We start from the raw sequence: 57,671 nt of genomic DNA, 5'->3' as shown, positions 1-57,671 counted from the left end.
TACAGTAAATAAATTGCCAGTTGAAATACATTCATTTGAGAATATCTGCTTTTTACGCTTTTTACAGCATAGCAATTTAACTGACGAACAAAGTTTGCAAATTAAGGAAAAATTTGAGGTTTTAACCAAGCTAACACGGAAAAAAGAATTAAGTAATATTACCAATAAAGAGCAAGAAGTGCTCAATAGATTTGATGAAATATATCAATCGAATCTTGATTTATTAGGAGCTGTTTCTAATGAAATTAACGAGCAATCTCACATATTATTATTTGATAATATGGAAAATAATCAGATTATCACTTTTCAAAGTGATAAGGAAATATATACAATTACAAGCTATTCACGTAATGATAAGTATTTTTTGACTTTATCTGATACGACAGGTGTCGAACTTGTTATTGGCCATTCAGAATTTAATCAGGCAAAGAAACACTTATCTAATGTTTTTAATGATTATATTAACCAAGAAATAACGCAAGAGGATGGCTCAGTATCAACCAGAGGAAATATTGCGGGATTTAAGCACAAAGTAGGCGAAGCCTTGTTTGGTGAAGTGCAAATCATAAATACAGAGAGTGAAGCATACCTCAGGATGCGGCAAAGCATAATGAGTGAGCTAGATATTTTTTTTAAGTCATCAGCAATATCAGTGATTGATGATACGGAAGTTACTTTTGGCGAGCAGGTAACATCATTAAATAAACTTAGAGATATTGGGACAACAATAAATGGTGAGCCACTAGATTTTAAGCATATTCAGGTACCTAACTGGGAGGGAGATGTTAAATTTAACCCTGATAAATTAGCGTTCCAACTAACCTTTTTAACTGAGGATCTAAAAGATACTAATCTCATTAAAATGCTTAATAAGAGTTTGCAAAATGACCAAATAACACGACGCATTGATGTTAACTCAGAGATCCAACCACGGGCAGTACTACATGAACAATTGCAAATTATTCAGGGATCACAACTTGATAATCAAGCAGGTGTAAATAAAGCAGTGGGGGATTTACGGCGCATCGGCATGAAATTACCAGTCTATGCCAAAATAGCTAATTATTTCGGACAAGGAATCGGTTCGACAGGGATATTTTTAACGATCAACTCTGTTTACCAGTTGATTGATGAATTAGATAATCCTGCTCTATCAGAGCAAGAAAAAAGGGAGATACAGAAAAACCTTGATTTGGCCTGTGCAAATGCATTTTTTAATTATGGTGACATGGTCTTGCAGCCCATTTTACTTAAGCTGGCTTACAAGCAATACGGGTCATTTAATGTATCATCAAAAATTACAGCTCGTATTACAATTATATTTAATTTAATTGGAATGGGATTAGATATTTATCAAGCTTGTGAAGCATTTGAACAACTAGATAGGGTTACAAATGATAAAGAGCGCCAAGACTTAATTGTAAATGGTTCTTTGTCAATTGCTAACATTATTGTGGGTGGTGTAACTATAATTGGTATAATTATTGGCTCATCGGTAATACCTGTCGTTGGTTTAATTGTTGCGGGTTCCTTATTAATTGGAGGGATGGTATATACAGGTATTCGCGCAGTAGAAAAAATTGAAGATGAGCTCGGTGAATCTCTATGCTGGGATGAAAAAGCCAGAGAAGGTATTCGTGCTGCACTTGGTTTTCCTCCTTCAGACAACATATTAAATCGATTTAGTTATAAACAGCATTTAACACACTTCAAAAATATAAATTGGCAACAAGATTTAGATATGTTCAAGTCGTCATTTTTATATCAGGGTTTCGATGAACACTTGCAATTGGTTGGTAAACCGATCCTTGTTGAACATATCAAACATTATATTTATTATAGAAATAACTCAAAAATAATTAGTAGTGTAGAGTTTGTGGATGTGGATAGCCGTGGACCTCTTAGTCATATTGATAGTGATGAAATAGGGCCTTACTATACCATCGAACAAATTAATTTTATTCGGGAAAATTATCATTATGATTCTCAAGATAATCGTTGGATAAAAAGCTTTCAAACACAGAGAGTCAATGAACTGAATTTTAATTATCGTTTTAGACTGGTGAATAAAACGCCTCCTATCGCGTATAAGAATATTGGCGAGGAGGTTGCCAATGACATTCTTGTGCTTAATTCTGAATATGATAGTTTATTACTAAAACAATTTTTACATAAAAACGAGCTAATTACTTCTTATAACATAAAGAAAAAACAGTCAGTTGCTACACAACTAAGTTCCTTATCAGCATCAGAGCTACGGCTATTTCAGGCTAGAAATAATTATACCAATACGATCCATCCTGATGTAAATAATGATATTAGAGTGAATAGACTAGGAGAGGAGTTTTTAAATCAGCCTATTGATATTGCAAGGGAATTATTAAGTGAAAATTATAGGATTATTTATGAAGGTATGCAAAATATTGGTTACCGATATGAAAATGAAGCCAAACAAAAAAACATTAGTTTTAACCCAGGGAATGGAATAGATGTTATCGTTGGGAAAAAAAATTCAAAAAATTTATTTAACATCAATGCAGGGAGTAAATTTCTAGTAGGTGGCGAAAAAGATGATATTACAAATTTATCATTATTATTTGATAATAACATTGAAGAAATTAACGAAATTTATTTTGATGGTAATGGAGGGAATAATACTATAATCATTAAAGATATTCCATCCAACAGTAAAATAGATATCGATTTGAACAAGGGAACATCAGAGGTGGCTTTCATTAATCATAAAGTTAAGAAGATTCATTTGCGCAATGTTAATGATGTGATGCTAATTGGAGATAGCTTTACGACAGCAGAATTATTAGGTAATAAAGAATCCAACACATTAGATGCAGGGGCAATGATTGCATTTATTCAAGGTATGGAGGGGGATGACCATTTAATATTTGAATCAGGGATAGTCAATGGTGGAGAAGGCGATGATAACTATTTTATACGTCGTGTTGATTGGCGCAATAATCAAGATGAATTAAATGATGATTTATTAGAATTATCAGCTGTAATTATTGAAAAAACACAAGGTCAAAGTCGAGTAAATTTAGGGTATATGTTAAGCGAAATAAAGAGTGCCAGTATTTCAGGTAATGATCTCATATTAACTATTGAAATGAAATCGGAAGAGCCAGAAACGAAAATTTTAACACTGAATGTTACTTTAAAAAACACGTATAGAATCGATAGTAACGGTAGGGGAATATTTCACAGATATCAATTATATACAAGGGACGGATTTGTATTAAATACTAAGCTAAATAATTTGGATTCAAGTACTTCACACATTATAAGTGAAAATATTTTCAATATTACTTATCAGGGTGGCGCTAGCTCTACAATGAGTATTGATGAGAGTGAAAAAACAATTTCAGTTGATAATGAAATATATGATCAACCTTTATGGGGGGATTTTAAATTTCATGGGTTAGCGAGTAAGTTAGAATATAAAGGAGAGAATAATGATGGCCACCTTTTAATGGTCAGTAGAAACAGTCATATTATAGTTACTAAAGGAAGAGATGTTTATCAAGTTAACCCAGATCAGATTTTTCAAGGTAAAATAATTTTTGACTTTTCAAATATTAAACCAGGAATGGAAAATGAGTTTGATATGACCATTTTATTACCTTATGAGAATGGGTTTGATATCAAGGCATTGAGAAAATCAATATTTTTATATGATAAATTCAGTAATGAAAAAATTGAAATTAGCTTCGTTAATTTATCATACCAAATAAGTAAAGAAATTTATATTAAAGACGGTCATGGAAATTTATTTAGGATAAAAATGGGGCAGGATTCTTATAACATTGAACCAATTGAATATTTGGAATTACCAACAGTAAATAATGATTACATAAAAATCCCTAAGGGATATAATTTTCGTTATCCTATTTTAGATACAAACAATGGTGATGACCTAATTGATGATAACAGCATGATAGGGAATATCATAAATTCAGGGGAGGGTAATGATATTATTATTTCAAATGGAGGAGGGAATGTTTTGTATGGAGGTAACGGTGATGATTATGTATATGGTGGTGAAAATAGTGATTTAATTCTATCTGACTTGGGTAATGACAAACTTGATGGACAGGGAGGAGATGACCACTATTTAATTGATGGAAGTAAAGGGGGCGGTAATACAGAAATATTAGATCAAGTGGGATTTAATAATATTCATTTATTTAATTTTAAAACACAGTATGAGGTCATAGACGAACGGGAAGAGACTTATCATCTTTATACATCGCAATCTAATTTGCGCACAGTCAAAGTAAAAATGCCCCAAAATAATGAAAATAGCAATAATCAAGTCTGTCATCATCAGCGGTTACCTTCCCATATGCCCGCTCAGATTCATAATGATGGAATGGCATATTTAGTTCGCTACCTTGCTGAACAGCATCAATATAAAAAAGAATTAACGCCAGAACAGATTTGGCACCCTATGGATGAGTTTAAAAATTTTTCTAACGAGTTAAACTTTTCATCAATTATTGATACAAATACAAAAAATATACATATTAGTGAAAATATGCCATTTAGGCGCTTGTTTATTCGAACAAAAGGACCAGAACAAAAAGTTTGGGATAGAAGTGGGGTCGGGCGGGTATTTAAAGCGCAAGCGGTAACTGGAGCCATTTCAATTCCAGATGGTATTTACGGAAATAATGTTCTTTATGCATCAACAAGTGATACCAATTTATATGGTGGTGAAGGGAATGATGTCTTCATTTCTAATGGTTCAAATGGGTTGTTAACAGATGCTAGCGGAAAAAATAGTTTTATTATCAATGGCGAAATTGTAGGCTGGAATTCGTTGTATAGCCTTGGCGGTGAAAACACGATTTACCTCATTAATTTTAATAAGGACGTTATTCGAGAGGAACCTGACCACCGAAGTAATGCAACTCGATATACTTATACTTCAGATCAGGGACGTAGTGTGAAAATATTTCAGTATCCGAATACGATAGCTCCCACTGTAGTTCATGTGCAGTCTTTAGAGGGGCAAAATGAGCATTCCACCCAACAAAAATTGAATCATTTAGTGGAGACGTTAGCGATACTACGCCTACAAGACGAAGAAAACTGTATTGGTATTCAGGATATTGAATATTTACAGAAGAATTGGGAGCCCACCAACCTTGTTGATAATTATATGAAAAAAGCGAGTTAGAAAGGAGGCGTAAACCACAAGGCTCCAAAATACAGAGATTTTTGTGGTTTTTAAGTAATTATTTAGCCCAAATCATCTTTATCTACAGAGTGTTGTACTAAAATAGTGTGAAAATTAATGCTAGAATTTAACTATTAAATATAACAATTTTTAAATAAGTTATTTTTGTTGTAACGGGAGAGTGTAGAGCAATGAGACGTTTTATTAGTTTAGAGCTGCCTCCTGAACCCATAATTAACGGTCAGTGCGTAAGAAAACGCCTGAAAAATAGCATCTGTGATAATTGTGCCACGAGTTGTCCAGTGGGTGCGGTATCGTTTAGCCATATGAATGCAGAAATTAATAATGAATTGTGTTTTCAATGTGGTAATTGTTTATTTGCTTGTCCTGTCGATGCTATTGAAAATATCAAACCCCATGAACGTAGTTATCAAGGGGAGCTTTTGATAGTAAACCATGACGAACCCATTGCGAATGCGGACGAACTGATTGTTTGGCACCGGCAATATGGTATTCGTGGGATGCAAATTGCTGAACCATGGGTTGATAAGTGGTTGCCAACGATTGCAGCATTAAATTTAAAACTCAAAACGTTACAAGAACCTGTTTGGCAATTGCGAATTGTTCAGCCGGAACAAGTCGATAGTGGCCGTCGGATGATGCTATTTCGTCAAAAATTGGATTCGAAGCCTTTGGATAAGGGACAGGTGAAAACTGGGTTAAATGCGAGAAAACAACTTTACCCTGAAGATAGTTGGTTTAAGGTTGAGTTAGATACGGAAAAATGCATTCTGTGCGGTGCTTGTGCCAAAATGTGTGATGAGCATGCGATTGAAATTGAGAATAACCAATTTTTGATTGATGAAAAACGCTGTACAGGTTGCATGAGCTGCCAAGTCGTTTGTTTCCCTAAATCCATTCATGTACAAACATATACAGCCAAAAATAACGTGCCAAAAATTTTCCATTATTATGATGCGCAGTGCCATACTTGCCACTTACCATTTTCTTCTTGGGAAAAAGACACTCATATTTGCCCAATTTGTGCGCAGCATAAGAAACAAGGGTGGTTATAATGGTAACTAAGGCCCATTTTCAGAGCCTTAGTACGCGAATTTATTAATTTAAATGATTAATTATCAGGTTAGCGATTTGTGGATTAATCATGGGTGGTGTTTCATGCCCCATACCTTCAATAACTTCCAATTTTGCATTAGGAATATTGTTAGCAATATCTTGTCCTGCGGCTAATGGGAAGAGCGGGTCGATAGAGCCATGAATAACTAATGTAGGTACATTAATGTGCTGTATATAAGAACGCAAATCTCCGGTGACGGCAACAGCCACAATTTGGCGTTTAGTGCCTTCTGGTGAATGGTTGCGTGCGAGCGATTGCAGTATATATTCACGGTAATAATTTTCATCAAATGGGCCGAATGTTGAGCTGATCCGACGATAAAATGCGAGTTGTCCTGACAAATATCCTTCTAAATCTTCTTTTGGGTTAGCACTTGGGCTCATTAGCATTTGCATAACATCGGGAGCACTTTGTGGCAGAGTCGGGTTCCCGGTCGATGACATGATTGCACAAAGAGATAATGTACGTTCAGGAAATTTTGCCGCCACTATTTGGGCAATCATCCCTCCCATGGAACGACCGATAAAGTGGGCTTTATCAATAGATAACGTATCTAAGAGCTGGATAATATCTTCAGCCATATCGAATAAAGTATAAGGCACAGCGAAATGCTCACCTTGTTGCATTTTTTCAATCAATACCCCTAAATCAATAGGTGGGAACTCATTGATATGATGAGATAAACCCGCATCTCGATTATCTATACGTAACAGGTAAAAACCGGCATCTGCAATTTCCTGACAAAAGTCTGACGTCCAACTAATGTTATGGCCACCTAAGCCAGGAATGAGGACTATAGTAGGGTTATCTGGTGTACCAAATGAATCATAAAAAAGTGGAACTGAATTGGTTTTGGTCATTTTTCTTCCGGTATTTTCATTAATAGTGCTATTTATATGCCGTAGTTTCGTTGCAATTACGAGCCATAAAAAATGGCAATGATTACCTATGGTATAAACGAAGTTTATCATGGTAATCATTTTATTGATGAAGAATGTCAGATTAATGTGTTTTAAATTGATAAATAGCGAGTGCCAGCAACGCTGTTGTGAGTAATAAAATTGCGATGATGAGGTTAGTAGATAACCCATATAAGAAGACAACCATGCTGCCTAAAGCAGAACCCAAAGCAATACCCGCATTAAAAAAAGCAATATACAGAGAACCCGTAATTTCAATATGTTGAAGACTGTGCGTAATCATCCACGTCATCAATGTGACGGAGACACCACCATAAGCCATTCCCCAAGCGATAAGAGTTAGGCCGCCAATTAATGTTGTCAGAGGTAAAATAACAAGAAAAAATAAGCAAGCAATAATGATTGTTATAATGATAAACAAGGATAAATTAAGCTTTTTCCCCGCCGTTAAGCCAAAGATAAAATTCCCCAAAATGCCCGCGATACCATAAAAAAATAGCATAATGCTAAGTTGTTCACCTGTTGCATGAATATTAGCGACTAATAGCGGTCTAATATAGGTAAACACCATAAAATGCCCTGATACCAAGAGTAAGGTAATGGCTAACCCAAGTAATATTGTTGGGCGTTTTAATTGTGCAATAAAAGTGTTAGTAGAAGGTGGTGTGACCGTCGGTAAAGAGGGTAACAGTGCTACCATTAACAATAATAAAATACATGATAAGGCGCTCATTAAGAAAAATGCGCTGTGCCAATCCCACCATTCACCCATAAAAACGCCTAATGGAATCCCCACTACCGAGGCAGCAGCCACTCCACCAAAAATCATTGATGTTGCTAAATTAACATGCGCTGCTGCCACTAAACGCGGCGCTATTCAACCCGCGATCGCCCATATAATGCCAATACATAAACCAATAAATAAGCGGCTAATTAATAGCAATGTAAAATGAGACGTGATTGCCGCAAGCAAGTTACATACAACGAGCAGCAGCGCACCAAAAATCAGCAATTTTTTACGATCAATTTGTTCGGTAAATAAAATTACCAATGGTGAGCAAATTGCGGCCACAACAGCGGGCAAAGTCATAAGTAACCCGCTCAAACCGATAGAAATAGAAAATTGATTGGCGATAGGAGTTAATAGACCGACGGGTAACATTTCGGTGGTCACAACGATAAATGTGGCGAGGGTTAAAGTCAGTATTGCCCCCCATGAATGAAGCGTACTGATGCTATTTGAATGTTTAATGCACTGTGAAGACATAATCTACCTAACTAAAAATAAACTTGTTGAAATAGCATATAGGGGACATGATAGGAGATAAATATATCAAATGTGACAATATTGGGGATAAAACGTGTCTAATCCAGCGTCTCTAGTGATGGATAACCTACTTGATTTAAAAGTCTTTGTGGATGTTGTTGAAACACTGAGTTTCACGAAATCGGCCGAACGGCTAGCGCTATCACGTTCAGCGATTGGGAAATGTATTGGACGACTAGAACATCGTCTACAAACTCGCTTATTACATCGAACGACACGAAGTATTCATTTAAGTGATGAAGGTCAAGTGGTGTATGAATCTGCCATTAACATATTACAAGAGATTGAAAAAGTTGAAAATACATTAAGCCAAGGCCAGCAACAACCAAAAGGGTTATTAAGGATAACGGTACCTGTGGTATTTGGAAAACGTTTCATTTTACCTCTTGCTCAACGTTATCTAGCACAATGGGAACAGGTTGAGGTGGATGTAGATTTTAATGATGACTATTGTGATATTGTGCGCGATGGTTTTGATATTGCGATCCGTATTGGCGGAATGGATGATAACCGTTTAGTCCGTAAAGTCTTAGCCCCACATCGGTTAATCACGTGTGCATCCCCTGAATATCTCCAGCAACGAGGTGTGCCAGTAAACCCACAAGCATTACAATATCACAGTATGCTGGTGTTTAGGCACCGAGGGTATAATGTGTCATGGAAGTTTAAAATTAATGGGCATTTGCAAAATTATCCAGCTCAAGGGCGTTTAGTATTAAATGACACCGAGGCTATTCTCGCCGCAGCTATAGAAGGACAGGGAGTGTGCCAGTTAGGTGCATTTTTAGTGAGTGAGGAAATCAAAAAAGGCCGATTAGTGCCAGTGCTAACCGAGTTTTCTCTCCCTGAGTCACCTATTTGTGCGCTATACCCGACAAAACGTTATTTACCCCCTAAAGTTCGTGAGTTTTTAGCGCTAATTGATGAGTATTGGCAAGGAAGGGCGATTTGGGAATGATTATTACGTTAAATAAGTCTGTTTTCAGTCAATTCCGTAGAGCAATTAAAAATCATTGAGATATGATAAATAGTAAGCAAATTGTTTGCTTGAATAGAATTATTATTAATATATTTTTAGGTTTTATATGATTTACTTTATTTCAGATACCCATTTTTGCCATTCAAATATTATTAACTTATGTGACCGACCGTTCAAGAGTACCAGTCACATGAATGATACGTTGATTCATAACTGGAATGCGTATGTTACTGAGCATGATGAGATTTACATACTCGGTGATTTTTTATACAAGGGGAATGGCGCGGATGCGAATAAAATATTACGTCGCTTAGCAGGGAAAAAATATTTGATTCGTGGCAATCATGATAAGTTTTTAGACGACCCCGAATTCGACCAATCGTTGTTTGAATGGGTTAAAAGCTATTATGAGTTGGAATATCAAAAACAAAAATTAGTGTTATTCCATTACCCAATATTAGAATGGCAAGGCTTCTTTCGTGATGCGATTCATTTATATGGTCATGTTCATAATTCAGGGAAAGACCCAGAGCAGTTTAAGCGCTTAGCGGTGTTAGGGCCCCGAGCGATTAATGTCGGTGTGGATGTAAATGATTTTTTCCCCATCAGCATTAAACAGATATTAAAAAAGGCCAATCGTTAACTTTCTTTTTTTGCATACAAATAAACCGAGGCTCTTGATATTCCTAAGTGCTGAGCCACTGTTTCCATAGATTTTTTGATATCTAACAGGCCTTCATTGCGTAACACTTCAATTAAGTTTTTTCTTTCGTCTATTTTCAATGTGCGTGGTGTCGCAGCTAAGGTGGCAGCATATTGGTCAATACGCATGCGAATGGCTTCTGCACCATTAGGCTCAATATGCTCTTTTATTGGGCTATTACCTACGTCAATAAATTGCGATAACATACTTTGCATACTTCTAAATAATGTCATATCCAGATTTAAGCACAATGCGGCAATGTATTGCCCTGACTCATCTTTAATACCAATCGAAGTACTTTTTACTGGGCGCCCATCAGAAAACTGGTTGGCATAATTAGCAATAATATTCGGAAAATCTGCAGATTCAATTCTTGCATGGCCGAGTTCGGTAGTAGGTTCACCAACTTGGCGACCAGATAAGTTATTATGAATAGAAAGGATGGAGTGTTCCGGATTTTTAAGGTCGTGTACCACCACTTCACAAAAAGGGGCAAATGTTTCGCTAAGACCTTTCGCAATAATTTCAACTTGAGCCAGTATTGAATTATCTTTTTGACCTGACATGCTGTTTCCCTTCATCCATCAATTGCTAATCCCTAATTTTAACCTATTTTTAGTATTGCTAATAGATGAAGGGCGGTGTTCATTATGAAACTAATTACTTATAAAACTAATTGTGCAAAGTGCTGAATATCAACATTACCACCGCTGACAATGATCCCCACGCGCTTACCTTGGAACTGTTCTTTGTGGGCAAGGGCAGCAGCATAGGATAAGCAACCTGTCGGCTCAACGATAATTTTCATGCGTTCAGCATAAAATTTCATGCGATCAATAAGTTGCTCGTCGGTTACAGTGAAAATATCATCAACCTTGTTTTTGATAACAGCAAAGGTGTAGTTACCTAGATGTTGGGTTTGCGCACCATCTGCGATAGTTTTTGGCGTATCAATGTGCACAATTTCCCCTCGATGAAATGATTGTTGCGCATCATTGCCGGCTAAAGGCTCAACCCCATAAATTTGGCAGTTAGGTGATAATTTTCTGGTGGCAATGGCACACCCTGAAAGTAGGCCTCCACCACCTAAGCAAACAAATAGGGCATCCAATTCACCCACTTCTTCAATCAGTTCTTTGGCTGCGGTACCTTGGCCAGCGATGATATCAGGGTGGTCATAAGGAGGAATAATCGTTAACCCTTGTTGAGCAGCGAGTTGTTGGCAAAGTACTTCTCTGTCTTCTTTATAGCGATCAAAGCGAATAACAGTGGCACCGTAACCTTGTGTCGCAGCTACTTTCACCGCAGGTGCGTCATCAGGCATAAGAATGGTGGCTGGAATGTGCAAAAGTTGCGCCGCTAAAGCGATACCTTGCGCATGGTTACCGGAAGAAAATGCAATAACGCCCGCTTTTTTCTGCTGGGAGCTTAACAAACTCAACGCATTAAAGGCTCCTCGGAATTTAAACGCCCCCATACGCTGAAAGTTTTCACATTTAAAAAACAGTTCGCCCCCAAATTCTTTATTTGCGGTTGTTGATGTGAGAACAGGGGTTTTATGTGCAAAACCCGCAATACGTTGTGCTGCTGCTTCTACATCTTGATAAGTCGGTAATATTAATTCTGACATAATATAACCCCAATGAATAATAAGTAATTAAGCAGATATCGCAACCGCTTCAATTTCTAATGCTGCACCAAAATGAAGTTCAGCAACGCCTGCGACAGCACGAGCTGGGCGGTGATCGCCTATCCAACTAGCATAAATTTGGTTGAATAACGGCCAATTTTCCATATCTGTTATATAAACTCGAACTTGAACCAAATGCGCTTTGCTACAATTAACAGCATCTAAGCATGCTTGTAAATTAGCAAGCACAAGCGTGGCTTGCTCTTGGAATGCTACGTCAGTCATCGCATTGCCTAACTTATCAACGGGTAATTGCCCTGAGATAAAAACCAATCCATTAGCAGTAACACAGTGTGAATAATGCCCTTTTGGAGCAATGAGTGTCGGTGCATTCACACATTCAATACGTTGACTCATATCTGCCTCACCATGCACAAAATACGTTGACTAGATTTTTAGTCTAATATTAGATTTAGTGTTTAGTCAACGTTTTCTTCGCGAATAAATTTGATGTAAATAGCAATAAACTGTTATCAGAATTATCGTCAACATAATCAAAAGAAAAATAGAGGTATAAGGCAGTTAATTAAATAATTTATTGGGTAAAGTTTAATTATAAAGAGTAAACCTATAGCTATATCCCTATAGGTAGAATTTAAAATCGCAAGACGGGTTAAATGATATATCTTAATTAAAAATGATTAAGAATAATCAAATTGTGACGATATCATTAAAATGATAAGAAGTTGTTATATAAATACTTTTAGGGATATCAGATGGCAAAGTTCACATTTAATCTTCTTTCAATTTTTGGGAAAAAAGAATCACCCGTTGCAGAACAATATTTACAAGAAGCGCTTTTACCTTTGTCTGTCTTAGATGAAGAACTACCTAAAACCGTTTTAGAGTATGTATTAGATGGAAAATCGCCAGAAGTATTGGTTCAATTAAGCCAATTGGATACCGAAAAAGCGGTTATTTTGCTCGATAAGCCCGGTACCGTAGATTGGTGGTGGGGAGGGAATAGCTTTAATTCGAGCCAATATAATAAATTAATTCGCCAAGGGGCAAATGCAAGACATAAACTATATTCGAAAGTGGGCGATGGGATTACTTCATCGCAAATTGCCCGTTTTGCAAAAGTATTAGCGGCGGCGTGCCAAGATATTAACATCAAAGTATTAACACCTGAATTACCATCGTGGGTAAGTTATTTAATGGGCGATGCCTTTGCAAAAACCTATGATAATTCGCGGGATACTAAGTTAGAACACCGTAAACATTGGCATTTTGACCTACTAACTGAAATCATCGAACAAGAGACAGATAAACCGGCTAACACTATTTTATATATCATTTTCGATCGTCATCATTTATCTGATTACCATTATGATAACTTAAATCGGTTATTTGCCATTCCAGGATTCAAAGCGTATTTAATCGCAGAACAAGCATTTATTAAGCAGACGTTAGTGAATAATTTATCTGCTGCAGGGCAAATTCAGTTAATCAACACACTGAAGAAAGACGTTGAGCTTTATACGCTTTTTGCTGATGTATTAGTTTCTTTTGCTACTAGTTCGTTAAAAACAGTGCGTGCAGCCGCGGAACCCACAATGGCAATTTTACCTGCACAATCGGTTACGCAACACTTAACTCAAATTTTAACTGGAGGTACGCCAAAACAGCGTACCCAAGCAGCAGATTTGTTTGCCCGTATAGGCGAACACAGAGAGATATTAGCAGCGGCATTGACAACGGAAACCAATAAAACCGTACTGAAAAGTATTGAAAGTGCAATTTCGAGATTTTCAGTCATGGATACCGCCAGCCAAGTTGAAGAGACTGAGTTACCTGAGTTTATTGAATTAGAAGATACACCGCTGCCTGAAAGTGCAAAAGATATCTTAGTTAATAATTTCAATGAAATGCTGCAAAAAGCCAAGGAAAATGCAGAAAGTGAAATTGAAGAAAACAAAAAACAGAAGCACAGCTACAATTGGGCACAGCGACATTATAAAGAATTCCAAAAACTCAATGCGCAAGCCTGCTGTAAGGTGATTGATAAGCTGAATTCAGGTAAGGAAATTATTACTGACCATGAATATAGCGTGGTGAAATTTAAAGAACGTATTACTAACTTGCCAGAATATACCTTATTCCATGCATTACGTCTGATCAGCCATAACCGAACAAATGAGGAACATTTATCCCATTACCATCTTACACGGGAAGTTCCACCACGAATTCTTGGGCAAATTGAATTGCGTCAGCTAGAAAAAACGTTAACACAATGTCATTTTAAAAACGCAACACGGTTGATTGCAGACCTTTGTTTGCGCTCATATGCTAATGGGTTAGCTATTTTTAACCAGCCAGCACAAGTTTGGCCGTTTTTCATTCAATACCCAGATTTTATTGCAGAAGCATTAGGTTTAATTCCTCAACAAGAAACGCAGCGTTATTATCAAGAATATGATGCGGCGAGTGGAATTGATGTCCTTGCAATGTTACCGACCATTCCAGCACGTTTTATTCCACGTATTATGGAGTTGGCTCTTGGGGAAAATAAAACCCATCGTCTGAGCGCGCAAAAACTACTAGAGACATTACCGAATATTCACCTCAACGCGGCAGAAGGGTTAGATTCAGGCAAACAAGAAATTCGTGTCACCGCAATTGAATGGTTGGCTCGTTTGAAAAATCCAGAGTCATTAAAACCACTCTATGCCTTATTAAAGAAAGAAAAACGGGAAGTTGTACGGGCGGCCTTGTTAACTGCACTGGAACAATTTGGTGAGGATATTTCCGGTTATCTTGCGCCTAAAGTGTTATTAGCTGAAGCGCAAAAAGGGCTAAAAGCGAAAGCGCCTGCTAGTATGGCATGGTTTAATCTCGATTCTTTGCCGGCATTAACTTGGCAAAATAATAAACCCGTAGAAGCCGATATTATTCGCTGGTGGGTGGTTCTGGCCGTTAAATTAAAAATGCCAGCGGGTAATGGATTACTTCAACGTTATATTGGTTTACTTTCGATAGATAGCCAAAAGAAATTAGGTAGTTTTATTTTAAATAGTTTTATCGGGCAAGATATTGCTGGGCCGTCATTAGAAATGGCAATGGCAGAAGCAGAACGTGATGCCCCAAAACGCTTAGCTAATTATCAAGATTGGGTGAAACGCTGGCCTGAATATTATAGTCAGTATGAAAACTATACTTTAGAACAGACGTTTAATGAGATTAAAAATGAAGTTCTGCGCCGCTATTTAGGCTCCGCTATTAGTGATAAAGGAATGTTAGCGCTGATTTGTGGTATTGAAGGGCACCTTGCCGTAACCACATTGCGCAACTATATGCGTGATCATTACCAACGTCGTGCACAAATTGAAGCCATGATTGATGCGGTGGCGACAAGCAATGACCCTCTGATTATTCAATTATTATTGTCACTTTCTCGCCGTTATCGTACCGCGTCAGTTCAAGAAAAAGCGCGCGGACTTGTTGCTCAAATTGCTGAACGTAATGGTTGGAGTGCGGATGAACTTGCAGATAGAACAATACCGACTGCCGGAATGGATGAAACAGGTATTTTGGCACTTGAATACGGTGATCGTACGTTTACTGCGAAACTGGACGCACAGCAAAAATTAGTCTTATTTAATCCAGAAGGCAAAGAAATCAAAGCATTACCCGCTACACGTAAAACCGATAACGAAGAATTGGCTAAAGAATCTAAAAAGCTATTCACTGCGAGTAAAAAAGAACTCAAGCAAGTCATTGAACTGCAAACGGCTCGTTTATATGAAGCGATGTGCGCAGAGCGCCTTTGGACAACCGCAGATTGGCAGGAATATATCCAAGCGCACCCGGTGATGCGTGGCCTTATCGAAAAATTAGTTTGGATAGAAACGAAAGAGAACAATATCCTGAATGTGTTTCGTCCATCGGATGATGGTAGTTTATTAAATTTAGATGATGACGAAGTGACGTTATCTGCTGACTCTTACATCAAATTAGCCCATGCTGCATTGGTCAGTGAAGATGAGCGAAAAGCGTGGATAACGCACTTTAAAGATTACAAAGTGAAATTTTTATTTTCACAAATGGAACATAAAATCCCTGATCTGGATCTGAAATTAACTGAAATTGAAGATCGTAAAGGGTGGTTAACCGACACCTATACCTTGCGTGGCGTCTTGACAAAAATGGGTTATCAACGCGGGCAAGCAGAAGACGGTGGGAGTTTTACCCATTATGCAAAACACTTCGCCAGTTTAGGTTTTTATGTCTATATCGAATTTAGTGGCAGCTATGTGCCAGAGGAAAATATTCCAGCGGTTTTGTTTTCATTAAGCTTCGAAAAATCACAACAAAGCTCATGGAACCGCAGCTATATCGAGTTAAAAGATATCCCACCTATTTTATTAGCTGAAAGCTATGCGGATTATTTAAAAGTTGCGGATGCGTGTGCAGGTTTTGATCCTGAGTGGGAAAAGAAAACACCTTGGTAAGTGGGTTTAACGTAGGATTTTAGAATGACTAAAAGTAAAACAATAGAAGGGAATATTCTGCGTGAAAGCGCAGAAATTCGTTTTGCCGATGAATTGGCGCGTTTAACCGAAGCAGATAAACAGAACCCGAAACCACAAGGGTGGTTGCGCTCACCTCGTGCTGTTAGGCAATTTATCTTAGGTGATGAATCACTCAATATTTCTGCAAAATTTTTTGGTGATGATGCTTTAGTTGACCGTGCAATTGTGACGTTATTAGGCAAACAAGGGTTAATGTTAGTCGGGGAGCCTGGGACGGCAAAATCCATGTTATCGGAGTTATTAGCTGCTGCAATTAGTGGTGATTCAGGTTTAACCATTCAAGGAACCGCGGGCACAACTGAAGATCATATTAAATATTCATGGAATTATGCATTGCTATTAGCTGAAGGCCCAACAGAGAAAGCATTGGTTAGCTCGCCGTTATACCAAGGTATGCAAGAGGGGAAAATTGTTCGTTTTGAAGAGATCACGCGCTGTCCTCCTGAAATTCAAGATGTGCTGGTTAGCTTGATGTCAGAAAAGCAAATGATGATCCCTGAAATGAAAGACAATGCACGGATCAGCGCGAAACAAGGGTTTAATTTAATTGGTACAGCAAACTTGCGTGATCGTGGCGTTCATGAAATGTCATCAGCGTTAAAACGTCGATTTAATTTTGAAACGGTACGGCCTATCCAAGATCCCGCATTTGAAATTGAGCTGATCAATAAGCAATTAACCGCAGAGTTAGCTGACCTCAATGGCCAAGTAACCATCCCAAGCAACGTGATCGAGCTGTTGGTCACCACGTTCCAAGAATTGCGTTCAGGAAATACCAAAGATGGGGGCAGCATTAAAACGCCAGACGCGGTGATGTCGACAGCTGAAGCCGTTAATATTGCTTATGCATGTGCGCTTGAAGCCCATTACTTAGGTGATGGCACACTCAATGCAGGAGCAGTTGCACGCCAGCTTATTGGTGTGGTTTTAAAAGATAACGCAGATGATATCAAACGGATGCGTTATTACATTGACAATGTCGCGAGAGAAAGGGCGAAACATAGCCAAGAGTGGAAAGCTTTTTTTGATGCTTCGAGGGCATATTGGCAATAAAGTTTCATAACAAGGTAGAGCCACTATGGTTCTACCAACCCCTCGTCATGATGATTGAATCAGTACAAGGCCATTTAAGACGAATAACCCTTAGGGAAATCAGCGGTGAGCTTGCTATCTATACCTTTACCAAAACGCATTGAAAATGCATTACACGACAGGCAACAACTTGAATCAGCCGGTATCTACTTTGCACCTATTCGGCATCATAGCCCCGCATGTGCATACAGTACGTTGTCGTTGATTGAACAAATCGAACCTGACTATGTTTTAATCGAGGGACCCGATAGTTTTAATGGGCTACTGGCGAGCTTATTACATCATGATACCCTGCCACCTGTCGCTATTATGGCACAAACAGAAGTAAAACCCGCACAAGTAGAAGATAAAAGTGACGTTGTCACTCGATCTGCTTATTTTCCTTTCTGTGAATATTCCCCTGAATGGCAGGCTTTACAAATCGGCCAACAACACCAAGCCCAGTTGCGTTTCATTGACTTACCATGGACAGCGCAAGTTAATGAAGACGAAGCCAATGAGTTGCAATATCAAAGTTTGCAGAAAGAACGCTACTTAGCCCATAGCCTATTTATTAGCCAGCTTGCGAAAAAAAGTGGTTGCCGTGACCATGATGAATTATGGGAGCAAATTTTTGAATTACGGGCGATTGAACAACTCGCGGATTGGCAGACATTTTTCATGGATAGCTTTATTTGGTGTGCATTGGCACGGCTTGATTATGAGCCCCAAGTCCTTGAAGCAGAAGGCTCTATACAGCGTGAGCGCTATATGCAAGCGCATATCCAGACCATTAAAGCCCAGCATCCACAAGCTAAAATTGTGGTGGTGACGGGAGGATTCCATACCCTTGCGCTTCTTGAAGGGTTAGAAGAGACTCGCAATCAACAATTTAAGCTTTCTGTAGCACAACAAAAAGCGTTTATTCAACAACAAAAATTGGGTGAACAAGACAAGGCTTGGTTTATTCGCTATAGCTATGACAAACTTGATGCATTAAATGGCTATGCATCCGGCATGCCTTCTCCGGCATTTTACCAACAATCATGGTTGTCATTATTGCAGCAACGCCAAGCACAGTTGACAGGCGATAACCAGCCTACGCAGGCTTATCGAAACCGTTTAGGTGTTGCCTATCTTTCTAAAGTTGCGAATATCTTACGTGAAAGGCAATTTGAAGCGGCTCCCGGTTTTTTATCGGTTAAACTGGCTGCAGAGCAAAGCATTCGCCTTGCCGTCTTTCGTGGGCATGCAGGCCCAGGGCGTTATGACCTGTTGGATGGGTTACAAAGCGTTTTTATCAAAGGTAGCTTAGATGAAAGCCAAGTTGAACTTTGGCAGGAAATAACAACCTGTTTTTCCGGCTTTTTACTCGGAAAAATTCCCAAAGGGACAGCAACACCTCCGTTAGTCACTGAAACTTATGAAATAGCAAAAAGCTTTCGTTTCAAACTTGATGATACCTTAAGTAAGGTGAGCCGCTTAGATGTTTACCGTAACCAACAACATCGTGCGCGTAGCCGATTTCTGCATTTACTAGCATTTCTTGATATCCATTTTGCTAAGCTTCTGTCTGGGCCAAACTTTTTGTCGGGTAACCAAATGGATTTATTATTTGAAGAATGGCAATACGCGTGGACGCCCAATGTTGAAGGGGAATTGATTGCATTATCGGAAAAAGGAACGCAATTAAAAGCTATCGCGTTAGCCCGTTTGTTTGAAATGGAAAAAAACCTAGAACAACAAGGGGTTAGTCGCTCAAGCCAAAGTGCGGTTGCACTCCTTATGCAAGCCGCGTTAATTGGGTTACATCAACGGATGCCCGCATTATTTTCTTTGTTGGATGGTTATATTCAGCAGGATACAAAGTTTGAATCATTGATTGCTTGTGGCCATAAACTGGTTCATCTATGGCGGGGGCGCCAATTCTTTGATATTGAAGATAGTTTTGCTATCGAAGCGCGTTTAGATGCCTTATTACAACAAGCATTTTATTGTTTTGCACAAATTACACAAGGGGATGAACAGCAGCAAGAGCTGCATTTTTCAGCATTACTTTCTTGCCGTGAATTAATCACTTTTATGCCTGAAATTAATAAAAGCCATGACTACACCAATGATTTTTATCAGGCATTAGACCGTTGTGAAGGTCAGTTAAACCAGACACCGCTTTTAAAAGGCGCAGTGGATGCTTTGCGTTACCTTGGGGCGAAAATTGATGAAACCATCCTGACAGATGAAATTAGACGCGCGTTCAGCACAGGCAGTGATCCTGAAATGGCAATTGGCTATTTTATCGGTGTGATGCGAACAGCACCAGAGTTAGTCTTACGCATACCATTATTAATTGATATGTTAAATCAGTTGCTTAGTGAATGGGATGAAGGGCGTTTTATTCAGGTGTTACCTGATTTACGGTTTGCGTTTAGCCAGTTAACGCCTAAACAAAATGCACAAATGGCACAATATGTGGCACAAGACATGGCGATTGAGGCAAAAGAACTCACATTGCACCAGACAGAATTTAATGAACAACAGATGATGGAAGTGATTCAACTCGAACAACAATTACAGAGCCAGCTGATTGAACTAGGGTTACAGGATTGGTTTGCTCGTGCTCAGGATGACAAATAATGAGTCAGAAAAATACGACATTAACCCCTGAACAACTTCAATTGGCTAAGCGCTGGCGCTTAGTCCTCGGGCAATATGCCGATAACGCGCTGGGCCAAGCCACCTTTAGTGCTGAAGAGTTGAAAATAGAACGTTCTTTGGATTTTTTATATCGCCGAGAATACCAACGTCGAGGCTTAAAACAAGAAACTGGACGCCACGGCTCCTTAGATGCTTCTCAATTAACGGCGGTTAACTGGTTAAATCAAGCACGTAAATTATTTCCTAATAGTACTTTTGAGCGGATGCAATCCCAAGCATTAGAACGTTATGAGATCAGCTGCTTACTAAAGGATCCACAGGCGCTCAATGCCATGGAACCGACAAAATCCCTCGCTAAAGCCTTGTTAAGCTTACGCGGGAAAATGAATGAAGAAACCCGTGATGCCGTTAAAAATATTATACGTAAAGTAGTTGATGATATTTTAAGTCAAATGCGTAACCAATTTCGTCACGCATTAACAGGGCGGCGTAACCGTTTTCAACGTTCACTGATCCCAAACAGCCGTAATTTTGATTGGCGAGGGACTATCGCTGCCAATTTGAAGAATTACGATAAGCAAAATCAACGGTTAGTTATCAAAACACCCCATTTTAATTCTCGTCAGCAACAGCATTTACCATGGGATGTGATCTTGTGTGTGGACCAAAGCGGCTCGATGGCGAGCTCTATTATGTATGCCGCGGTGTGTGCGAGTATATTAGCGGCATTGCCGACAGTGCGTGTCTCTTTAGTGATTTTTGATACTCAAGTGGTAGATTTAAGCCATCTTGCGCATGATCCCGTTGAAGTGTTAATGACAGTGCAACTGGGCGGCGGAACAGATATCGCTAAAGCCATGCAATATTGCGAAAGCTTAATACGTAACCCAAAACGTACCGTGATTAGCTTAATTAGTGATTTTGAAGAGGGTGGCGCGCTGAATCATTTACTCAATTGCACACAGCGTTTACATAGCCAACAAGTGAAATTATTAGGTTTAGCTGCGTTGGATGACGAGGCACTCCCTGTTTATGACCCTGAAATTGCCCAAAAACTCGCAGATAGAGGGATGCATGTTGCAGCATTAACACCGGAGCATTTTGCGCAATGGTTAGCAGAGGTCATGCAATGAGTTGGAAAAACAGTTACCTACAGTATGACGACGACGCATTAGTCGTATTAGCGAATGTGGGGTTACTCAGGCGTGCACGCAAAGATGTTGAAAACCAAAAGGTTAATCCAACGGACTTAAACCTTGGGACATTCACGAGTGATGGGCAATGTGTCTCTTTAGATGCGCAAGGGATCCAAAAAGCCACTTGCGATTGCCCAGCAACGGGATGCTGTAAACACATTTTGGCAGCAGTTTTATGGGTTCAATCGAATACAGCCGCAGAAATGACTTTAGCAGAGCCGGTAGCTAGTGAAACGGTGTTGAGTGAATTATTAGCATTATTACCAGAAGACCTAATCAAACAAACATCGAAACCTGATATTCGTTTAGCGTTGAGATTTATGCAGCAATGGCAAGATAAAGAGCTGGTTTATGAAGCACATTCTAGCCAGTTAAAAATTATCCTACCAGAATATGATGAGCCAATTATTTATATGCGAGGTAGTGGTTTGCAGGGCATGATTTCATCAATACCTGAAAAACAAAAAAGTGCAGTTCATCTCGCTATTATTGCAAAACTAATGTTTCAGCATGGCCAACTGTGGCAATGGCCAGAGGAGATAACCGTAGGTCAAACTCATCAACAAGAGCTGACCCAAGACGATAAAATGGTGATGGGCTCAGTCGACCAATTCATTCAGGATATGTTACGACAAGGGCTATCACATATTAGCCAAAGTAGTGCTAGCCAGTTGCAATTACTAAATATGTCAGCACGTGCGGAAGGGTTGCCTCGCTTAGCCAATTATATGAAACGCCTTAGCCAGCAAGTTAAACGCTTAGCCGATAAACATTTTACGATGGATGAAGGGCAAGTTTTACGGTTAATTGCTGAAATATCTGCTTATATGTATCAATTATCAACAGCCAATGAACATCAGCTTATGGCACTCAAAGGGTTACAAAGACGGCAGTATACCGACCAACCCATAGAGTTTGATTTGCTGCCTATCGATGCGAATTGGTGGAAAACAGATAGCGGTGCGATCGGTGCTACATTGAGTTTTTGGGATCAACAAAATAAAAAAATTATTCAATGCACACAGGGGCGTGGAAATAGCCTTGACCCGACGTTTAACCGACAAAATGTTTGGCAAACCTTGGCGTTATGGAAACATACCGCAGTAAGTTTGATGAAAAGCCCCTTTAAATTGCATTTACCAAGGTTATCAGAGGAAGGGAAATTATCAGCTAGCGGTGAAAGCTATGCAGTTAGCTGCAAAGAAAAAGGATTAACAACTGATGATTACCTTAATATCAAAGCTGAATTCGGTTATACCGACTGGCAATCAGCGGCTAACGAATTACCGACATTTATACAAGAGAATAGGTTTTCGCCCATTTTATTGCATATTACTGATTATGAGCCGCTCTATTGGGATGAAACCGAACAATGTGTATTGTGGACGGTGATTGATTCACAAAAAAACAGGGCGTTTTTACGGCTAAATTGGCAAGGAAGTGATGACCATAAAATTGAGGAATTGCGTTTTATTACAAAGCAGCAATGGCCAATTTGTGCTGTGACGGTGCAGGTGAGCCATTCACAAGAAGTGCTTCAATTAATCCCCAAAACATTATGGTTAAAAAAAGAACATGGTATTGAGCTGTTCTATTTAGATTTTGAAAGTACACCGCGTAAGAAACAACGTTCTGGTTTTTTTAATAAAATTATCGAATATATGGTGAAAAAACAGCAAAAAAACCAAGTTTTTGTACCTGAATTAACGTTGGCTAGTCAGCTTGTTCGGCCGCTACTTTCGGTATTAGAAACTCAAGCATGTACAGGAAGGCAGCGTTTATCTCAGACTCAACAAGATGAAATAGCGTATGTCGTTAGAACACTTGAAGATTTGGGGGCGCTTTGGTTGGCTAATCAGTTCAAACCTTTGGTGGCTTCCGGCGCTATACAACCCCAATTACTTTTACAATTAGTTTATTTATGTGACCATTTTGAACGGTTACAAATGCCATTACCTTTTCAATTTAGCCAATAACATGAGGGGAGGTATTCCCCCCATGTTATGTTCAACACAACGTATTATTATTCATTAGATTCAAATGATGCTAAGAATGTCCGTAATAACTGGTTCAACGCATGTTGCTCTTGTTGAGACAAGTTAGCGACGAGGCGAGCCTGGTTTTGTGTGTGTGCTTCAATAAGTTGGTTGATTAACGTTAACCCTTCGGGAGTTAATGAAACCAAAAAGCCGCGGCCGTCATCAGGGTTAGTATGGCGGCTGACTAACCCCGCTTTTTCCAATTGGTCTATTCGGTTGGTCATCGTCCCCGATGTGACCATCAACGTTGATAACATTTCTCCCGGGCTCAGTGTATAGGGGGCACCTGCACGCCGTAAAGTCGCAAGTACATCAAAGCTTGAACGGTTAAGGCCAAACTGAGCGAAGACCTTTTCCATTTCCCGAGTTAAGTGGAACGCGACATTACCTAGCCGGCCAATTAACCCCATTGGGCTAATATCGAGGTCAGGGCGCTCTCTTTCCCACTGTTGAGTGATTTTATCTATTCTATCCATAGGCAAATAATGGCGGTTATTTATCTTGACGTCAAGGTAAAATGCACATATCTTGACTTCAAGATAAATTAAGAGAATAGAAATATGAATCGTATAACGGTTTTAGGGTTGACAGCATTAGCACCAATTGTGTGGGGAAGCACATATCTAGTGACAACAGAGATGTTACCCGCAGGGATACCATTAACATTGGCGGTATTACGCGCGTTACCTGCAGGATTACTATTGATACTTGTGTTACGAAAACTCCCCGAAGGCATTTGGTGGTTGCGGGTAGTGGTATTAGGTGTTTTAAACTTTTCTTTATTTTGGTGGCTATTGTTTATTGCTGCGTATCGCTTACCTGGTGGTGTCGCCGCAACGGTTGGCGCTGTACAGCCATTAATTGTGCTATTTTTAAGCCGCTGGCTGTTAAATAACCGTTTATCTGCGGTCTCCATTATGGCATCAATAGCAGGGGTATTCGGGGTAGCTATATTGCTCTTAACACCGAATGCCGCCTTAGACCCTTTAGGTATTATTGCTGGGTTAGCAGGGGCATTTTCAATGGCTGCGGGGACGGTTTTTAGTCGCCGGTGGCAGCCACCAGTCAGTGCTTTAACCTTTACTTCATGGCAATTAACCGCGGGAGGATTAGTATTATTACCGTTTGCCATGATGTTTGAGCCGGCTTTACCAACGTTAAGTTCACTAAATTTAATTGGTTTAGGGTATCTCACGCTTATTGGCGGTGCATTAACTTACGCCTTATGGTTCCGCGGACTGGCAATATTAGGTCCAAGTTCAGTGGCGTCACTGGGTTTTTTAAGCCCCGTGAGTGCGGTGGTTTTGGGATGGTTTTATCTCAACCAACAGCTTAGTACCTTGCAATTTATCGGCATGGTTGTCATTTTACTCAGTGTGTGGGCGAGCCAGCGAGCGGAAACAAGAAAAATCACTCTAGCTTATCAACGTTAAAGTTAACCCTGTAGGTTGCTCATTGAATGTGATGAGCAACCTTTTTTTCCTGTGTTAACATTCATTAGAGCATTCACTCAGACTATTAAACAGTGGCTAATATGCTATTTCCTGATGAAGATAATACCGTACAAATTGCACCAGAGGCTTTTTTACTCAAAGGGTTTCTACTGGGGCAAACTGATGCATTATTGCAGTCATTAAACAACATTATTGCAGCTAACCCCTTAAGACATATGACGACACCAAATGGCTACTCAATGTCTGTCGCAATGACTAACTGCGGTGACTGGGGTTGGGTAACTGATGAAAAGGGATATCGCTATAGTCAGCGTGACCCTGTCACTAATGAGCCTTGGCAACCCATACCAATTTCCTTTGTTCAATTGGCCACTTCTGCAGCGAGCACTGCTGGCTTTGATCATTTTATCCCTGACGCTTGCTTGATTAATCGCTATGCCGTTGGCGCGGCGATGGCATTGCACCAAGACAAAGACGAAACTGATTTTACTCAGCCGATTGTCTCTTTTTCTTTAGGGTTACCCACAACATTTGATTTTGGTGGAGTAACTCGAGATGCGCCCAAAGTTGCTATTTATATAGAGCATGGCGATGTTTTGGTATGGGGAGGCCAGTCACGATTAAATTATCATGGGGTGCGTCGAGTCAAATCAGGTGTACACCCGCTGTTAGGCCCGTATCGATATAACTTGACGTTTAGGCGTTCTCAACCCTGAATTCACCTTTTACAGTATGCCAATTTATCAATGAAATAGACTATGAATGACTTAATATTTAATTTCAGCAACTTAAATAATATTAATCGTTAACTTTGGTATTTATATAGCAAAAATATCATTGAATAATGAATTGGAACCCCCTATAAATAATGGCTATAAATTAATATAACTAATTATTGATAGGTAAGTGAATGTATAGCTTTTTAAATGATTATAACGAAATAGCTCATCCGGCAGTTATGCAAGTCTTAAATGATTTATCAGGGAAACGTTTCAAAGGTTATGGTACTGATGAGGTTTGTATTCGCGTAGCAGATAAAATTAGATTAAGAATTGGCAAACCTAATGCGGAAATTCATTTTTTTAATGGCGGTACAATCACTAACCTAACCACGATCTCCCATGTTTTACGACCACACCAAGCGGTTATCACCGTAGACAGCGGGCATATCGCAGTCCATGAAACGGGAGCAATTGAAGCAACCGGCCATAAAGTTATTACTGTTGACTCACCATCAGGTAAATTAGCACCAGAACACATCATCAAGGTGCTGTCTGAGCATAATGATGAACATACGGTCCAACCTAAGCTTGTTTATATTAGTAATTCAACTGAAATTGGCACCGTTTACCGTAAAGAAGAGTTAGTTGCATTACGCGAGGTTTGTGATGCTCATAACTTACTGTTATTTATGGATGGTGCTCGCTTATCTTCAGGTTTAATGTCGAAATATAGTGATTTAACAGTCGAAGATGTTGCGCAGTTAACTGATATTTTTTATATCGGTGGAACGAAAATTGGTGCATTAACCGGGGAGATCTTGGTGATTGTAAACCCAGCACTGCAATCTGATTTTCGTTTTAGTATTAAACAAAAAGGTGGGTTACAAGCCAAAGGTTGGCTGCTTGCTGCCCAGTTTGAGCCGCTGTTTAATGATGATTTGTATTTTAAATTGGGGCGTCATCTTAATGAGATGGCTTCACAATTAGCTTCATTTTTTGCCGAAAAGGGATTTCAGTTTCTTGCGCCCGTTGAATCAAACCAAGTTTTCGTTATTTTCCCAGATGCACTGGCAAATAAATTATTAGTACATTATCAATTAAATCAAATATGCAAACCGACACGAGAGACCACCTGTATTCGTTTTTGTACCTCGTGGTCAACAACTCAGCAAGATGTCGATAAATTAAAACAAACTTTCCAAACTCTACTTTAGATAATTCATTAACCCAATAAATATTTCCTATTTTTCGCCTATATTTATTGGGTTTTATTTATCATGGTGGCGGTATATTGAGGATTTTACTGAGCAATTATATTGTTGGTACTGATACAATATCCGTGCCAGCGAAAGGTAACACAGAGCTAATCTTTCGTGAGTAATAGCCCTGATAACAACATATCTATGGCATCGACACTTTTCTTTAGTCGCTGTTGACTATCACCTTGCGAGATCCAATAAGCGGCCTCAGCGAGTCCACCATTAATTAAAAAAGCCAATGCATGGGTATCAATACTTTTAATAACGCCATTTTGGACTAGCTGATGAAGCAGGCGTTCAATTTGTTCAGTACACTGTAAGTTTGATTTAGCCAAAAAATCGCCTAAAACGGCTTTCGCGTCACGCAAAATAATTTGTTGATACTCCGGTTCTAATGCCATTTCTAAGTAGGCGTGACAACGCTGACAAAAACTATTCCAGAGGTCTTCAGTATGGAGAGTAATTGCTTGTAAACGGGCATTCATGTGTGAGTCAATTTGTTCAACAACGGCAGTAAATAAGCCTTGTTTATCACCAAAGTGGTGGTAAAGGGCTCCGCGTGTGAGATTAACGCTTGCTGCTATTTCATCCATTGAGGTTTCTGCATAACCAAGCCGGCTAAAGTGCTCTCGTGCTGTAGTTAATAAATTTGCACGTGTTTCTGCCATTTGAGCTTGCGTTCTTCTTGCCATTAAAAGCCTCTTACATACATAGCGTATAATTATTTACATTCAATGTGTATGATTATATCATGATTATACATACGCAGAGTATGTATAATTAAATTTCATTTTGGAGCTCATATGATAGGTCGCTATCAGCAGTTATTTCAGGCAAAAGAAAACCAACGCTTTGTGATAGCAGGGTTACTGGCGCGTTTATCGTTACCGATGATGGGGATCGGGATCATTACCTTGTTAGCGCAACTAAAAGGAAGCTATACCTTAGCAGGGCTTGTTTCTGCAACTTTTGTCTTAACTTATGCGTTGCTATCCCCACAAGTTTCTCGCTTAGTGGATAAATATGGTCAATTTCACGTCTTGCCAGTGGTGACCGTAATCAGTGTGCTTGGTGTGTTTATTATTATCCTTACCACGTGGTTATCATTACCTGATATCGGCTTATTTATCGGAGCGTTATTAACGGGGGCGATGCCCAGTATGTCTGCCATGGTAAGGGCTAGGTGGACTGCGCTGTATAAAGATCAACCCATACTACAAACAGCCTATTCATTAGAAACCGTATTTGATGATGCCACTTTTATTGTTGGCCCTCCGTTATCTGTCGGGATCACTGTCGCTTTATTTCCTCAAGCAGGTTTACTGGTTGCGGCAATTTTATTAGCCGTGGGAATGGCTTTATTTATTTCACAGCGAAGCACAGAACCTAAAGTTGTGGCGCATGACTCTCTTGTATTGGTGAATAAATCAATTATTTCAATGATTGGCTTGCAGTTGTTGATTGTATTAATGATTGCTTTAGGTGTGATTGTTGGCAGTGTGGATATTTTAAGTGTCACGTTGGCTCAATTACAACAGCAACCAGCGATGGCCAGTTTAGTGTTATCGGCCTATGCGGTCGGTTCATGTGCGATGGGGCTTGTATTTGGCGGGTTAACCTTTAACACACCGTTATCACGTTTATTATTCCTCAGTGGCTTAATGACGTTTCTTTCTATTGTGCCAATGTGGTGGGTGGTAGGTGTTTATTCTTTGTCTGTGGTGGTGTTTATTTCAGGATTGTTCTTTGCACCGACGATGATTATTGCAATGACATTAGTTGAGAGAATTGTTCCACGGAATAAATTAACAGAAGGAATGACATGGTTACTCGCAGGGTTAAATATTGGCGTTGCGATTGGTGCGATGCTAACGGGCAAAATGGTGGATACCTATGGTCCTTATGCAGGTTATGCCGTCGCAATCTCTGGTGGAGTTTTAGTTTTCATTTCAACATGGCTGAGCTACTTACGGGATAAAACACAACAAAAAATGGCAGTTGAATGTGAGGAATACCATTAAAAACAACGAAAAAATAAACCATGTAGTGATAAAATCATAAAAAATAATTTAATGAGGTAATTTCATGCATTCTCCAGTCTTTCGCACTGCCACACTTGATGATGTTGACGCCTGTTATACGATTGAAATCGAATCCTATGAAGGGGATGAAGCGGCTACAAAAGAAAAAATAGCAACACGAGTTCAGCAATATCCAGACGGTTTTTTATGTATGGAATTAGCCGGGGAAGTCGTTGGTTTTATTAATTCGGGTTGTGCATGGGATGTTGTGATGTCGGATGAAGAGTTTAAAGAACTCATTGGGCATGACCCACAAGCACCAAATGTCGTTATTATGTCAGTGGTAGTACATCCCAAATATCAAGGTAAAGGCTATTCATCTTTACTGATGAAAAGGTTTATCAATGCCATGAAGGAGATGAATAAAAAAACGATTCATCTCATGTGCAAAGAACGCCATATTGACCTGTATAAGCATTTTGGCTACCAATATATTAAACCGTCAGAATCTGACCATGGTGGAATGACGTGGCATGAAATGGTAATGAAACTGTAAACCTATTTTCTCAAGCCCACTATTTTGAGGCCGTCTGAGTGAGCTTGGGAGTTTTTCCATACGAAGTATCTAACGTGTAATTTTGTTGTCTGATATGATATCTCATCATAGATAATCACCATTTGGGAAGTAATAATGATAATTTGGGTTGATGCGGATGCCTGTCCAAAAGTAATTAAAGAAGTTTTATACCGAGCAGCAGATAGGGAAAAAGTGCAAATAACATTTGTTGCGAACCAACGCTTAACAGTACCTCCATCTCCTTTTTTAAAAACCTTACAGGTGCCTGCAGGATTTGATGTAGCGGATAATGAAATTGTATTACGAGCTCAAAAAGATGATTTAGTGATCACGGCAGATATCCCATTAGCCGCAGAAGTTATGGAAAAGGGCGCCAATGCATTGAATCCTAGAGGCGAACTGTATAGCGAAGCGACTATTCGTGAGCGTCTTAATATTCGTGACTTTATGGATACCATGAGAGCCAGTGGCATCCAAACGGGAGGGCCTGCAAGTCTAAACCAGAAAGACAGGCAACAATTTGCTAATGAGTTAGATAAGTGGTTGTTGCAACGTAAGAAATCACTAAAGTCATTATAAACCAGCACATTTTTTATTTAAGCTCAGAAAATGTGCATAGTAAAACAGAATTACAATCTATACCGTGCCTATAATGGTTAACCTTAAATTTTTGAAGAAAAATGATGGATCCATTACACAGTATTATCATCACGCTATTCTTATTTATACTGACCTTTTTTAATCCTGGAGCAAATTTGTTTATTGTGGTGCAAACCACATTGAGCTCAGGTAAAAAAGCAGGATTAACTTGTGGTTATGGTGTGGTGTTAGGCAATGCCATTTATTCGGGGCTCGGCTTATTCGGTCTTGTCACATTAATGGCTGAATTCGGTTCATTATTTTCACTGATTAAAATTCTTGGTGGCTTATATTTGCTTTATTACGCGCTAAGTGTATTTAATAACAAAACGCAACTTAATCTGTCCACCGAAAATACTACGGAACATTTCCCATCTGGTATCTATTTTAGGCGGGGGCTAATTTCTGATTTATCAAACCCCCAAACCGTTTTATTTTTTATGAGTATTTTTTCAACGACCATTTCGCCATCAACACCATTATGGGTTAAATTAGTCATTTGGCTGGGAATTGTTATTGCATCATTAATCTGGCGGATTTTTTTATGCCAAACATTCTCTTTAACCTCTGTTCGTAGAACCTATTCACGAATTCATAAAGTTGTCGGTAAAGGTGTTGGGTTAATTCTAGGGGCGTTGGCAACAAGGTTGATTTACCAAGGGTTCAGCGAATTGGCTATGAAGAAATCACCGTTCTAGATTTACTGATGAAGAAGTCATTGCTTTATAAAATAGCCTCAGACTTTGCGATGAGGCTATTTATAGTGGAATAAAATGAATTTATTGATGCGTTAACCAATGTTCAACTTCTTGATAATTACCGCGAAAAATGATGCGGTGTTGTTTTTTACTTAATTGATAGCGATACATTGGGTCATAATACTCATTCAACAATGGGATTAACCACGAAAAATGTGTCTGGGTATCTCCGGTTGTTTTTTGGTCTGCTAAAGCACGCTCAAGTAAATGCGTCAATTCGATTGTCCGCTGTGATCCTAACCGTTTACGGATGGCAAACAGACCATGATGTAGATAGTCGCTATATTCCTGCCAGCCACGCTCGAAACCAAAAGTCGCTATAAAATCTTGCGTCATACGGTCAAAATATTCATATTTTAAACGCTCAAGGCGCAGTTCATAAGGGTCATCAATAATAGCGATTGGCGCTTTTTCCATTTGTGCGCGTAGTTCAAGTGGCAGGCTATTCGCACCAATGGCACGTCCTTCATCTTCCAGTACCCAACGCTGACATTGTTGGGCTTTTTTCAATAGCGTAACTGCTAAATAATTTTCAAAAGTGGCTTGAGTGTGCTGTTGTTGTAATGTACGACCAAACGAAGAGCCACGATGATGTGCGAGACCTTCTAAATCAATTCCGTTCGCTAAATGATGTACGAGAGTGGTTTTACCATTACCCGTACAGCCTCCCACTAAAATAATAGGACGTTGAACCAATTCATTAACGGCATCAATTGCTGTTTGTCGTAATGCTTTGTAACCACCATTGATTAGAGGGTATTCAATACCGGCCTCTTTTAACCAAGATTGCACGATATGTGACCGCATGCCACCGCGTGCGCAGCAAATATAGCCATTCGTATTTTGTTTACAAGCTGCTATCCACTCTGTGATCCGAGCCATTTTAAGGTCACCACTAACAAGCTGGTGGCCTAATTCAACAGCTTTAGCCGAACCTTGTTGTTTATAGCATGTACCAACAGCTGCGCGTTCATCATCATTCATCAAAGGCAGGTTAATGGTATTCGGCATTGACCCTTGTTGAAATTCGATAGGCGCTCTGACATCGATGAGTGGTGTGCCAGTGGTTAAGATTTGACGAATATTTTGCGAAGAAGTGGTTAATTCCATAATAACAGCGAGATTCTTTAAAGTTGCAATGGGTTTACTATACTCTTAATCCTATTGCTTGGCATTAATGTTAGGTTTAAAACGAGGATTAGTATTTTATTGCGTAATAATGATATATTGTCGTTAGGTATTTTAATATGAGTAAGGGGTAATACTATGAAGATGCTAACGATTCAAGAAATGACCGAAACTCAAAAAATCCAAGTGCGCACGAGACTCGCGCAAGAAAGGAAGAAACTAGGCCGTGAATTAACCAATTCTGAGCAGAGCAAGGTAAGAAAACAAATTATTACCGAAATATCTCAAGAAGTCGAAAAACAAGCTAAAAAACGACGAGCAGAAAAGAAAAAAGATAAATTAGTACCCAGTGATACAACATACAGTTGGTCCTCCCAAAATCACAAAAGAGGGTATCGTTAATTTTTAATCAGAGTGTTCCGCTAGCGATTTGCGTTAAGTTTTACGTAATTCAAATCATTAAAAGACCTCTAAGATGAAAAAGATTGCGTTATTATTCTTGTTATTTAGTCGTTTTGCTGTCGCAAAATCCAATTATCATGGGAAACCATCCCGTAATGATTCTGTTGTTTCTTCTTCAGTCGCGTTATAGAAATCAAAATTATCAAGATGACTAGTAAAAAATACGATAAGGCTAAGTAAACATAGTGATGCAAGTAACCCAATGATAATGCGACCACGAGTATAAAGTTTCATTTTATTATCCTTACCGATTTATCTGTATATCACCATAACAAATTATATAGGTGAGCCTAATCCATGAATGCTATGAGTTAATACAACGGCTTTCAGTATTCATCGATGGTTGTTTAACTTCCTCGTGACAAAAGTAGCGATGGCTGATAGATTATCTATTCATATAGGTATTCATTTATCTATTCACGAATCTATTCACCGAGTGATTAAATCATGACAAATAGACTTGAAATGATCCGTCAATTATTACGCCGAGAGCCAGCAACCGCAAGGCAACTCGCTGATATAATGAACATTAGTCAGCCAACCATTTCTCGAGCGTTAACATCACTTGGTGAAGACATTGTTCGAATTGGTTCGGGTCCATCTATTCAATATGCTTTGCGTGATACTTTTCGCGGGTTTGATACGGCACCTATTTATCGTATCAGTGAAGAGGGAACCTTAAGGCCACTAGGGAAACTGATCCCAGTTTACCCCGGAGGATTTGTCATGGAGCAGGAAGATAATGTCTGCCTTTATAGTGATGGCCTGCCATGGTGGTTGTTTGATATGCGTCCACAGGGGTATCTTGGTCGGGCGTATGCATCAACTTATTCAGCAGAACTTGGTCTACCGGCTAATCCAGAACACTGGTCAGATAGCGATATAATAAGGGCTTTAATTACCCATGGTCATGATGCAGTAGGAAACTTATTAATTGGGGAGCAGGCAAAAAAGCAATTTTTGAATATGCCTTCACCGACACCTGTTGATCGAGCTGTAACCTATCCCACGCTAGCATTGGCTGTCAGTTCTGGAGAAGCTCCAGGCTCATCAGCCGGTGGAGAACAACCAAAATTTTGTACTTATACCGATCGTGGTCATGTACTCGTAAAATTTACGGCGCTGGACGATAACGTAATCAGCGAACGGTGGCGCGATTTATTGCAAGCTGAACATCTTGCGTTAAAAGTGCTTGGTGTAGAAACAAATGTTTTTGATTTTGGTGGGCAGCGCTTTCTTGAAGTTCCTCGGTTTGACCGAGTAGGTTCACTGGGTCGCATAGGCCTTTTCTCTTTACAAGCTCTAGAAGCTGAGTTTGTTGGCAAAGCGATGAAACCTTGGCCTGTATTGGTGAATGACCTTGTCAAACAAGGGTATGTAGATGCCGATGCCGCCATTAGTACTGCGCGACTTTGGGCATTTGGCATGTTGATAGGAAATACGGATATGCACCATGGTAATTTATCATTTATTAGTAGCCATGGTCGTCCATATCAGCTTGCGCCAGCCTACGATATTTTGCCTATGGGGTTTGCTCCTAAATCGGGCGGTGAAATCGTAAACTCACTTCGAGTGGCAACTCTACTTGATGGGATCAGTGGGGATATTTGGCGAGAGGCGTTAGCACTAGCGGAAGAGTTTTTCACCTTGGTAAATAATTGTGATCGGTTATCAAATAATTTTGGCCAATGTCTTACTGCGTTGCGTAATCATCTTGATGAGGCGAGGTCACGCATATCCCGTTTGGAGTGAGGCTCATTGGTATAGATGTCAGTATTTTTCATTATTCATGAAAAGGTTAATTGCTTATGTAACCGATCGCCAAAATTGGGTTACGTAAGTTTTTAACCATGAAATTTCAACCCGATTTTGTGAAAGGGGTATTAACCAGCGGGGCGGCCGTAATGCCTAAACCTTAAACATCATTAAGGTAGATTTAAGGCTTAAGTAGATATTTGTTATGTATGATTGTGGTCATTAGTGAGGCGTTAATATTATCTTGGCTTTTAACGTCGTGAATTACACCATGGGTCATTAGGATATGCTCCCGTATTATCAATCGAATTGTTTTCTATCATATCCAAATAGAGTAACTCAACTTCAGTTCTTGCCCATGGCGTGCGACGAAGAAACTTTAAGCTAGATTTAATACTTGGATCTTTGTTAAAGCAGTTTATTTTTATAATGCGTCCAAGTTGGCTCCAACCGTATCTATCAACCAATGCATTAACTTGCATTTCTAGTGTAACTCCATGTAAAGGGTCTTTCGATTTATATTCACTCATTACGGCATATCCGAAGCATAGGCAGGTTATTATTAAGCGCATATAAATAAGCTGAATACCAATCTAAGTCAATAGGGTGTTAACAATGACTGAACGAGCAAGGCCTATTTTTGCCCTGAAATTCTATTTAACATAATATGCATTATGCGAATCTAAGTGTGAAATGAAGAAATCCAGCGTTTTGGCTGGTTAATCGTGTTGGTTCTTTTTTGGTTTTAAACCCAATTTGACTTCATAAATCTTCCGTTTTGCAATAACTTCTATGGGTTCTGCAATTGCTCTGATATCTGTTAGTTCCCATGCTAACTAACCTAATTCATATTATGATAATTGTGAGAAATGAATTTTGGCAATATGTTACGGGTATTCCCACAAAAGTTATTGACCGACGTTTGACGCCAAACAAGAATATGACGGTGTATTACTTCTATAATTACCCGCTAATTTACTCATATAGATGTGGTCACATGGCTTACAAACTGAATCTTAACTGGCCTGAATTTTTAGAAAAATACTGGCAGAAAAAACCCGTTGTATTGAAAAATGCATTTCCTGATTTTGTCGACCCTATCACACCGGATGAACTGGCGGGCTTAGCCATGGAGCCGGAAGTTGACAGTCGCCTAGTCAGCTTTATTGATAACAAATGGGAAGCGAGTCACGGCCCGTTTGAAGATTTCAGCGAACTAGGTGAAAAAGGATGGTCACTACTGGTGCAAGCGGTCAACCATTGGCATATGCGAGCGGCCGAACTGGTGAAACCGTTTCGTGTACTGCCTGAGTGGCGTCTTGATGATTTGATGATCTCCTATTCGGTGCCTGAAGGTGGTGTTGGACCACATATTGATAACTATGATGTTTTCATCATCCAAGGTATGGGACGCCGCCGCTGGCGTGTGGGCGATGCCCTACCGATGCGTCAATTCTGCTCACATCCGGCATTATTACATGTCGACCCATTTGAACCGATTATTGACGTAGAAATGGCGCCTGGAGATATTCTGTATATTCCGCCGGGATTCCCTCATGATGGTTTCACTTTCGAAGATACCATGAACTATTCTGTCGGCTTTCGCGGGCCAACAGGACGTGATCTGCTGAGCAGTTTTGCAGACTATGCGCTGGAACAGGATTTAGGTGGCATAAACTATAGCGATCCTGACCTCACGGTGACTGAAAACACAGGCACCATGAAACCTCATGAGGTTGAACGTCTACGAGCCATGATGATTGAAATGATCAATAAACCGGGTGATTTTGAACAGTGGTTAGGCCGTTTTGCAACGACCCTACGTCATGAGCTGGATATTGCGCCTGCGGAACCGCCATATCAACCGGAAGAAGTGCTAAGTGCATTAAATGATGGTCAAAAACTGATCCGACTGAGCGGTTTGCGTGTGATGCGTATCAATGAGCATTTTTTCGTGAATTCTGAAAGCTGGATTACCACAGAAACAAAAGGTGCGGATGCATTGTGCCAGTTTACGGAAGCCGACAGCAATGAACTTGGTAAGGCACTGAATAACCCAGATTTTGTTACGCAATTAACCGAATTTATCAATCAAGGATATTGGTATTTCGAAGAATAAGTCGCCCCTGCCCAACAAGATAAAACACCTGCTGATGGGTGTTTTATCCCTTCTGTCCTTGTACTTTTGTCAGTTTTTAGGTTTTATCTGTTATCTAATAAAAGTCAAATAAGCTAGTTTTAGTCATTATCTTACTTAGCGGTACTTGTGATTGGAGTTAAAAATGACGGTTCCTACTCGGTTGGCCAGCGGCTTATTATTCGCAACACTTTTGGCTTCTCAACACGTACGTGCTGACGCTGAAACTAAACTAAATCAAGATGTTAAACTAAATCATGCAACCGTGTTTTTACGCGGTGCTACCTTGGACAACAGTGTGACGCTGTCACTTAATAAGGGTCATACTGAGGTTGTTCTTACGAATATAGCAAGCAATATTGACGCTCAAACACTCTCAATTGATTTTGATAATAGTGATGTGACTATTCGTTCTGTAAATGTACAAAATGTGGCAGTTACACCTACATACCCCGCCAATATTGTTGAATTACAAGAACAACAAAAGGACTTAGTTCAGCAAGTTGAAAACTTAAACATTGCAATCAAAGTCGGTGAAGAACAATTAAGCTTATTGAAAGATCAGCGCTTTTTTGGGGAAAATAACGTGCAATCATTAGAACAGTCCTCTCAAAAGTTAGACTTTATCCGTCAACAAATGACTTCAATATTGCATGAACAACAAAAATACCAATTAGAGATTGATAAGTTAGAAGAAAAACTTTCGATATTGCAAACGCAGATCGATGAAAAAATGCCCTCGTCTGTTGGCCAGCAAACTCAGATTGTCATGTTGGTCGATGCGGCTAAACCAACCATTGCACAGCTACAATTGTCCTATTTAACGCCTGATGCCGCGTGGTCACCGAGTTATGACATTCGTAGTCAGGACGTTGGGTCGCCAATCACCCTCACGTATAAAGCCAATTTAATTCAAAATACAGGCATTGATTGGGAAAAAGTCAATTTGACCTTATCGACGGTTAACCCATCAAAAAATATCACGCCTTCTGTTTTACAGCCTTGGCGCTTATCCGTTTATGATGATAATGCTCAAATAGCGCGTCAGGTTCGAATGAGGATGCCTGCAGCCCCTGTGGAAATGTATGAAGAAAATGGTGTTAGTGAGAAGAAAAAAACAATCAATTCAGGTATATCAGACTTTGTTACAACGTCTAATAATGGTATCAATTTAAATTATCAAATCGCCCTGCCTTATTCACTAAAAAGCGCGAACAAGCCGAATACTGTCACCATCAAACAACAAAATCTCGGTGTAAAATACAAATATACCACCACGCCAAAACTGATTGAAGAGGTGTTCTTACAAGCAGATATCGACAATTGGCAATCACTTAACCTATTGAATGGAAATGCTAATATTTATTATGGTAATACATATATCGGCAACGTTATGATTAATGCAAATCAATTGGTTGATACATTACGAGTTCCTTTTGGTGTTGACAAGAGTATTCAAGTTTCCCGTGAACCAAATGAAAAAATAAAGAAAAAACCGAGTTTTATGGGATCAACAATCCAACAAACAGAAAGTTACTTGATCAAAGTAAAAAATATGCATGCGAAACCAGTTGAATTAACGGTTTATGACCAAATTCCGCTAAGTGAGGATAGTGAGATAAAAGTGTCTGAAATAGAGGATAAAAACGCAGTTACCAATAAAAGTACAGGTGAAATAGCCTAGGATATTACTTTAGAGCCTAATGAAGAAAAGCAAATTTCATTCAGTTATACATTGAGCTATCCAAAAGACAAACAAATATTAGGGTTATAACAATTTTTGTAGTTAATGTTAGATGGCGTTAGAATAACGCCATGCTGACACAACAATAACAAATTTGAGGTTTCCATGATTATATTAGTAACAGGCGCTTCTTCTGGCTTTGGTGAATCAATCGCTCGTAAATTTATTCAAAATAATCATACTGTTATTGGTACAGGGCGTAGAACTGAACGTTTAAAAGCCCTACATCAAGAATTAGGGGATAAATTTTATCCATTAACATTGGATGTTCAAGACAGAAAAGCCATTCAATCTGCAATCGCTAATTTACCTACTCACCTCAAAAACATTGATGTCTTAGTCAATAATGCCGGTCTTGCATTGGGCCTAGAGCCTGCTTTTGATGCAAATCCTGATGACTGGGACGTTATGATTAATACGAATACTAAAGGCTTAGTGAATATGACCTATGAGGTGTTGCAAAACATGGTAGTCGAAAATCATGGTCATATTATTAATATTGGTTCTACTGCGGCAAGTTGGCCCTACAAAGGTGGTAATGTTTATGGTGCAACCAAAGCCTTTGTGAAACAATTTTCACTTGGTTTACGTGCTGATTTACAAGGGAAAAAAATTCGAGTTACCGATATTGAACCAGGCTTAGTTGGTGGCACAGAGTTTTCAAATATTCGCTTTAAAGGGGATGACGATAAAGCAGCTAGCACTTATCAAGGCGCAGACGCCCTGACCCCTGAAGATATTGCTGAAACAGTGTATTGGGTTGCCACGCTACCTGCTCACATGAACGTAAATACATTAGAATTAATGCCTGTTTGCCAAACGTTTGCAGGTTTAACCGTACATAAACAACTTTAAATTTTAGTACTATTCTATACAGACGCACTAGCACACTTTTAGCTATACTCAGATTATCAGTCCTGTTTAGTAAGGAATTACCATGAATTCACACAAAATGTTGAAAACTGGCTTAACTGCGTTATGTTTTTGTCTCCCTCTATTTTGGGCTACGTCGTCTTCTGCCGCACAATCGACAACATCATGTACTGCAGGTAGTACTTGTGTTTCAGTAGGTAAAGGTGATGACTCTCTTAATAAAGAGCAAGCGCGTCAAGAAAAGGAACAATGGGATAGTACCCGTATGTTGCGTAATAAAGTTAATACGCGTACTGAAAAAGAGTTTGATAAAGTAGATGCCGCTTTTGATGCAAAAGATAAATGTGAAAAAAGTCTTAATCTAAATGCTTATTGGGAGCCAAGCACCAAACGTTGCCTTGATGTGAGTAATGGTCGTCCAATTAGTAATCCATAACCTGATAATAGGTTGCCTTATGGAGTTGTTGTTCAACAAGGAGATAAGATGAAAAAGAAATTATTGTTACCCTTATTTGTACTGATGCTAGCGCCCGCTTTTGCGCAAGCTTCATGTGAAAGTGTGATTGAGGAAATCAAACAAAAGATTATCAATAATGGCGTTCCTGCTGATAATTTTAGTTTGGTCGCAGTACCTAATGATGAAGTTGACTCATCTAAAGGTCAAGTTGTAGGTCACTGCCAAAATGATTCTTATAAAATCATTTATACCCGCCATTAGTCTATATTTTAGGTAAAATAAAGGGCGCTATTTGATGATAGCGCCCTTTTTCTTTGTTGGATTATTAACGCAATTAGTTAGGAATAGCGATAAGCTCTTGCAGTTTATCTGTATTGAGATAATGCCCTAGCTCTCTTTCTTCCGGTCGCAATAAATATGGGATTTCCCCAATTAATGGGGCCTTAATATGATGTTGTAACCGATCAATTATTTGAGCATAGTGCGCTAACCCTGGGTTGATACGGTTTGCCATCCAACCGATTAATGGTAATCCATCTGCTCGGATTGCATCCGCAGTTAATAGTGCATGATTAACACAGCCATGTTGAATACCTACGACTAAGATAACACCGACCGGCTGGCCTTTTAACCAGTCTGCATAAAAAGTATTGTCATCAAGCAAATAGCGCCATCCCCCATTACCTTCGATAACAACCATGTCACATTGATGATGTAAATGGTCTAGACCATGCTTTATTTTATTGAAATCAATGCTGTTCTCATGGCTGTAATTGTCCGTGATACGCACAGGATTAACTTCATCGTAGGAAACAAGGTCTTTAGAAACACTGTGAATTAGCAATGCATCTTTATTTCTGATTCCTTCAGGGGTATCAATGCATTGGTCAGCAATAGGTTTGTAGCCCACGGCTTTAATTCCTTGGCTATTTAGTGCTTGCAGGATAGCAAGCGTCGATACTGTCTTCCCGACATCTGTATCTGTCCCGGTAACAAATAGATTGATCATGGTCTTTTTCTATCCTGAAGTGACAGACTTATACAGCAATAAGCTGCAAAAATGATATGGATTCAGTTTATTGGAATGGGTAAGTGAGAAGTTTGCGTTAGCTCAATTTTGTGTACGATAGTGTAAATATTATCGAATTGTTTTAGCCTTGTAATAGTTGTAGTAGAAGTGAACCATCGTATAACGCTCGCTGTATTAATGAAGTTTCACTATCTTTGATGCTAAATGTAGATTTTTCTATCACTAATGTAGACGAATACAGAGGAATAGAAAGTTTATTTATATGTTTATGTAAACATTTTAAAAACAGATCAGAATCTTGATTCAAAGGAGAATTAACCAAAATGAGCTGACTACCCAATAAATTTACCATCAGTGCTAACGGTTTTGCCAACTGTTGTGCAACCTTATTAATAAGATAAACACAAAGACTGTCGTTTAGAATTGCGCCAGCGTAAATTTTATCTATTGAGATATCTTGCTGATGCAAAAATGAATCAGGGTAGTTTATTAGCAAATTATTAGCTTGTTGTAATATTGCAGGAATGGATGTATGGGTTTCTAAGCAATCATAGCTACCACAGTAGCAAACGTTATTTTGTTCAGGCTCACATTGAGTATGGCCGAATAGAATAGGCCGATGGGTACTCCTATCCAATGTTGTCCCATGGTTTAATACCATGACATTAACAACATTTTGTAGCTGTAAGTAAATGATATTTTTTTCTTTTCTTTTTTCCTGATGGGAGAAGTGGTCCATTAAGGCTAAAGCATCCACTGGCGGATGTAAATAAACGGGTAAACCAGTTTGCTTGGTAAGATGTTCCGCGATGGCAAGTTGGTGGATTTTAAAAGAAGAATGCTGATAAATAACGCCAGTATGAGGGTCTAAAATACCATCAATAAGGATACTTATCGCGGTGACTCTTTCTAATATTTTTTGCTGGCTGGCAAAGAATTGACTAATTAATTCAGAAAGAAAATCGATAAATTCGCTATTTCCTAGCGGTGTAAATGGATACTCTGTTTGAGCTAAGGTAACCGCGTTAATTTCTTTCAGAGAAATCGTGAGTTTTTGGCCTTCGATACGAATAGCTAAAAATTGCCACCCTTCACTTTCAATGACTAACCCGACTGCTGGGCGTCCGCGCAGACCGAGTACCGGAAACTCTAATTCTTTAATTAAGTGAGCATCCATAAGTTCACGTGTAATTTTGGTGATACTAGCGGGCGCAAGCTGTGCTTGTTTTGACAAAGCAATACGCGAAATTGGACCATGTTGATCAATGATACGGTAAACAATACCCGTATTTAATTGTTTGATTTGGTCTATATGGCCAGTTTGATTCACCATGGTAATAATTCAATTCCTTTATAAAGCAATGAGTTATTATGCCTTAATCTGTGTATGAGTGATTTCATTTACATTAAAAGTGTGAACTTGCTCACTTTTGATTACCAACAATGTTGGCCATCAAAAGATTCGTTAATTTTTTGGCGACGGAGGGCAATGTTCTACGTGTATTGTAGACTAACCAGACTTCAGATGAAGCATTAATATTGGTGAGTTTTAAGTATTTCACACCATCAATTTTCATACGAGTAAATGATTCTGTAATCACAGATATTCCCATACCTGCGGAAACTAAACCCAAAATAGTCATTGCTTCCCCGGCTTCTTGAGAAATGGTCGGTACCACTCCCGCAGATGTTAGTAATTGATTGATTTCATCATATAACGCTGTACCGACGTCGCGCTCAAAGAAAATAAAAGGGTAATCAGCAAGTTGCTGAATATCCACACCTACATCAATAAATTCTAATAATGGATGACCTTCATAGACGGCCACCATAAAAGGCTCTTTAAATAATAGTTGATAATCCAATTGTTCTGGTAATACCGTATTTCTCATAATACCAATATCAATTCGCCCCGTAATTAATGGCGCTATCTGTTGTTTGGTATTCATCTGGTGCATATGAATAGAAACTTCAGGGTAAGCTTCTCGATATTGCCGTAAGCTCATCGTAACTTTGTGCATAAATGGCGTAGTTGAAGTAAAACCAATGGATAACTCTCCAAGTTCACCCTTTTCCATGCGAGCTGCTTTTGTTGCTGCTGCATCGACTTGAGCTAAAATTTGATATGCTTCTTTTAAGAACATAGTCCCCGCTGCCGTTAAGGCCACATTTCGGTTATTTCTTTCCAATAGTTTTGCATTAATTTTCTCTTCAAGTATTTGTATTTGCTGACTTAAAGGGGGCTGCGAAATATGCAATCGTTCAGCAGCTCTACCAAAATGAAGTTCTTCCGCGACAGCAATAAAGTATCGAAGATGTCTAAGTTCTATACTCATCGTTTGGTTAATACCCATTAATATGTTTAAAGTATTATTATGAATAATTAATATATTAGACAAAAAACTAAAAAGTTTCTATTCTTTGATCGAAATCAAGTGTGTTGGTATGACAAGGAATAAACATGGAACACTCACAAAATAGCCTTACATCTGAGCAACCTAATGAAGGAATAAGAACCCCCTTACAGGGACATACCACACCAAAAAAACATTACATACAAAGAGATGACGCGCTGTATTTACGTGTGACCTTATCCTTTTTTACCGTTGGTTTTGCCACATTTGCTTTGCTGTATTTCGTTCAGCCAATTTTGCCTATGCTGTCAGAAGATTTTAACATTTCCCCTGCAACAGCAAGTTTATCATTATCACTGAGTACAGGCTTAATGGCATTAGGGTTATTAATTACTGGGCCAATTTCAGACGCAATAGGCCGTAAGAATGTGATGGTTATTGCATTGACCTGCGCTGCATTATTTACTCTACTCAGCTCAATCATGCAGAGCTGGCAAGGGATCTTAATTGCCAGAGCATTAGTTGGTTTATCGCTAAGCGGTGTTGCTGCAGTGGCTATGACCTATTTAAGTGAAGAGATCCACCCTAGTTATGTTGCACTATCTATGGGGTTGTATATTAGTGGCAACTCGCTGGGAGGTATGAGCGGCCGGTTAATGACGGGGGTGATCGCAGATTTTTATTCATGGCGTGTTGCTGTCGTTATTTTAGGTTCGTTAGCCCTTATTGCCGCAATTGGCTTTTGGCGCTTACTGCCCCCTTCTCAACATTTCCGCGCGAGTTCTTTAAAACCTAAAAATCTATGGGTTAATTTACATCTACACTTTAGAGACAAAGGTTTACCTTTTCTATTTATCGAAGGCTTTGTCTTGATGGGTGGTTTTGTCACAATGTATAACTACATCGGATATCGTTTACTTGACGCACCTTATTCATTTTCTCAGTCTACGGTTGGCTTGCTATCTGTTATTTATTTAACAGGGACTTACAGTGCGACTAAAACAGGAAGCCTAACTCAAAAATATGGGCTTGGTCGTATATTGATAGCTTCTATTACCCTGATGTTAATTGGTATTTTAATCACATTGTGTTCGAATGTGTGGTTAGTTTTATTTGGGATGACGGTACTAACAACCGGTTTTTTTGCTGCGCACTCTGTTGCCAGTAGCTGGGTGGGACGTAGAGCGAAACGAGCACGAGGACAAGCTTCTTCTCTGTATTTATTCAGTTATTATGCAGGGTCAAGTATCGCAGGTACAGTCGGTGGTTTATTTTGGGAACACTTTGGTTGGACGGGTGTTGCGCTATTTATCGCTGGCATACTGTTTATCGGTCTTATCATCGCTTGTCGTTTAAAATCAATTTGTTATAACCAGTAGATTAGAGGCTGATAAAGGTTAAACTACCATTTTCTCCCGTTATTAGTAGATGATATGAGTGTCTATTAATAACGAGGAAACCCAATGAAATCATTCTCTATAAAATCATTTTTATTTGCACCATTGCTTTTTTGTTGCAGTTTTGTGGTCTGGTCGCATGGCTATGTTAAGTCCCCTGAAAGTCGTTCATACTATTGTAAGTTAGGGGTAAATAAGCAATGTGGCCCAGTGCAATATGAACCGCAATCCATTGAAGGCAAACAAGGCTTTCCCAAATACGGCCCAGCCGATGGTAAAATTGCCAGTGCAGCTAATGCTCTTTTTTCTCCCTTAGACATACAAACTACTGTTCGGTGGCAACGAGCTATTATAAATTCACCAAATGTTAGGTTTAAATGGCGCATTACTGCGAAACATAAAACAACAAAATGGGAATACTTCATCACTAAACCAGATTGGCAACCCAATTCGCCGTTATCGCGTAAACAGTTTATACTAACCCCATTTTGTAAATTTGAACGTGTAGAAATTCCAGGGGAGAGCGTGGAGCACAATTGCGTATTACCGAAGAATCAAAAAGGTTACCATGTGATTTTAGCAATTTGGACAATAAATGATACGGTAAATGCGTTTTACCAAGTCATTGATGCAGAAATAAATTAGCGTAAACGTAAGTCATAATAAGAGAAGGACAAGTGTTAAAATACCCACTTGCCCTTTTAGGCTTTATTTTTTATTGATAAACACGATAGTTAATGTTAATTATTGTTTACCACATATTGAATGTTGTAACTAAATGACAAATAAACAAGACCTGATTAATACGTTTAATGAATTGGAATCACAAATAAACCAATTTAGCCTTTTGCTATTGGATCAATCAAAGCAAGTACCATTTACAGCCCATGTATTTCAATTACCTTCGGTAATCAAAGGTGAAGAAAATAATGAGATAGAACAAATCGCAGTGGAAGCGGTGGTGAGCCATGATGCAGTAAAAGAAACAATAAAATTAATTAACTTGTTATTTTTACAGAATAAATCAGAAGAAATTAGCAATAAAGCCGCTATCCGCTTACCTGGGGCAATATGTATACAAACCAATTTACAGACGTATCGTGACTTTAATTCATTAATATCAAAGATCAATGAGTTAAAGATGCATATAAAAGCAATAGTCACTCAAGTTAACGAACCACATCGATTCGAATTTATACGTAGCAGTTTACATGGACTGCTAACACTAAATACTTACCGCACCCTCACCTCATTGGTTGATATCGATACGATTAATTTTGGTTGGGCGAATAAAAAAGTCATCAATAAAGTGACCAAAGAAACAGTACTAGACCGCTTACAAGCAAGTTTAGAAAGTGGTCGCTCCCCTCTTCATTTACCTAAAGAACATTGGTTTTTACAATTGGAAAATGAAATTCGCTTAATTGATTCCCTACCCCATAATGCGGTTTTGAAAATTCAACGTCCTGTCAAAGTTCAGCCAATAGCTCGAGTGTGGGATAAAGAACAACAGAAACAAACGCAGTTTGCCTGTGCAACACCTTTATTTGTTTTTGCACTTGAAAAAACGGTGACAGAAATTAAAGTCGGTGAACTCCCCGATTACCATGCAAATAACATTGCTATTCGTAATCGCCCTAAAGCAAAAGCAGTTGAATTATTAATACCACGTTTAAATTTGTATATTGAGCGCTAAAAAAACACCCATCTGTAAAACAGTATGGGTGTTATATATTCGCTAGTTTAATTGGCTAGCTTAAGATTTCATGCTGCCAACCATATCTTCTGGACGAACCCAATCATTGAACTGTTCTTCTGTTAAATAGTTGAGTTTTAATGCAGACTCTTTCAAAGTCAGCCCTTCTTTGTGAGCTTTTTTAGCGATTTCTGCCGCTTTATCGTACCCAATGTGAGTATTTAAAGCTGTTACTAGCATTAATGATTCATGAAGTAATTTTTCAATACGCTCACGGTTTGGTTCAATGCCAATCGCACAGTGCTCATTAAAGCTACGCATACCATCCGCTAACAAACGAACGGATTGTAAGAAGTTATCAATTAGCATTGGGCGGAATACATTCAGCTCAAAATTACCGGATGCACCACCAATATTAACAGCAACGTCATTTCCCATAACTTGTGCGCATAACATGGTTAATGCTTCACACTGCGTCGGGTTAACTTTACCGGGCATGATTGAGCTGCCTGGCTCATTTTCTGGAATTGAAATTTCACCAATGCCGCAACGTGGGCCAGATGCTAACCACCTAACATCGTTCGCGATTTTCATTAAAGAGGCAGCCAAACCTTTTAAAGCACCGTGTGCGTGCACAAGGCTATCGCACGTTGCCAATGCTTCAAATTTATTAGGCGCTGTAACAAATGGCTGGCCAGTTAATTCTGCGATTTTTTTCGCAACACGCACTGCATATTCTGGATGCGTATTTAAACCAGTTCCTACTGCTGTACCACCTAACGCTAATTCGCACACATGCGGAACAGCGTTTTCAATGTGTTTTTCATTATGCGCCAACATTGCAGCCCAACCTGAAATTTCTTGACCTAATGTCAGTGGGGTTGCATCTTGTAAGTGAGTACGACCGATTTTTACGATATCTTTAAATTCTTTCGCTTTTGCATCTAATGTTTGATGCAAAACTTTCAGTTCTGGGAGAAGATGTTCGCGGATTGCGACAACCGCAGCAACGTGCATTGCCGTTGGGAAAACATCATTTGAACTTTGACTTTTATTCACATCATCATTAGGGTGAATAAGACGATCATTGCCACGTTGGCCTCCGAGAATTTCGCTACCACGGTTAGCTAAAACCTCGTTCATGTTCATGTTACTTTGCGTACCAGAACCTGTTTGCCAAATAGCGAGAGGAAATTCCGTTGGATGTTTGCCAGCTAAGACTTCGTCAGCAGCAGCAATGATTGCATCACCGCGCTCTTTGGCTAATAATCCAAGGTCCATATTGACACTAGCAGCGGCTTTTTTTGTGATAGCGAGTGCGTGAATCAACGCAACAGGCATTTTTTCTACAGATATACGGAAATGTTCTAAAGAACGCTGCGTTTGCGCGCCCCACAATTGGTCAGCAGGTACTTCAATTGGTCCCATTGAGTCTTTTTCAATGCGAGTGGCTGCCATTACTATCTCCTTAGGTACATACACAGAATAATTGATTTTAGAATCATCTGCTTGCAGGTAAGCAAATAACCGAGCAGTATAATGCCACAAATTGAATTTCATTTATGAGACTTGGTCGAGCTTATTGTACTGTAGTGAAAAGGAAATCAGTTGATTTTTATGAAAAAGAGAATTTTGCTATGCTTAAAATGATAAACAAAGTCCAAAACTATGACTGGGGCAGTAAAACAGCCCTGACTAAGCTATATGGGATTTCAAACCCTGATAACTTACCTATGGCTGAACTTTGGATGGGAGCTCATCCAAAAGCAAGCTCTGAAGTTCTCGATGAGGAAAAAAATCAAAGCATTCCACTTAATGTCTTAATCGAAAGTGCTCCTGAAACCTATTTAGGCCAGCATGTCGCACAAACTTATCATCGTTTACCTTATTTATTTAAGGTGTTATGTGCAGCTCAACCGTTATCTGTTCAGGTACACCCAAATAAAACTTACGCTGAAGTTGGGTTTGCCAAAGAAAACTCAGCCGGGATCCCATTAGACTCCCCAATACGCAACTATAAAGACGATAACCATAAACCTGAATTAATCTTTGCATTAACGCCTTTTAAAGCCATGAATGCGTTTCGCCCACTCGACGAAATTGCACAATTGCTGGATTTTGTTTCAGCAGCACATCCGGATATTCAGCTATTTGTTCAGGACCCAACTGAAGAAAAATTATCACGTTTATTTGCACAAATTCTTAATCTGACAGGTGAACAAAAAGATTTAGCGCTTGGTGTATTGAAAGCCGCGTTAAATAGCCGACAAGGTGAACCATGGAACTCGATAAAACAAATGGTTAGCCTGTACCCTGAAGATAATGGGCTATTTACCCCACTTCTTCTTAATATCGTTGAATTAGAGCCTGGTGACGCGATGTTCTTATATGCAAGAACACCGCATGCCTATCTTGAAGGTGTTGGGTTAGAGGTGATGGCAAATTCCGATAATGTGCTGCGTGCCGGGTTAACAAACAAGCACATAGATATTCCAGAGCTGATTGCTAATATTGACTTTAAGCCTACGTTTGCAAAGGATTTATTAAGCATTCCCGAAAAATCTGGAAATATCTGGAAATATAATATTCCAGTAGAAGATTTTGCATTTAATATATATTCTATAGACCACTCGGAAGTTGCGCTATCTAACAATAGTGCCTCAATTTTGTTCTGTATTGAAGGCCAGTTAGTTTTGCATTCAGGTAATGATGAAATATGCATTAATTCAGGTGAATCTGTTTTTTTACCGGCTTATGAGAAAAGCATAACCATTAATGGCAGTGGTAAACTAGCCCGAGTATTTAACAAATAGAGTCATATTCTGTATTTAACCGTCTTCATTCAATGAATGGCGGTTATTTAAAACTTTTATAAATTTATAAGTACGGCAATAACGTACTGAAAGGATGGATGTTTATAATGAAAAAGTCATTAGTCGCGGTTGGTGTTATTGTTGCTCTGGGTGCAGTGTGGACCGGAGCTTCATGGTATACAGGTTCTAAAGTAAAAGATGAACTTGATAGAGTAATCCTCAAAACCAACGATTTTTTTGCTGTAAATGTGCCTGAGTCAGGTTTGAATTTTAAAGTAGAAAATTATGAAAAAGGTGTTTTTTCATCTAAAGCGGATATCGTAATCACCTCTGCTGATTCTGCATCACCAGACGACTCTATCGTATTTAAAACGAATATTGATCATGGTCCATTCCCATTATCACAAGTCGCTAAGTTTAATTTATTACCAAAATTAGCAGCGACGCAAATTGAATTAGCTAACAACGCAACAACAAAAGAATTGTTTGAAGCGACACAAGGTAAACCATTTATTCATGGTTCTGCGGTCATTGGCTATAGTAAAAGTATTGATACCAATTTAGAGCTGATCCCTGTCGAATATAAGAAAGATGATGTTTCATTATCTTTCAGTGGTTCTAAGTTTGATGTATCAACGACTTCCGACCTTGCTGCTGTAGATGCAACTTTAGTCACTGATAATTTAGTTATCGGTAAGAAAGATAACTCTGAATCTATGACACTAAAAGGCTTAAAATTAGTCTCTAATGTGACAAAATCACAATATGGCTTCTACACCGGAACCCAGTCATTTGTTATTGCGGATACAGATTTCAACATTCCTGAAACCAAATTCTCTTTTAAAGATTTCAAAATTTCAAGTGACACCTCTATTACTGGCGAAGATGTGAAAGGGAATATTTCTTATAGCATCTCTGACTTAAAAGCATTAGAGCAAAACTTAGGTTCAGGCGAACTGACGGTTGCTATTGAAAAATTAGATGCAAAAGCATTAGGTAAATTCGTTGAGCAATATAATGAAGCTTTAGCACAAGGTTTAGCTAATGGCGACCCAACTGAAGCAACAGAGCGTTTAGCTATGGAAATGATGTCTACGACATTGCCAGAGCTAATGAAGAGCAAGCCGGTATTCACGGTTAGCCCTTTCTACTGGAAAAATGAAGCTGGCCAAAGCTCAATTGACCTAAACATCACATTCAATAAATGGAACCAAGACGAAATTACTGCGTTAGCAATGTCTAACAAAGTTGATGAAGCTATCAAGCAGCTCATTACTTCTTTTGATTTCAATTTAAAACTGAATAAACCAATGGTGATCGAATCAATGACTCAAGCAATGATTTTAGATCAAGGTGTTCCAGTTGATGCTAACACGAAAAAAGAAATGAAAGGCATGGTCACTTCTGAGTTTGAAGGTGTTCAGCAAATGCTGACTTCAGATATGTTCTCTTCTCCGTTTGAAGAAATGTTTATGACGGATGAAGAACGTGCTGAAAAAGCTAAACAGAAAAAATCACCTTGGATGATTGATAGCGAAAATGATTTAACTATGACTATCAAATTTGCAGGTAATGACCTGACATTCAATAATGACAAATATACCTTAGCTGAGTTCCTCACTAAGATGAAAGTGATGTCTAATCCAGAAGATGCATTAGAATATGAAGCAGTCCCTGCTCCAGATGCAGAACCAGCACCAGGAATGGAAGTTGAGCCTGAATTAGCACCTCAAGATGCAGCGCCAGCTAACTAATCTAATTGATATAATTTAATCACAAAAGCCAGTTAATATTAGCTGGCTTTTTTATTTGCATCGCAAAACAAATGTGACATTAATCACATTTGCAATGTAATTAGTGATCGCGTTTCACATTTTTCGTGATTTGCAATTGCCTTTAGCGAAATAAAAGCCAAAATGAGGATAGAAAATAGATAAAGGATCATTCCGTGATTAAAACACATTTACCTTTAACCGATTTACACCGCCATCTTGATGGCAACATCCGTCCAGAAACAATTCTCTCCTTAGCAAAGCAACACCATATTCAATTACCTGCTTCAGAGCTTGAAGCATTACGCCCTCATGTTCAAATTATAGGACAAGAAGCTGACTTAGTCGGTTTCTTAGCAAAACTTGATTGGGGGGTCGCTGTTTTAGCAAACTTAGATGCCTGTCGCCGCGTGGCATTTGAAAATGTTGAAGATGCCTTTAATGCAGGTATTGATTACGCAGAGCTGCGCTTTTCCCCTTATTATATGGCGATGAAACACCAATTGCCTGTTGAAGGTGTCGTTGAAGCCATTGTTGATGGTGTACGTGCAGGGTGCCAACAATTTGATATTAAAATTAATCTAATTGGTATTTTAAGCCGCACTTTTGGCCAACAAGCCTGTACAACTGAGCTGCAAGGATTATTAGCGCATCGAGATCATTTATGCGCATTAGATTTAGCGGGAGATGAGCTCGGATTCCCTGGAGAGCTCTTTGAGTCACATTTTATTAAAGCTAGAGATACTGGGTTAAATATTACTGTTCATGCAGGTGAAGCAGCTGGAGCAGACAGTATTTGGCATGCTATTAAGGTATTAGGCGCACAACGAATTGGTCATGGCGTTAAAGCAATAGAAGATCCTACTCTAATTGAGTATTTAGTAAAACATCAAATTGGCATGGAAAGCTGTTTAACGTCAAATATTCAAACAAGTACAGTTCCATCTTTAGCTCAACACCCATTAAAAAACTTTTTACAACAAGGTGTTCTGGCTTCAATTAATACAGATGACCCTGCAGTTCAAGGGATTGAGTTACGGCATGAATATGAAGTGGCTGCCCCACAAGCCGGTTTAACGGCAGCAGAAATAGAACAAGCACAACGAAATGGTCTGAGTATGGCATTTTTATCGGATAGTGAGAAAAAAATGCTCTTAGATAAAGTCACTACCCGCTAATTTAGATATATTAAGGGCATTAGTTTTAATGCCCTCTTAAATTTAACACTCAAGTTACTCCATATAGCTAGTTCTACGCTGTAAACTAATAGACTGGCACCGTTAATCAACCTGCCCCTTCCTCTAGTTGGCCAACTGAACTTAGCTTAGATACACAATTGTTAATGTATACATTATTAATTATATTGTATGTTGTAACTAAACTAAAGGTGACCTATAAATCAATATGACAAACATAGGGGGTAAATCCCCCCCCCCTCAATCTTAGGTTGATAATCGCTTAGCATAACGCTGAGCAAGTACAGCGCTGACCATCAGTTGTATTTGGTGAAAGATCATCAATGGCAATAAAATAACCCCTACTGTCGCAGCAGGAAACAACACATTCGCCATGGGTACGCCATTCGCTAAACTCTTTTTCGAGCCACAGAAAACGATGGTAATTTCATCTTCTTTGCTAAAACCTAACAGCCGCGCAGCTAACGTATTAAACACAATGACAATAAATAAAATAACGCATGTAACAACCACTATCATCAAGAGTGAAAATGCATCTATTTTCTGCCAAATCCCCTCTACAACGGCTTCACTAAATGCCACGTAAACCACTAACAATATTGAAGACCGGTCAGTCATATTCACTAACTTACGATTACGGTTAATCCAATTGGCAATCAATGGTCGAGATAAATGCCCCACGACAAAGGGTAGCATTAATTGCATTAAGATGGAGCCTATCGCATTGAGTGTATCCATGGCTTTGCTACCATCAGCATCCATCAATAAGCCAACTAAGATTGGCGAAAGAAAAACCCCAAGAATACTCGACGCCGATGCACTACAAATAGCTGCGGCAATATTCCCACCGGCCACTGATGTGAACGCAATTGCTGATTGTACGGTTGCAGGTAAAGCACATAGGTATAAAAAGCCCATATATACCGTCGGTGACATCCATTTAGGTACAATCACCGCGAGTCCTAATCCTACAATAGGAAATACAATAAATGTACTCGCAAAAACCAGGAGATGTAGACGCCAGTGCCCTATCCCCGCCATGATTGATTCACGAGATAACTTGGCTCCATGCATAAAGAACAGCAATGCAATTGCAGCAGTAGTTAAATATTGAAACCCCGTTTTTATGTCACCTTCACAAGGAAAAAGACTGGCTAGAATGACAACACCAATCATGATAAGTAAAAATGGGTCTATTCTCAGTTTAGCTAGCAAATTCATTCGATTATCCATAATAAAAGCCAGTTATGTTAACTGGCCTTATAGTGAGCGTTGATGACGTTAAAATATTTCTTCGATAGTCCGTTTTTCTTTTACCGAACGTATACCTGCTTCAATAAGTTTCATAATATCTATCGCTTCGCTCGGGGTGACAGGATTTGGTTTACCATGGCGAATCGCATCATATATCCCTTGATAATAACCACCATAATTTCCGCGTTGGTTTGGCCAAGATTGAGTTATAAGCTCATCACCTTGTGACAGCGTCACATTACCCATATTGGTATCAATTCCCCAATCAGCCCCTTCTGGACGTTGGCCGCTCTTTAAGCTGTCTTCTTGGGTGTCTAAACCATATTTAACATAGCTACCATTCATACCATGAATAACATATATCGGTGTTGGTGCAGCGGCTAATGTTGTAGCATGTAATACCACTTTTTTATCAGCATATTGCAAAATGGCATGAAAGTAATCCACTGCCTGTGCATTAGGACGGATCATGGCAAGATCAACGTTGATCCCTAACGGCCTACCAAAATATTGTAAGACTTGGTCTAATAAATGCGGACCTAGGTCATACCAAATACCGGCTCCGGGAATATCCGCTTCACGCCAGCGTTGCCTAACTAACGGGCGATAACGGTCAAAATGTGATTCGTAGTATTTAATATCCCCAAGCTTACCTTCTTCTAAGATTTTTTTAACGGTTAAAAAACCGGAGTCCCAACGGCGGTTATGATAAACCGACAGTAATTTTCCAGCTTGCTCCGCTTGTTGTTTCAATTGTTCAGCTTGTGAGACATCTAATGTAAATGGTTTATCAACAACAACGTGTTTTCCCGCTGCTAATGCCGCTTGTGCGAGAGGAAAATGAGTATCATTAGGCGTAGGAATAACGACGAGTTCGATATCTTTATCAGCAAAAATAGCTTCCGGAGAGGCGGCAACATGAACATTTGGCCAATCAGCCTTAACCTTACTCGGGTCACTGCTAGAAATCGTTGTTAAATCATACCCTTCTAAAATGCCAAGGAAGGGAGCATGAAATGTTTTGCTAGCATAGCCATATCCGACGATCGCAACTTTAATTGGTTTAGACATTTAGACCTCATACAACGATAAACACAGGTGGAGATAAAAAGTACCATCAGAAGGAATGAAATGGCAAATAAATCTATGATAGGATTGTAAATTGTCCAGCGACTTCGCCAAAATGGGTTTTATTGATTATGACTTCAGTTTATGACGCTAACCGCATCACTGGCTGGTTATTAGTTCCAGCAATCTATTTGTTATTAACCTTTTTAGCTGTTTGCAGTATGACTGTCATGTATTGCATTAAGTTTTATGAGATTGTCACGACTGTTGACCATTGGACAAGCTTTATTCCTGCCGCATGGTATCTGTCATTCGTGATTACTATTGGGATGACTATTTTCAGTATCCATGTGTTGCAACTCATGTTTTCTCGTTCAAAACATTTCCCTCGCCGCTTTATTATTTGGTTAATGATTTTATTATTGTTAGGTATAAAAACCTTCGCATTTTCACCTATTGATGATGAAACTGCTTTGCAAGTCTTAGCGTGGCCTTTAATTGGTGCAGGTTTCTTTGTCCCTTATTTAAAACGGTCCCAACGTGTAAAAATGACTTTCACACAAGATCGATAAGCATCACATAAATTGCTTGATATCATAATGATAGTTTAACTGGCTTCGGTCAGTTTTTGTTCTTTTTTCATTTCAGGCAATAGCATGACTGATTATCTATTACTCTTTGTTGGAACAGTACTGGTTAACAACTTCGTTCTCGTTAAATTCCTAGGCTTATGCCCTTTTATGGGCGTCTCAAAAAAACTCGAACCCGCCATTGGAATGGGCTTAGCAACGACGTTTGTTATGACATTAGCGTCAATCAGTTCTTGGTTGATTGACACTCTCATCCTCATTCCTCTCGACCTCATATATTTGCGAACGCTAAGTTTTATTTTAGCGATTGCTGTCGTTGTACAGTTTACTGAAATGGTGGTGAGGAAAACGAGTCCAACGCTTTACCGTTTACTTGGTATTTTTCTGCCTTTAATTACCACCAACTGCGCGGTTCTTGGTGTTGCCTTATTAAATATTAATATGTCTCATACTTTTATGCAGTCTGCCGTGTATGGTTTTGGCGCTGCTGTGGGTTTTTCATTAGTGATGGTGTTATTTGCCGCTATTCGCGAACGTTTAGCTGTTGCCAATGTTCCTGCTCCTTTTAAGGGCTCGTCAATTGGGTTAATTACTGCTGGCTTGATGTCTCTCGCGTTTATGGGCTTTAGTGGTTTGGTGAAATTCTAATGATGTCTGTATGGATTGCTATCGGTATATTAGCCGTTTTTGGCCTTATTTTTGGGCTGATTTTAGGGTATGCCTCATTACGATTCAAAGTTGAGGCTGATCCTATTGTTGAACAAGTTGAAGCGATATTACCTCAGAGTCAGTGCGGTCAATGCAGTTACCCTGGCTGCCGTCCTTACGCTGAAGCGGTTGCAAATAATGGGGAAATGATCAACAAATGCGCCCCTGGTGGTGAGCAAGTCATGCTAAAAATCGCTGAGTTGCTTAATGTTGACCCCCAACCAATCGATGGTGGTGAAGCCGCGCAAAATCCAGTTCGTAAAGTTGCTATTATCGATGAAGAAAACTGCATCGGTTGTACTAAATGCATTCAAGCCTGCCCTGTTGATGCTATTGTGGGTGCAACCCGCGCCATGCATACCGTTATTGAAGATTTGTGCACAGGATGTGACCTGTGTGTAGCCCCTTGCCCTACCGATTGTATTGAGCTTGTTCCCGTGAAAACCACCACAGCCAATTGGAAATGGGATTTAAACACCATCCCAGTCAAAAATATCAATGTTGAACCCAATGAACCATTTGTAACTAAAGCAAGGGGTGAAACTCATGCTTAAGCTCTTTAATTGGTTGAAAAAAGATAATATTTGGGATTTCAAAGGTGGGATCCATCCGCCTGAAATGAAGCTACAATCAAGCCAAACACCAATGCGTATTGCATCAATACCTGATGAACTGGTTATCCCATTACAACAACATTTAGGCCCTGAAGGTGAGCTGATTGTTCAAGTCGGTGACTTCGTTTTAAAAGGCCAGCCTTTAACTAAAGGCCTTGGACGTACTGTGCCTGTTCATGCTTCAACTTCAGGGGTTATCACTGCGATTGAACCCATGGTGACAGCGCATCCTTCTGGCTTAAAAGAGTTGTGTGTACGTATTGCATCCGATGGCCAAGATACATGGTGTACTTTATACCCCGAGCCTAACTACGTTCAATTAACCCGCGCTGAATTACTACAGAAAATTGAACAAGCGGGTATTGCGGGTCTCGGCGGTGCTGGTTTCCCAACCGCATCAAAATTGGCAGGTGGTCAAGATGCAATTAAAACATTAATTATTAATGCGGCTGAATGCGAACCTTATATCACAGCCGATGATAGATTAATGCAAGAACATGCACAGGAAGTTATTGAAGGCTGCCGTGTTTTACAGCATTTATTGAACCCAGACCAGGTACTAATTGGTATTGAAGACAATAAACCCGAAGCTATTCGTGCACTTAAAGATGCAATCACCTCGCAAGACAAACAAATATTCATTCGAGTTATACCAACCAAGTACCCATCAGGTGGTGCTAAACAGCTGACAAAAATTTTAACGGGAAAAGAAGTGCCATCCGGTGCGCGTTCTTCACAAATTGGCGTGTTAATGCAAAACGTCGGTACTGTGGTTGCTATCAAACGCGCGGTTATCGATGGCCAGCCATTAATCGAACGAGTAGTCACGGTCACAGGCGAAGCAATCAGCAAACCGGGTAATTTTTGGGCTCGTTTAGGGACTCCAGTTAAACATCTATTACAGCAATCAGGTTTTAACCCTGAACCAGAACAAATGGTGATTATGGGAGGGCCTTTAATGGGCTTTACCCTGCCCGACTTAAATGTTCCTGTCGTGAAAATTTGTAACTGTTTACTGGTTCCTACCATGGAAGAAATGGGGCCTAAAGCACTAGAAGAAGCGTGTATTCGTTGTGGGTTATGTGTTGAAGCCTGCCCTGCTGCGCTACTACCTCAGCAACTTTACTGGTTCAGTAAAGGAGATGAACACGAAAAAGCGCAAAAACATAATTTATTTGACTGCATAGAGTGTGGTGCATGTGCTTATGTGTGCCCGAGTAATATTCCGTTAGTACAATATTACCGTCAAGAAAAAGCAGAAATTCGTGAAATTGCTCAAGAAGAGCGCCGTGCTGCTGAAGCAAAATTGCGTTTTGAAGCAAAACAGTTGCGTATGGAACGTGATAAACAAGCACGAGAAGAACGCCATAAAAAAGCGGCTGTGCAAGTCGATAGTGCAGATAAAGATGCCGTTAATGCGGCTTTAGCACGAGTTAAAGCCAAACAAACGCTGACAGCGGAACCCATTAAGATTGTTTCCGGTGAACTCCCAGACAATAGTTCAGTAATCGCCGCTCGCGAAGCTCGTAAAGCCCAAGCTCGTGCTAAACAAGCTGAAAAGCTGGCTAATGCACAAACAGAAACTGTTGATATAACAGCAACGGATGATCCCCGTAAAGATGCTGTCGCTGCGGCTATTGCGCGTGCCAAAGCTAAAAAAGCCGCTCAAGAGCAACCTGCCACGCCGCCAGTCGCTGATGCGGTAGCGAATACCGAAGTTGATCCACGTAAAGCGGCTGTCGCTGC

48 protein-coding genes and 1 pseudogene (1 of these 49 running past the window's edge) are annotated in these 57,671 nt (G+C 39.3%); 33 read left to right on the top strand and 16 right to left on the bottom strand.

Annotated elements, in window-relative coordinates; all coding sequences use genetic code 11:
- A protein-coding gene (locus tag PSE72_RS01810) for a C80 family cysteine peptidase (RefSeq protein ID WP_272690876.1) crosses the window boundary here: on the top strand, window positions 1-5,197 show its 3' portion. It extends 2,123 nt beyond the left edge of the window; the window shows 5,197 of its 7,320 coding nt (coding positions 2,124-7,320); its start codon lies beyond the left edge, outside the window; its stop codon occupies window positions 5,195-5,197.
- A gap of 191 nt (window positions 5,198-5,388) precedes the next feature.
- Complete coding sequence (locus tag PSE72_RS01805) at window positions 5,389-6,273, top strand: DUF362 domain-containing protein (RefSeq protein WP_115167245.1); 885 nt, start codon at window positions 5,389-5,391, stop codon at window positions 6,271-6,273.
- A gap of 43 nt (window positions 6,274-6,316) precedes the next feature.
- On the opposite strand, the gene PSE72_RS01800 is transcribed toward PSE72_RS01805, so the two are convergent.
- Both PSE72_RS01800 and PSE72_RS01795 read right to left on the bottom strand, forming a co-directional pair.
- Window positions 6,317-7,195 (bottom strand): alpha/beta fold hydrolase, encoded by an 879-nt coding sequence (locus PSE72_RS01800; RefSeq protein WP_115167244.1) that lies wholly within the window; start codon window positions 7,193-7,195, stop codon window positions 6,317-6,319.
- Between the two features lie 142 nt (window positions 7,196-7,337).
- Window positions 7,338-8,522 (bottom strand): annotated as a pseudogene (locus tag PSE72_RS01795) (MFS transporter).
- A gap of 94 nt (window positions 8,523-8,616) precedes the next feature.
- Between PSE72_RS01795 and PSE72_RS01790 the strand changes: the two are divergent.
- Both PSE72_RS01790 and PSE72_RS01785 read left to right on the top strand, forming a co-directional pair.
- Window positions 8,617-9,540: a LysR family transcriptional regulator gene (locus PSE72_RS01790; protein WP_267689649.1), complete on the top strand. Its 924-nt coding sequence runs from the start codon at window positions 8,617-8,619 to the stop codon at window positions 9,538-9,540.
- 127 nt (window positions 9,541-9,667) lie between these two features.
- Window positions 9,668-10,204, top strand: a complete 537-nt coding sequence (locus PSE72_RS01785; protein WP_115167240.1) for a metallophosphoesterase family protein — start codon at window positions 9,668-9,670, stop codon at window positions 10,202-10,204.
- Here the strand turns inward: PSE72_RS01785 and PSE72_RS01780 are convergent.
- From PSE72_RS01780 to PSE72_RS01770, 3 genes are all read right to left on the bottom strand, one after another.
- Window positions 10,201-10,830, bottom strand: coding sequence for a helix-turn-helix transcriptional regulator (locus tag PSE72_RS01780; protein WP_115167239.1), 630 nt, complete (start codon window positions 10,828-10,830; stop codon window positions 10,201-10,203). The two genes, PSE72_RS01785 and PSE72_RS01780, sit on opposite strands and share 4 nt — an antisense overlap.
- Before the next feature lie 98 nt (window positions 10,831-10,928).
- Window positions 10,929-11,894, bottom strand: coding sequence for a threo-3-hydroxy-L-aspartate ammonia-lyase (locus PSE72_RS01775; RefSeq protein ID WP_115167238.1), 966 nt, complete (start codon window positions 11,892-11,894; stop codon window positions 10,929-10,931).
- Between the two features lie 27 nt (window positions 11,895-11,921).
- The gene (locus PSE72_RS01770; protein WP_198641139.1) at window positions 11,922-12,311 is read right to left on the bottom strand and encodes a RidA family protein; all 390 of its coding nucleotides are present in this window, start codon (window positions 12,309-12,311) and stop codon (window positions 11,922-11,924) included.
- A 359-nt stretch (window positions 12,312-12,670) separates the two neighbouring features.
- On the opposite strand from PSE72_RS01770, the gene PSE72_RS01765 reads away from it, so the two are divergent.
- From PSE72_RS01765 to PSE72_RS01745, 5 genes are all read left to right on the top strand, one after another.
- Window positions 12,671-16,405, top strand: a complete 3,735-nt coding sequence (locus PSE72_RS01765; protein ID WP_272690875.1) for a DUF4132 domain-containing protein — start codon at window positions 12,671-12,673, stop codon at window positions 16,403-16,405.
- Window positions 16,406-16,429: 24 nt separating this feature from the next.
- The gene (locus tag PSE72_RS01760) at window positions 16,430-17,539 is read left to right on the top strand and encodes an ATP-binding protein (RefSeq protein WP_115167236.1); all 1,110 of its coding nucleotides are present in this window, start codon (window positions 16,430-16,432) and stop codon (window positions 17,537-17,539) included.
- Between the two features lie 105 nt (window positions 17,540-17,644).
- Window positions 17,645-20,191 (top strand): DUF5682 family protein, encoded by a 2,547-nt coding sequence (locus PSE72_RS01755; protein WP_115167235.1) that lies wholly within the window; start codon window positions 17,645-17,647, stop codon window positions 20,189-20,191.
- A complete protein-coding gene (locus PSE72_RS01750; RefSeq protein WP_004910916.1) occupies window positions 20,191-21,345 on the top strand; it encodes a VWA domain-containing protein in 1,155 nt (384 codons plus the stop codon). Before PSE72_RS01755 ends, PSE72_RS01750 begins: the two co-directional genes overlap by 1 nt.
- The gene (locus tag PSE72_RS01745) at window positions 21,342-23,384 is read left to right on the top strand and encodes an SWIM zinc finger family protein (protein ID WP_217007717.1); all 2,043 of its coding nucleotides are present in this window, start codon (window positions 21,342-21,344) and stop codon (window positions 23,382-23,384) included. The genes PSE72_RS01750 and PSE72_RS01745 overlap by 4 nt, the downstream gene beginning before the upstream one ends.
- 47 nt (window positions 23,385-23,431) lie before the next feature.
- On the opposite strand, the gene PSE72_RS01740 is transcribed toward PSE72_RS01745, so the two are convergent.
- The gene (locus PSE72_RS01740; protein WP_109912237.1) at window positions 23,432-23,923 is read right to left on the bottom strand and encodes a MarR family winged helix-turn-helix transcriptional regulator; all 492 of its coding nucleotides are present in this window, start codon (window positions 23,921-23,923) and stop codon (window positions 23,432-23,434) included.
- Between the two features lie 84 nt (window positions 23,924-24,007).
- On the opposite strand from PSE72_RS01740, the gene PSE72_RS01735 reads away from it, so the two are divergent.
- The 3 genes from PSE72_RS01735 (at window position 24,008) to PSE72_RS01725 (ending at window position 26,837) form a co-directional block, all read left to right on the top strand.
- The gene (locus PSE72_RS01735) at window positions 24,008-24,880 is read left to right on the top strand and encodes an EamA family transporter (protein ID WP_115167234.1); all 873 of its coding nucleotides are present in this window, start codon (window positions 24,008-24,010) and stop codon (window positions 24,878-24,880) included.
- A gap of 101 nt (window positions 24,881-24,981) precedes the next feature.
- Window positions 24,982-25,617 carry a DNA oxidative demethylase AlkB gene (gene alkB, locus PSE72_RS01730; protein WP_115167233.1) on the top strand — a complete coding sequence of 212 codons (636 nt, stop codon included), beginning with the start codon at window positions 24,982-24,984 and terminating at the stop codon, window positions 25,615-25,617.
- A 194-nt stretch (window positions 25,618-25,811) separates the two neighbouring features.
- On the top strand, window positions 25,812-26,837 hold the full coding sequence (locus PSE72_RS01725) for a threonine aldolase family protein (protein WP_115167232.1): 1,026 nt from the start codon (window positions 25,812-25,814) through the stop codon (window positions 26,835-26,837).
- A gap of 149 nt (window positions 26,838-26,986) precedes the next feature.
- Here PSE72_RS01725 and PSE72_RS01720 read toward each other — a convergent pair whose 3' ends face one another.
- A complete protein-coding gene (locus PSE72_RS01720; RefSeq protein WP_272690874.1) occupies window positions 26,987-27,574 on the bottom strand; it encodes a TetR/AcrR family transcriptional regulator in 588 nt (195 codons plus the stop codon).
- A 111-nt stretch (window positions 27,575-27,685) separates the two neighbouring features.
- Between PSE72_RS01720 and PSE72_RS01715 the strand changes: the two genes are divergently transcribed.
- From PSE72_RS01715 to PSE72_RS01700, 4 genes are all read left to right on the top strand, one after another.
- Window positions 27,686-28,903 (top strand): MFS transporter, encoded by a 1,218-nt coding sequence (locus tag PSE72_RS01715; RefSeq protein ID WP_217007715.1) that lies wholly within the window; start codon window positions 27,686-27,688, stop codon window positions 28,901-28,903.
- A 64-nt stretch (window positions 28,904-28,967) separates the two neighbouring features.
- The gene (locus PSE72_RS01710) at window positions 28,968-29,459 is read left to right on the top strand and encodes a GNAT family N-acetyltransferase (protein WP_115167231.1); all 492 of its coding nucleotides are present in this window, start codon (window positions 28,968-28,970) and stop codon (window positions 29,457-29,459) included.
- Between the two features lie 135 nt (window positions 29,460-29,594).
- Window positions 29,595-30,059 carry a YaiI/YqxD family protein gene (locus PSE72_RS01705; protein ID WP_115167230.1) on the top strand — a complete coding sequence of 155 codons (465 nt, stop codon included), beginning with the start codon at window positions 29,595-29,597 and terminating at the stop codon, window positions 30,057-30,059.
- Between the two features lie 104 nt (window positions 30,060-30,163).
- Window positions 30,164-30,817, top strand: coding sequence for a LysE family transporter (locus PSE72_RS01700; protein ID WP_115167229.1), 654 nt, complete (start codon window positions 30,164-30,166; stop codon window positions 30,815-30,817).
- A gap of 81 nt (window positions 30,818-30,898) precedes the next feature.
- Here the strand turns inward: PSE72_RS01700 and mnmH are convergent, their stop codons facing one another.
- Window positions 30,899-31,987: a tRNA 2-selenouridine(34) synthase MnmH gene (gene mnmH, locus PSE72_RS01695; protein ID WP_115167228.1), complete on the bottom strand. Its 1,089-nt coding sequence runs from the start codon at window positions 31,985-31,987 to the stop codon at window positions 30,899-30,901.
- A gap of 156 nt (window positions 31,988-32,143) precedes the next feature.
- On the opposite strand from mnmH, the gene PSE72_RS01690 reads away from it, so the two are divergent.
- On the top strand, window positions 32,144-32,407 hold the full coding sequence (locus PSE72_RS01690) for a DUF3811 domain-containing protein (RefSeq protein ID WP_004910935.1): 264 nt from the start codon (window positions 32,144-32,146) through the stop codon (window positions 32,405-32,407).
- A 135-nt stretch (window positions 32,408-32,542) separates the two neighbouring features.
- On the opposite strand, the gene PSE72_RS01685 is transcribed toward PSE72_RS01690, so the two are convergent.
- Window positions 32,543-32,701: a hypothetical protein gene (locus PSE72_RS01685; protein WP_198641129.1), complete on the bottom strand. Its 159-nt coding sequence runs from the start codon at window positions 32,699-32,701 to the stop codon at window positions 32,543-32,545.
- A gap of 213 nt (window positions 32,702-32,914) precedes the next feature.
- Between PSE72_RS01685 and yjjJ the strand changes: the two genes are divergently transcribed.
- The gene (gene yjjJ, locus PSE72_RS01680) at window positions 32,915-34,219 is read left to right on the top strand and encodes a type II toxin-antitoxin system HipA family toxin YjjJ (RefSeq protein WP_115167227.1); all 1,305 of its coding nucleotides are present in this window, start codon (window positions 32,915-32,917) and stop codon (window positions 34,217-34,219) included.
- A gap of 254 nt (window positions 34,220-34,473) precedes the next feature.
- On the opposite strand, the gene PSE72_RS01675 is transcribed toward yjjJ, so the two are convergent.
- Entirely contained in the window at window positions 34,474-34,752 is a 279-nt protein-coding gene (locus PSE72_RS01675) for a VF530 family DNA-binding protein (protein WP_004910941.1), read from the bottom strand.
- Between the two features lie 467 nt (window positions 34,753-35,219).
- On the opposite strand from PSE72_RS01675, the gene PSE72_RS01670 reads away from it, so the two are divergent.
- The 5 genes from PSE72_RS01670 (at window position 35,220) to PSE72_RS01650 (ending at window position 39,694) form a co-directional block, all read left to right on the top strand.
- Entirely contained in the window at window positions 35,220-36,341 is a 1,122-nt protein-coding gene (locus PSE72_RS01670; protein WP_115167226.1) for a ribosomal protein uL16 3-hydroxylase, read from the top strand.
- Between the two features lie 163 nt (window positions 36,342-36,504).
- Window positions 36,505-38,043, top strand: coding sequence for a DUF4139 domain-containing protein (locus tag PSE72_RS01665; RefSeq protein ID WP_115167225.1), 1,539 nt, complete (start codon window positions 36,505-36,507; stop codon window positions 38,041-38,043).
- A 165-nt stretch (window positions 38,044-38,208) separates the two neighbouring features.
- Complete coding sequence (gene ydfG, locus PSE72_RS01660; protein WP_109912249.1) at window positions 38,209-38,958, top strand: bifunctional NADP-dependent 3-hydroxy acid dehydrogenase/3-hydroxypropionate dehydrogenase YdfG; 750 nt, start codon at window positions 38,209-38,211, stop codon at window positions 38,956-38,958.
- Window positions 38,959-39,040: 82 nt separating this feature from the next.
- Entirely contained in the window at window positions 39,041-39,412 is a 372-nt protein-coding gene (locus PSE72_RS01655) for a DUF1283 family protein (protein ID WP_115167224.1), read from the top strand.
- Window positions 39,413-39,460: 48 nt separating this feature from the next.
- Window positions 39,461-39,694 (top strand): DUF1161 domain-containing protein, encoded by a 234-nt coding sequence (locus PSE72_RS01650; protein WP_115167223.1) that lies wholly within the window; start codon window positions 39,461-39,463, stop codon window positions 39,692-39,694.
- A 73-nt stretch (window positions 39,695-39,767) separates the two neighbouring features.
- On the opposite strand, the gene bioD is transcribed toward PSE72_RS01650, so the two are convergent.
- The 3 genes from bioD to PSE72_RS01635 form a co-directional block, all read right to left on the bottom strand.
- Window positions 39,768-40,442, bottom strand: a complete 675-nt coding sequence (gene bioD / locus PSE72_RS01645; RefSeq protein ID WP_004910953.1) for a dethiobiotin synthase — start codon at window positions 40,440-40,442, stop codon at window positions 39,768-39,770.
- A gap of 142 nt (window positions 40,443-40,584) precedes the next feature.
- Window positions 40,585-41,796, bottom strand: a complete 1,212-nt coding sequence (locus PSE72_RS01640) for an ROK family protein (RefSeq protein ID WP_115167222.1) — start codon at window positions 41,794-41,796, stop codon at window positions 40,585-40,587.
- A gap of 91 nt (window positions 41,797-41,887) precedes the next feature.
- Complete coding sequence (locus tag PSE72_RS01635; RefSeq protein WP_115167221.1) at window positions 41,888-42,799, bottom strand: LysR family transcriptional regulator; 912 nt, start codon at window positions 42,797-42,799, stop codon at window positions 41,888-41,890.
- Window positions 42,800-42,924: 125 nt separating this feature from the next.
- On the opposite strand from PSE72_RS01635, the gene PSE72_RS01630 reads away from it, so the two are divergent.
- From PSE72_RS01630 to tus, 3 genes are all read left to right on the top strand, one after another.
- Window positions 42,925-44,196, top strand: a complete 1,272-nt coding sequence (locus PSE72_RS01630; RefSeq protein WP_109912251.1) for an MFS transporter — start codon at window positions 42,925-42,927, stop codon at window positions 44,194-44,196.
- Between the two features lie 84 nt (window positions 44,197-44,280).
- On the top strand, window positions 44,281-44,859 hold the full coding sequence (locus PSE72_RS01625) for a lytic polysaccharide monooxygenase (RefSeq protein WP_004910963.1): 579 nt from the start codon (window positions 44,281-44,283) through the stop codon (window positions 44,857-44,859).
- A 133-nt stretch (window positions 44,860-44,992) separates the two neighbouring features.
- Window positions 44,993-45,910 (top strand): DNA replication terminus site-binding protein, encoded by a 918-nt coding sequence (tus, locus tag PSE72_RS01620; RefSeq protein ID WP_217007714.1) that lies wholly within the window; start codon window positions 44,993-44,995, stop codon window positions 45,908-45,910.
- 60 nt (window positions 45,911-45,970) lie between these two features.
- Here the strand turns inward: tus and fumC are convergent, their stop codons facing one another.
- On the bottom strand, window positions 45,971-47,368 hold the full coding sequence (gene fumC / locus PSE72_RS01615) for a class II fumarate hydratase (RefSeq protein ID WP_004910966.1): 1,398 nt from the start codon (window positions 47,366-47,368) through the stop codon (window positions 45,971-45,973).
- Window positions 47,369-47,547: 179 nt separating this feature from the next.
- Here fumC and manA point away from each other — a divergent pair, with 179 nt between their 5' ends.
- The 3 genes from manA (at window position 47,548) to add (ending at window position 51,673) form a co-directional block, all read left to right on the top strand.
- On the top strand, window positions 47,548-48,723 hold the full coding sequence (gene manA, locus PSE72_RS01610; protein ID WP_109912254.1) for a mannose-6-phosphate isomerase: 1,176 nt from the start codon (window positions 47,548-47,550) through the stop codon (window positions 48,721-48,723).
- Between the two features lie 107 nt (window positions 48,724-48,830).
- Window positions 48,831-50,477, top strand: coding sequence for a YdgA family protein (locus tag PSE72_RS01605; RefSeq protein WP_226537849.1), 1,647 nt, complete (start codon window positions 48,831-48,833; stop codon window positions 50,475-50,477).
- Between the two features lie 194 nt (window positions 50,478-50,671).
- Window positions 50,672-51,673 carry an adenosine deaminase gene (gene add / locus PSE72_RS01600; protein ID WP_272690873.1) on the top strand — a complete coding sequence of 334 codons (1,002 nt, stop codon included), beginning with the start codon at window positions 50,672-50,674 and terminating at the stop codon, window positions 51,671-51,673.
- 264 nt (window positions 51,674-51,937) lie between these two features.
- On the opposite strand, the gene PSE72_RS01595 is transcribed toward add, so the two are convergent.
- Together PSE72_RS01595 and PSE72_RS01590 are read right to left on the bottom strand one after the other, a co-directional pair.
- Window positions 51,938-52,912 carry a bile acid:sodium symporter family protein gene (locus tag PSE72_RS01595; protein WP_272690872.1) on the bottom strand — a complete coding sequence of 325 codons (975 nt, stop codon included), beginning with the start codon at window positions 52,910-52,912 and terminating at the stop codon, window positions 51,938-51,940.
- Window positions 52,913-52,972: 60 nt separating this feature from the next.
- Window positions 52,973-54,016, bottom strand: a complete 1,044-nt coding sequence (locus PSE72_RS01590) for an oxidoreductase (protein ID WP_115167218.1) — start codon at window positions 54,014-54,016, stop codon at window positions 52,973-52,975.
- Between the two features lie 128 nt (window positions 54,017-54,144).
- Between PSE72_RS01590 and PSE72_RS01585 the strand changes: the two genes are divergently transcribed.
- The 4 genes from PSE72_RS01585 to rsxC all read left to right on the top strand — a co-directional run.
- Window positions 54,145-54,585 (top strand): DUF2569 domain-containing protein, encoded by a 441-nt coding sequence (locus tag PSE72_RS01585; protein WP_115167217.1) that lies wholly within the window; start codon window positions 54,145-54,147, stop codon window positions 54,583-54,585.
- A gap of 84 nt (window positions 54,586-54,669) precedes the next feature.
- Window positions 54,670-55,251 (top strand): electron transport complex subunit RsxA, encoded by a 582-nt coding sequence (rsxA, locus tag PSE72_RS01580; RefSeq protein ID WP_004910983.1) that lies wholly within the window; start codon window positions 54,670-54,672, stop codon window positions 55,249-55,251.
- Complete coding sequence (gene rsxB / locus PSE72_RS01575; RefSeq protein ID WP_109912259.1) at window positions 55,251-55,865, top strand: electron transport complex subunit RsxB; 615 nt, start codon at window positions 55,251-55,253, stop codon at window positions 55,863-55,865. The genes rsxA and rsxB overlap by 1 nt, the downstream gene beginning before the upstream one ends.
- Window positions 55,858-57,671: electron transport complex subunit RsxC (gene rsxC / locus PSE72_RS01570; protein WP_272690871.1), on the top strand; the 1,814-nt coding region annotated here is incomplete at its 3' end. The genes rsxB and rsxC, both read left to right, overlap by 8 nt.

Origin of the sequence: Providencia sp. PROV116 (genome assembly GCF_028482485.1) — a bacterium.
GTDB classification, from domain to species: Bacteria; Pseudomonadota; Gammaproteobacteria; order Enterobacterales; family Enterobacteriaceae; genus Providencia; species Providencia rettgeri.
This window is presented reverse-complemented; position numbering and strand designations above follow the sequence as displayed.

What these genes read in the sequence shown, in the direction of transcription:
- PSE72_RS01605 (WP_226537849.1), top strand. Translation starts at nt 48,831, where the DNA reads ATGAAAAAGTCATTAGTCGCGGTTGGTGTTATTGTTGCTCTGGGTGCA.
- ydfG (WP_109912249.1), top strand. Translation starts at nt 38,209, where the DNA reads ATGATTATATTAGTAACAGGCGCTTCTTCTGGCTTTGGTGAATCAATC.
- PSE72_RS01715 (WP_217007715.1), top strand. Translation starts at nt 27,686, where the DNA reads ATGATAGGTCGCTATCAGCAGTTATTTCAGGCAAAAGAAAACCAACGC.
- yjjJ (WP_115167227.1), top strand. Translation starts at nt 32,915, where the DNA reads ATGACAAATAGACTTGAAATGATCCGTCAATTATTACGCCGAGAGCCA.
- PSE72_RS01685 (WP_198641129.1), bottom strand. Translation starts at nt 32,701, where the DNA reads ATGAAACTTTATACTCGTGGTCGCATTATCATTGGGTTACTTGCATCA.
- PSE72_RS01805 (WP_115167245.1), top strand. Translation starts at nt 5,389, where the DNA reads ATGAGACGTTTTATTAGTTTAGAGCTGCCTCCTGAACCCATAATTAAC.
- PSE72_RS01590 (WP_115167218.1), bottom strand. Translation starts at nt 54,016, where the DNA reads ATGTCTAAACCAATTAAAGTTGCGATCGTCGGATATGGCTATGCTAGC.
- PSE72_RS01655 (WP_115167224.1), top strand. Translation starts at nt 39,041, where the DNA reads ATGAATTCACACAAAATGTTGAAAACTGGCTTAACTGCGTTATGTTTT.
- PSE72_RS01585 (WP_115167217.1), top strand. Translation starts at nt 54,145, where the DNA reads ATGACTTCAGTTTATGACGCTAACCGCATCACTGGCTGGTTATTAGTT.
- PSE72_RS01670 (WP_115167226.1), top strand. Translation starts at nt 35,220, where the DNA reads ATGGCTTACAAACTGAATCTTAACTGGCCTGAATTTTTAGAAAAATAC.
- PSE72_RS01785 (WP_115167240.1), top strand. Translation starts at nt 9,668, where the DNA reads ATGATTTACTTTATTTCAGATACCCATTTTTGCCATTCAAATATTATT.
- PSE72_RS01595 (WP_272690872.1), bottom strand. Translation starts at nt 52,912, where the DNA reads ATGAATTTGCTAGCTAAACTGAGAATAGACCCATTTTTACTTATCATG.
- PSE72_RS01675 (WP_004910941.1), bottom strand. Translation starts at nt 34,752, where the DNA reads ATGAGTGAATATAAATCGAAAGACCCTTTACATGGAGTTACACTAGAA.
- manA (WP_109912254.1), top strand. Translation starts at nt 47,548, where the DNA reads ATGCTTAAAATGATAAACAAAGTCCAAAACTATGACTGGGGCAGTAAA.
- PSE72_RS01775 (WP_115167238.1), bottom strand. Translation starts at nt 11,894, where the DNA reads ATGTCAGAATTAATATTACCGACTTATCAAGATGTAGAAGCAGCAGCA.
- PSE72_RS01720 (WP_272690874.1), bottom strand. Translation starts at nt 27,574, where the DNA reads ATGGCAAGAAGAACGCAAGCTCAAATGGCAGAAACACGTGCAAATTTA.
- PSE72_RS01665 (WP_115167225.1), top strand. Translation starts at nt 36,505, where the DNA reads ATGACGGTTCCTACTCGGTTGGCCAGCGGCTTATTATTCGCAACACTT.
- mnmH (WP_115167228.1), bottom strand. Translation starts at nt 31,987, where the DNA reads ATGGAATTAACCACTTCTTCGCAAAATATTCGTCAAATCTTAACCACT.
- PSE72_RS01705 (WP_115167230.1), top strand. Translation starts at nt 29,595, where the DNA reads ATGATAATTTGGGTTGATGCGGATGCCTGTCCAAAAGTAATTAAAGAA.
- rsxA (WP_004910983.1), top strand. Translation starts at nt 54,670, where the DNA reads ATGACTGATTATCTATTACTCTTTGTTGGAACAGTACTGGTTAACAAC.
- PSE72_RS01635 (WP_115167221.1), bottom strand. Translation starts at nt 42,799, where the DNA reads ATGAGTATAGAACTTAGACATCTTCGATACTTTATTGCTGTCGCGGAA.
- PSE72_RS01770 (WP_198641139.1), bottom strand. Translation starts at nt 12,311, where the DNA reads ATGAGTCAACGTATTGAATGTGTGAATGCACCGACACTCATTGCTCCA.
- PSE72_RS01690 (WP_004910935.1), top strand. Translation starts at nt 32,144, where the DNA reads ATGAAGATGCTAACGATTCAAGAAATGACCGAAACTCAAAAAATCCAA.
- rsxB (WP_109912259.1), top strand. Translation starts at nt 55,251, where the DNA reads ATGATGTCTGTATGGATTGCTATCGGTATATTAGCCGTTTTTGGCCTT.
- PSE72_RS01625 (WP_004910963.1), top strand. Translation starts at nt 44,281, where the DNA reads ATGAAATCATTCTCTATAAAATCATTTTTATTTGCACCATTGCTTTTT.
- PSE72_RS01700 (WP_115167229.1), top strand. Translation starts at nt 30,164, where the DNA reads ATGGATCCATTACACAGTATTATCATCACGCTATTCTTATTTATACTG.
- PSE72_RS01650 (WP_115167223.1), top strand. Translation starts at nt 39,461, where the DNA reads ATGAAAAAGAAATTATTGTTACCCTTATTTGTACTGATGCTAGCGCCC.
- tus (WP_217007714.1), top strand. Translation starts at nt 44,993, where the DNA reads ATGACAAATAAACAAGACCTGATTAATACGTTTAATGAATTGGAATCA.
- PSE72_RS01630 (WP_109912251.1), top strand. Translation starts at nt 42,925, where the DNA reads ATGGAACACTCACAAAATAGCCTTACATCTGAGCAACCTAATGAAGGA.
- PSE72_RS01745 (WP_217007717.1), top strand. Translation starts at nt 21,342, where the DNA reads ATGAGTTGGAAAAACAGTTACCTACAGTATGACGACGACGCATTAGTC.
- PSE72_RS01740 (WP_109912237.1), bottom strand. Translation starts at nt 23,923, where the DNA reads ATGGATAGAATAGATAAAATCACTCAACAGTGGGAAAGAGAGCGCCCT.
- PSE72_RS01800 (WP_115167244.1), bottom strand. Translation starts at nt 7,195, where the DNA reads ATGACCAAAACCAATTCAGTTCCACTTTTTTATGATTCATTTGGTACA.
- PSE72_RS01780 (WP_115167239.1), bottom strand. Translation starts at nt 10,830, where the DNA reads ATGTCAGGTCAAAAAGATAATTCAATACTGGCTCAAGTTGAAATTATT.
- alkB (WP_115167233.1), top strand. Translation starts at nt 24,982, where the DNA reads ATGCTATTTCCTGATGAAGATAATACCGTACAAATTGCACCAGAGGCT.
- PSE72_RS01765 (WP_272690875.1), top strand. Translation starts at nt 12,671, where the DNA reads ATGGCAAAGTTCACATTTAATCTTCTTTCAATTTTTGGGAAAAAAGAA.
- PSE72_RS01735 (WP_115167234.1), top strand. Translation starts at nt 24,008, where the DNA reads ATGAATCGTATAACGGTTTTAGGGTTGACAGCATTAGCACCAATTGTG.
- PSE72_RS01640 (WP_115167222.1), bottom strand. Translation starts at nt 41,796, where the DNA reads ATGGTGAATCAAACTGGCCATATAGACCAAATCAAACAATTAAATACG.
- PSE72_RS01725 (WP_115167232.1), top strand. Translation starts at nt 25,812, where the DNA reads ATGTATAGCTTTTTAAATGATTATAACGAAATAGCTCATCCGGCAGTT.
- PSE72_RS01710 (WP_115167231.1), top strand. Translation starts at nt 28,968, where the DNA reads ATGCATTCTCCAGTCTTTCGCACTGCCACACTTGATGATGTTGACGCC.
- bioD (WP_004910953.1), bottom strand. Translation starts at nt 40,442, where the DNA reads ATGATCAATCTATTTGTTACCGGGACAGATACAGATGTCGGGAAGACA.
- PSE72_RS01750 (WP_004910916.1), top strand. Translation starts at nt 20,191, where the DNA reads ATGAGTCAGAAAAATACGACATTAACCCCTGAACAACTTCAATTGGCT.
- fumC (WP_004910966.1), bottom strand. Translation starts at nt 47,368, where the DNA reads ATGGCAGCCACTCGCATTGAAAAAGACTCAATGGGACCAATTGAAGTA.
- PSE72_RS01760 (WP_115167236.1), top strand. Translation starts at nt 16,430, where the DNA reads ATGACTAAAAGTAAAACAATAGAAGGGAATATTCTGCGTGAAAGCGCA.